This window comes from Parabacteroides sp. Marseille-P3160 (assembly GCF_900162725.1).
In the GTDB taxonomy this organism is placed as follows: domain Bacteria; phylum Bacteroidota; class Bacteroidia; order Bacteroidales; family Tannerellaceae; genus Marseille-P3160.
The window spans coordinates 2,325,148-2,382,281 of sequence record NZ_LT799418.1 but is presented as its reverse complement, the minus strand read 5'-3'; the positions used below and the strand labels follow the sequence as shown (position 1 = coordinate 2,382,281).

Here is a 57,134-nt window from a genome sequence, read left to right as displayed (position 1 = left end):
GATATATGAAACATGAGAACCAAACGCTGATCGATCTTGCCAAAGCGCGTACGGCGGCTGTTTCCGCCAACAGTATCGACGAAAAAATTGTGGCTGAAAATAAGCTGTCTTCCGCGCTTGCCGGACTTCGCGTCACGCTGGAAGCCTATCCGGAGCTGAAGGCGAACCAGAACTTCATGCATTTGCAGGAAGAGATCTCCGACGTGGAAAACAAGCTGGCTGCCGTCCGCCGTTTCTTCAATTCGGCTACCAAGGAATATAATAATGCGGTGGAAGTCTTCCCCGCCAACCTAATCGCCGGAATGTTCGGATTCAAACGGGAACCGATGTTCGACGTCGGCGAAAACCAACGCGCCGTCCTGGACAAGGCTCCGGAGGTAAAATTCTAACAGTCATAACCGTTCATGAAATATCTCGGCATTCAGACCCAAATACGGCGGAACAATCAGCGTTCCGCCCTGTTACTCATTCTTTTCCCGGTTTTATTGGTTGCGCTGAGCTGGCTTTTCTTTTTCCTGCTGGAACTGCTGGTCGCCTCCAATTCGGAACGGCCGGATCAGGGCGTGAACATCGACGGGGTCAACTATCTGTTCCTGAATGCCCTGCCCTTTGTCGTCCTGGCTTGCGGACTATGGTTCGTCATTGCCTATTTCTCCCATACCTCGATGATCAATAAGGCGACTTCCGCCCATTCGCTGAGCCGGAAAGAGAATATGCGGGTGTATAACCTAGTGGAAAACCTCTGCATGTCGCAGGGGATGACGATGCCGAAAATAAACGTGATCGAGGATGACTCGCTGAACGCCTTCGCCAGCGGAATCAACGAAAAAACCTATACGGTCACACTCTCGCGCGGAATCATCAACAAACTGAATGACGAGGAATTGGAAGGAGTAATCGCCCACGAACTTACCCATATCCGGAACCGGGATGTACGGCTGCTGATCGTTTCGATCATCTTTGTCGGCATCTTCGCCTTCCTGACTGAAATGGCGATGCGTTCCGTACGCTACGGAGCCTTGTCCGGAGGCGGGAACAACCGGAACAAAAACAACAATAACATCATTATTATCCTGCTGATCCTCGTATTGGCAGCAATCGGCTATCTGATCAGCATGGTCATGCGGTTCGCCATCTCCCGGAACCGGGAATACATGGCCGACGCCGGAGCGGTGGAGATGACCAAACGCCCGGAGGCGCTGGCTTCGGCGCTACGGAAAATCTCCGGGGATCCTCGCATCGAGGCGGTAACCCGCGAGGACGTCGCCCAGCTGTTCATCGAAAATGCATTGGATAAAAAGCCATCCTTTTTCGGCAAACTATTTGCCACCCCCCCGCCGATCGAAGAGCGGATCCGGGTATTGGAAGCCTTCTGACCGTCAGGCCCGCTCGCTGAGCTCCAGCCAACGCATTGTCTGGGCGTCAATCAGGTCGATCAGTTCGGCTATCCGTTTCGACTTTTCCAACAAATCGCCGGGTGAAAGTGCGCCGCTGCTCATCTTTTCTTCGATATGCGCCTTTTCCTCCTCCAAAAGAGGGATGGAGGCATCCAGGGCATCCAGTTCGCGGCGTTCGTTGAAAGTCAGCTTCTTCACTTCATTCACCGGACGGTTGTTCGGTTTGGCCGGAGTCGCCTTGGTAACCGTCGCGGCTTCTTCTTCTTTCTTCAGGCGTTCCTGTTCCCCTTTGAATTCGCGGTAATCCGTATAATTCCCGGGAAAATCCTTAATGACCGCATTCCCTTCGAATACAAGGATATGATCGACAACCTTGTCCATAAAATAACGGTCGTGCGACACGACGATCACACAGCCCTTAAAACTCTGCAGGTATTCCTCCAGCACATTCAAGGTCACAATATCGAGATCATTGGTCGGTTCGTCGAGCACCAGGAAGTTGGGATTCCGCATCAGCACCGTGCATAGATAGAGTCTGCGCTTCTCGCCCCCGCTCAGTTTGTAGACATAGCTGTGCTGCTTTTCGGGAGGGAAGAGGAAATAGTTCAGGAATTGGGAAACGCCGAGCGTCTTCCCGTCCCCGAGGGTGATGTATTCGGCAATGTCCTGCACGACGTCGATGACCTTCATTTGTTCGTCGAATTGCAGGCCTTCCTGGCTATAATATCCGAAGTTGACCGTTTCGCCGATATCGAAATGCCCCCGGTCGGGCGCCACCTCTCCCATCAGCATCTTAATAAAGGTGGATTTTCCGGTTCCGTTGTTTCCGACAATACCGAGCTTCTCATAACGGGAGAACACATAATTGAAATCCGAAACGAGCCTTAAATCGCCGTAACTCTTACTGACATGCATCGCTTCGAATATTTTCGAACCGATATAGGAAGCTTTGACATTCAGGTTTACATTACCGGCGTCCTGCGCCTGCCGGGCTTTTTTCTGAAGGTCGTAGAAGGCATCGATCCGGTATTTGGCCTTCGTGCCCCGCGCCTGCGGCTGGCGGCGCATCCAGTCCAGTTCGGTACGCAAGAGGTTTTTGGCCCGGTCGGTCTCCGCATTGCTTGCCTCTACCCGCTCCTGCCGTTTCTCCAGGTAATATGCGTAATTGCCGTCATAGCGGTAAATCCGCTGATTGTCTATTTCCAGTATTTTATTGCAGACGCGATCGAGGAAGTAACGGTCGTGCGTCACCATCAGGAGGCTGATGGTGGAACGGCTTAAGTATTCTTCCAGCCATTCGATCATATCCAGGTCGAGGTGGTTAGTCGGTTCGTCGAGGATGATCAGCTCCGGTTCCGTAATGAGGACATTAGCCAGGGCGACCCGCTTCAACTGCCCTCCGGAGAGCTGGTCGATCCGTTGGTCATAGTTTGTTATCTTTAATTGGGAAAGGATCTGTTTGGCTTTCCGCTCGTAATCCCAAGCCTTCCCATTGTCCATCCGCATAAGGATCTCCTCCAGGCCGGAGGTATCGCCCGAAGCCATGGCAGCTTCATAGTCCGCAATCAGGAGGATGGTTTCGTTCGGGGAATAAAAACAGGCCTGCAGGACGGTTAAAGAGCCGGGATAGTAAGGAGTCTGCTCCAGGTAGCCGACACGCAGGTCATTCCGGAAAACGACCGAACCGCTGTCATAATCCTCCTTTCCGCCGATAATATTGAGCAATGTAGTCTTTCCGGCTCCGTTCTTTGCAATCAACCCGATCTTCTCACCCTGCGCAATCCCGAAAGTAATCTCCTCAAATAACAGTAAGTCGCCAAAACTCTTTGTCAACTTATCAACCTGCAAAAAACTTATCATCTTCTTTTCATTCTTTATCCTTAGTGCAGACAAAGATAATAAAACTAACCGGAGGAAAGATTTCTTCTTACCCTGCATAAATATTATTTATCCGAAGTTATTTGTTCCGGTCGGAGAAATCTTACATATTTGTAAAATAGAAACTAATACGGACACAAAGAGATGGATTGTACGAATTGTTATTGTTATAATATACAAAGTCCCCGGAAGGAGGATGAATATCGTTCTTGCCTGAAAAAGACGGGAGAAGAGATATTGAATTTATTTGAGGAGCTGGAAGTGCCGGATAAGGAGCAGGCGGCCCTACTCAGAGTGGCAAACCAAGGTTTTTGCTGGCAAAAGCTGAAGGATCTGCTGCAGCTCATCCGGTTCAGGAACCAGGATAGGCAACCCGAACCTACCTTGAAAATGTAAGAGAAGCCTTCGGCGGAAGAACGGATTCTTTCCCGGATATTATGCACGGTACACCACAATAAAAAAGAGGACATTATCCATGTCCTCTTTTTTGCTTCTTCAATGAAGGATAAGAATCAATACCTCCTTGAGCTATAGCCGCCGCGACGATCGTTACCGCCGCCACGGTTTCCACCGAAACTGCGGTTATCTCTGTTCTCTCTCGGTTTTGCAATGTTCACGGTGATTACTTTGCCGTCATATTCAGCTCCGTTCAACTCGCTAATTGCTTTATTTGCTTCGGCATCATTCGGCATTTCTACAAAACCGAATCCTCTGGATTTTCCAGATTCTCTGTCCAAAATTACTTTAGAGGAAGAAACCTCTCCGTACTCTGCAAACGCATCTTTTAAGTCAGCGTCATTTACGCCCTCGCTCAAATTTGAAATGTAAATGTTCATTATAAAAAAATAATTGATTAATAATCAGATGAGGGATTACTGCATACGTGCAGACTTTACTTAATTTTTCAAATTAAAGGACAAGAATGTGTCTGTAATAAAATCTCAAATGTTGAGGCAAATGTAAGACAAAAAACGGACAAACAACGATTCTTTGCTTTACAATAAAAAGCGGCTCCACTTTTTTATGATTTTTTAACCCAGTCAATAACCTGCCGTAAATTGTTTCCTCGAAAACTTCTTGTTTTCCAGTTCGTCCACGATTACGACGGCCAGGTCTTCAACGGATAAAGTGGAAGTCCCGTCTTTTCCGATCACCGGCGTGTCCTTTCCGAGGCGGTACTTGCCGGTCCGTCCGGTCGTAACCTCCGGGTTCATTTGTATGGCGGGAGAGAAGAAGGTCCAGTCAAGGTAAGTCTCCCTTTTCAATGCTTCAAAATAATCCCTCGCAGCCGTAGCGCCCGGTTTTATTTCTTTTGGGAAATCATCCGAATCGACAAGCTGCTTTCCTCCTTCTACATAGAGGCTGCCGGCTCCGCCAATCACAATAAAACGTTTGATATTGGCCCCCTTAACAGCTTGCTGTATGGACTCGTATCCTTTCAGGAAGTCCTCATAAATATTCGGATTCCCCCATCCGGGGTTATAAGCGCTGATAACCGCCTTGCAATCTTTCAAGGCCCGGGCCAATTCCTCCGTATTTAACACATCGACGCTGACGGATGTAAGATTAGGCGATTTTACGTCGATCTTATCAATATTCCGGGCAATAGCCGTCACCTGGTATTTTTTTCTGCTTAGTAATTCTTTTAAAATGTGTGAACCTACAAATCCGGTAGCTCCAATCAATGCGATTTTCATGTTGATTTTTCTTTTTTTATTGATTAAACACTCTTATTTCCTTTATCTATACGACATTGTGAAGTCATTTGTAATTCTCTTTTACCACACCTCCTTTTCATTTTTGATAAAATGAATAAAACTTTGGATGATAAGCAAATAATTTAGCAGATATTAGCAAATCTTACTATCTTTTGGAACAAGGTGCCATGAAGTATAAACCATATATTCCGTTCCTCGCTCATCATTCCTCGTTCATAGTTCCTCGAACGGGATATAATGTGTATTTTTGCAGGCAAATTGAAAACTGAATCGTGTTGGCAAGAAAAAGAAAACCGTTACCTCTGTTGGAAGGAGTAACTATTACGGATGTAGGCGCCGAGGGGAAGGCGATCGCAAAAATAGATGAATTGGTCGTTTTCATCCCCTTTGTGGCTCCGGGCGACGTAGTCGATCTTCAGATCACCCGCAAAAAGAAGAATTATGCCGAAGGTAAGGCTGTCCGCATCCGGTCTTATTCCTCCCTTCGCGCCGAACCGTTCTGCGAACATTTCGGCGTCTGCGGAGGATGCAAATGGCAACATCTCCCCTACGAAGAGCAGCTGAAGTTCAAACAAAAGCAGGTAATCGACAACCTGACGCGAATCGGAAAAGTCCCTTTGGGGGAACAATATCCGATTATCGGTTCCGAAAAAACAACCTTTTACCGGAACAAACTGGAATTTACCTTTTCGAACAAACGCTGGCTGACGGAAGAAGAGAAGGATACGGATGGCGGCGGCCGACAGATGAACGGCGCCGGGTTCCATATCCCGGGCATGTTCGACAAAGTGCTTGATATTCACAAATGCTGGCTGCAAAGCGATCTTTCCAATCAGATCCGGTTGTGCGTCAAAGAATATTGCCTCACACATGAAGGCTATCCGTTTTTCGATCTCAGGAACCAGGAGGGATTTATCCGTACGCTGGTGGTGCGCACTTCCTCGACCGGAGAACTGATGATTATCGTCGTCTTTTTCCATGAAGACACAGCGCGCCGTGAGGCCCTGTTGTCGCACGTGGCCGGACGTTTCCCGGAAATCACATCCCTGATGTATGTCATCAATGAGAAATGCAACGACACGATTACAGATCAGGAAATACGGCTTTTCAAAGGAAAAGACCATATCATCGAGGAGATGGAAGGGTTGAAATTCAAGGTCGGACCGAAATCGTTTTACCAAACCAATAGCGAACAGGCTTACCGCCTTTACCAGGTAACCCGTGAATTTGCCGGGTTAAGCGGCGGGGAAACAGTCTACGACTTGTATACCGGCACGGGGACTATCGCCAATTTCGTTTCCCGCCGGGCCAAGAAGGTCATCGGGATCGAATATGTTCCGGAAGCCATTGAAGACGCCAAAATCAATGCCTCGCTCAACGGGTTGGCAAATACCGAATTCTTTGCCGGCGACATGAAAGACTTGTTGACCGAAGAATTTATCCGCCACCACGGCCGGCCGGACGTAATCATCACAGATCCTCCCCGCGCCGGTATGCATGACGATGTGATCGGAACCATCCTCTTTGCCGAACCGGAGCGGATCGTGTACGTAAGTTGCAATCCGGCGACGCAAGCGCGGGATCTGCAATTATTAGACCGGAAATACGCCGTAAGGAAAGTGCAGCCGGTCGATATGTTTCCCCATACGCAACATGTGGAAAATGTAGTCTTACTCGAAAAAAAAGCGTAAGCGATGAAGAAAGCCGCCACCTCCCTACTCTTTCCGCTTCTACTTTTTCTGGGATGCACTCCCCAGAAGCAGCAGGAACAAGTAGACCTGCCGCAGATAAAGTCGAAAGGAGAAATTACGGCGGTTACTTTGTACAGTTCCACCTCCTACTTCCAATACAAGGCCGAACCGATGGGATACGAGTATGACCTGATCCGGGACTTTGCCGAATCGCAAGGCCTGAAACTGAATATCAAGGTGGCGGAAAACAGCATTCGCCTGGTGGAAATGCTTCAAAACGGAGAGGCGGACGTGGTAGCCTACCCGATCCAGATCGAAAATAAACTGAAGGAAAAGGCGCTTTACTGCGGGCTGGAAAGGCAATCTACGCAAGTCATCGTCCAACGGGCCGACCGGGGGGACACGATCCTGACGGACGTGACCCAGTTGATCGGCAAGGAAATTTATGTCAAAGGCCATACCAAGCAATATGACCGGCTGCTCAACCTGAACGTCGAATTAGGCGGAGGATTGCTCATAAAAGACATTGAAAAAGACACGGTTACGACGGAAGACCTGATCGAGATGGTATCCAAGGGTGAAATCCCTTATACGGTCAGCGACGACGATATCGCCCGCTTGAACAAGACTTATTACTGGAATATCAACGTCGATTTACAGATCTCCTTCTTCCAGCGCTCTTCCTGGATTGTCCGGAAAAGCAGCCCCGAACTGGCGAAAGCGATTAATGCCTGGGCCTCCGACCAGACCCACCGCAAGCGGTCCGACACAGCCAGCAAACGCTATTTTGAAATGAGCAAACGCGCACTGGAATATTCTACGCCGGAAATACGAAACGGAAAGATATCCGCCTATGATTCTTCCTTCAGAAAGCACGCCCATTCCTTGGGATGGAAATGGCAGTTGCTGGCCTCCATAGCCTATCAGGAATCGCATTTCAACCCCCAGGCCACTTCATGGGCCGGAGCGCAGGGGATCATGGGGATCATGCCGCGGACGGCGCGTGCTTTGGGCGCCTCCCCGGGCGATCTGAACGAAGCAGATGCCAGTATCCGTCTCGGCGTGGAATGCCTGCGCCGCTTCCGTAACGGCTTCAAAAATGTAACTCATCCCGAAGAAAAGATAAAATTCACCCTTGCATCCTACAATGCCGGTATCGGGCATATCTACGACGCCCAGCAACTGGCGCGGAAATATGGCCGGAATCCTTATCTGTGGGAGGATGTTTCCGAATATGTGCGGTTAAAAAACGATCCGGTCTATTACAACGATCCGGTTTGCAAACACGGATACCTGCGCGGTTCCGAAACAGTCAGCTATGTGAAGGAAGTGATGGCCCGCTTCCGGTATTACCGGAAGCAAGTACCACACTGATTCCTATTCAAACACATAGACCTCCGAAGGAGTCGTCCGTTTCAGCGCGACCAGATTCACGTCTTTGCCCACGCGGATTCCTTCCTGGAAAAGGCGTATGTCGATTGTCTTGAAGGCAAGTTCGGGATGATTGTTTTCCCGGCTCAAATGACAAAGCCAGATATCCTTCAGCTCCGGAGTATAATGGGTAGCCAGGAACTCGGCCGCTTCACGGTTACTCAGATGGCCGGTCGGGCTGGAGACCCTCTCTTTAAGGAAAACAGGATAACTGCCGAACCGAAGCATCTCTTCATCATAGTTCGATTCGATGATCAGGTGGTTCGCCAGGCAAAGGTAATGGCTGACCGTATCCGTAATATGCCCCACATCGGTAGCAATAGTAAAACGGTGAGGCCCGTATTCGATGTAATAGCCCACGTTATCGCTGCTGTCGTGGGGAACTTCAAAAGGGGTGATATGAAAATCGCGTATCATAAACGGAACTTCTTTTTCGATTATTCTACGCGACCCATACAATGTTTCTTCTACATACCGGCTCTTCTCTATCCCCTTATGTACTTTTTCGGTTGCATATACGGGGATATTCCATTTCTCCCCCAGGCAACCTACGGTTTTAATGTGGTCGGCATGGTCATGCGTAATTAATACGCTAACGATCTTTTCAAAAGGAATATCTCTGTCTCTCAGTATTTTCCTGATTGAACGGATTCCTATGCCGGCATCAATGAGAATGCCATAATCGGGAGTTCCCAGATAATAGCAGTTTCCGCTGCTTCCACTTGCTAAACTTAGAAATCTTAGTATCATATTTATATTACTTGCATCATTCTCTTTGAACCGTTTCCTTAGCGATTACTGCCAAAGCCCGGCAATGTTACCTCGCCGATCAAGGAACAGTTCATATGTTCTTTCACCTCTTCCGGCGACAAATTGTGCCCGAAAAGAAACATCAGCTTGGCTACGGCCGATTCGGTCGTACTATCGAAGCCGCTGACAACTCCCACGTCCAACAACTTATGCCCGGTCTCATACCGGTGCATTTCCACCACGCCGGCGCTGCACTGGGTGACGTTCACGATCACCAATCCCCGGCCGACCGCCTCCTTCAGCATGTTGATAAACCAATCGCATGAAGGAGCGTTTCCGCTACCGAAGGTTTCCATCACCACTCCCTTCAAGTTCGGGATCGTCAGAATGCTTTCGACGACATTAGGGGAAATACCGGGAAATAATTTGAGGATTGCGATATTCCGGTCTAATAAATAGTGGGCCTTCAAAGGCTTGCGCGATGCGGGACGGTAAATCTGAGCCGTATCGTATTTTATATAAATCCCGGCCTTTGCCAGCGAGGGATAGTTGTATGAACGAAAAGCATTGAAATTATCCGCATTGATCTTACTCGTCCGGTTGCCGCGGAATAATTCGTTTTCAAAGAAGATGCAGACCTCCGGCACAACCGGCAGCCCGTTTTCTTTGGCGGCGGCAATCTCGATCGCCGTAATCAGGTTTTCCTTACCGTCAGTCCGGATCATGCCGATAGGAAGTTGGGAACCAGTCAGAATAACCGGTTTACTCAGATTCTCCAGCATAAAACTGAGTGCGGAAGCGGTGAACGACATTGTATCCGTTCCATGGAGAATGACAAAGCCGTCATATTTCTGATAATTATCCGCAATGATCCGGGTAATCTTCATCCATGAATCGGGTCCCATATCGGAAGAGTCCAGTGGAGGATCGAACTGAAGGCTGGATACCGAATATCCCAACCGTTTTAATTCCGGCACATGATTCATTAAATGCTGAAAATTGAAAGCTTCGAGCATTCCAGTTTCCGTATTCTCAATCATACCGATTGTTCCACCGGTATATATTAACAATATGGAAGCTTTTTGTTTGTTGTTGTCCATCTCTTTTTCGCCCAAATTCTTTGCAAAGTTACTAATTATTCTTCACCCTTCAGTACCGGAACGCTGATATGATAACGAACAGCGAGTACGCGTGTGACGAAAACACTGAGAGCCGCAATAAACTGTGTCATCGGGAGTGAAACCGAAAAATGGAGGCAGACAATGTAAACAATGCCCCCCAGGACGCAAGCCAATGCATAGATATCCTTCCGGAAAAGCAGCGGAATCTCATTGATCAGGATATCCCGAATCATCCCGCCGAAAGAGCCTGTAATCGTTCCCATCACGATTGCCACCCACATCGGAAAGCCATAGTCCAGGGTTTTGGCTATGCCTACGACCACAAAAAGCCCCAATCCGATGGCATCAAAGATAAAGACTGTATTGGTAATCCGGATTACATACTTCCGGAAAATAATCACAAAGAGCAGCGCCAGCCCGGAAACGACCAAGTAAGAAATGTGTTCCATCCAGAAAGGCGTTGAATTGAGCAGTATGTCGCGAATCGTTCCCCCTCCCACTGCCGTTACCAGTCCGACCACGTAAGCGCCAAACCAATCAAATTGTTTGGCCGAAGCCAGCCGGATGCCGCTTATGGCAAAGGCGAAGGTTCCGGTATAGTCGCAAAGTGTAATAAAATCTATCATTATGTTTTTTCCCGCAAAAATACGTATTAGTTTTCATTGCCGGATGAAAAAACGCTTCCGGCTTCAGGTTTTACAATGATTCGTTAGTGCATTTAACGGATATTTATTATGTTTGCGTTAAGTTATGACGAACAAATTAGTACAAGCAATGAACAGAGCCTTTTTTGCAGCCTTGATTTTGCTCTTTACCTTGCCGGGTGTCAGTCAGGCCCAAAATCTCCCATTGCCAAAAGAAAAATCCCATATTTATTTGGCCGACAGCATCCAGCTATCGGTTAAAAGGCCGTGGAAAGCGGCTGCCGAAATACTGGGTATCAATCTCTCCGTCTGGGGATTCAATCATTTCATCATGAATGAAAACTTTGCCAAGATCAATATCCATACGATAAAAAATAATCTGAAAACATTCCCGGTGTGGGATACCGATAAATTTTCAACGAACCTGGTAGCGCATCCCTATCACGGTTCGCTCTATTTTAATGCGGCGCGCAGTAATAACATGAATTTCTGGCAATCCATTCCTTTTACCTTTGGAGGCAGCATGATGTGGGAGTTCTTTATGGAGAACGAACGCCCTTCCATGAACGACTTGCTGGCGACGACTTTCGGAGGTACGGAGTTGGGAGAAATTACATATCGCCTTTCCGATCTGTTTATAGACAACCGTACGAGCGGCTCCGAACGGATCAAAAGGGAAATACTGATCGGCCTCATTTCCCCCATCCGGGCATTGAACCGGTTGATGTCGGGCGAAGCCTGGAGATACAGTCCGTCCGTCGGGCGCTCCTTCAGCAACGTGCCTGTTTCTCTCCAGGTGGCTGTCGGCCCGCGTTTCCTGGCGGAACAGGAGAATTCGAAGCAGGGCGAGCTGAGTGGCAACCTTTCCTTTTGGTTGAATTACGGAGATCCGTTCGATGACGATTCATATTCTCCTTACGAGTGGTTTCGCATCCAGGCCGGCTTCGACCTTTTCTCGAGCCAGACGAAGATCAGCGAAGTGAATGCCGTCGCCGCTCTTTGGGGGAAAAACGTATGGAACAGCGGGACACGCGCGCTGACATTAGGCGTGTTCCAACATTTCAATTATTACGATTCACAAATCAAGACGAAAGAAGGGAAACTGGTAGCTCCCTATAAGATTTCGGAAGCGGCAGCCATCGGCGGAGGTTTGCTATACAACCGGAAAGCCCAGCCGGATGACCGTATCGATATTTATGCCGCCTATTACCTGACCGGAATCGCCCTGGGAGCCAGTACCAGTGATTACTTCATGGTGGATGAGCGGGATTATAACCTGGGCAGCGGATATAGCGCCAAGGCGTTCACCGGACTTCTGTATAAGAAGCAATGGGGACTGATGCTGAACCTGGAAAACTATCATATCTTCACATGGAAAGGATACGACCCGAACCTGGATCTATCCACCGTAGACTTTAACAAACTGAATACCCAGGGGGATGCGGGTAATGCACGGTTAGCCATCTTTACGACACAACTGATATACTACTCGCCTAAAACCTGGCAGATCAGCCTATCGAACCGTTACTTTTCCAGAAGGACGCATTACAAATACCATGAAGATATCGATTACTCGACCTCTGACATCAGGCTGAGCTTCGGCGTGCACATTTAATTCTTCCGCTCCAGTTCCTGCAGGCTTTCCATTTTCTTCCGTTGCAGGAATTCATAGATTCCTTCCAGATGCTCGGTCACTTTCTTATTTCCGAATTCGTACACTTTGGTTACCAGCCCGTCCAGGAAGTCACGGTCATGGGAAACGACCAGCAGCGTACCATCGAAGTCCTTCAATGCCGCCTTCAGAATATCCTTGGTCTTCAAGTCCAGATGGTTGGTCGGCTCGTCGAGAATCAAAAGGTTAACCGGTTCCAACAGGAGCTTCAGCATTGCCAGGCGGGTACGCTCTCCACCGGAAAGCACCTTCACCTTCTTTGCCGATTGTTCCCCTCCGAACATAAAGGCGCCCAGCATATCCTTGATCCGGTTCCGAATGTCTCCCTTCGCCACGTCGTCGATCGTTTGGAAGACCGTCAGGTTTTCATCCAGCAAGGAGGCTTGGTTCTGCGCAAAATAACCGATCATCACATTATGGCCGAGCGTCACCGTCCCCTCGTGCCCGATCTCTTTCATAATACATTTCACCAAAGTGGATTTTCCCTCGCCGTTCTTGCCGACAAAGGCAATCTTATCCCCGCGCTCGACCGTCAGGTTGGCATTCCTGAAAACCGTATGGTCGCCGTATTTCTTCGTGACATCCTCCGCGATTACCGGATAAGAGCCGGAACGGGGCGAAGGCGGAAACTTCAGCCGGAGGGCGGAATTATCTTCTTCATCCACCTCCACGAGTTCCAACTTCTCCAACATCTTTACGCGGCTCTGCACCTGCAGGGTCTTGGAATACGTGCCTTTAAAGCGCTCGATGAACTCGCGTGTTTCGGCAATCATCTTTTGTTGTTCGTCAAACGCCCTCTGTTGTTGCTCCCGGCGTTCCTTGCGTAATTGCAGGTAACTGCTGTAATTCACCTTATAATCATAGATCCGCCCCATCGTCACTTCGATCGTTCGGGTGGTGATATGATCGACAAAGGTGCGGTCATGGCTGATCACCACCACGGTCTGGCCGGTATCGATCAAGAAATCCTCCAGCCACTGGATCGACTCGATATCCAGATGGTTCGTCGGTTCGTCGAGCAACAGAACATCCGGTTTCTTCAACAACAGCTTCGCCAATTCGATTCGCATGCGCCATCCGCCGCTAAAGCTGCCGGTCTGTTTCGAAAAATCCTCCCGTGAGAAGCCCAAGCCCAAGAGCGTCTTCTCCACGTCGGCGTCATAGTTGATCTCTTCTATGGAATAGAACTTTTCGCTGAGTGCGGAGACCCGTTCGATCAGTGCATAGTAGTCCTCCGAATCATAATCCGTCCGCGTTTCCAGCTCTTTATTGATTGCGTTGATTTCGGCTTCCATTTCATGCAAATGGGCAAAAGCCTGCGAAGCCTCCTCGAAGACGGTGCGTCCGTCCTCTGTCATCAGATGTTGCGGCAAATACTCTATTATGGTGTCTTTAGGCGCCGAGACTTTTCCGCGCGTCGGTTCCCGCACACCAGCAAGGATCTTCAATAAGGTAGACTTACCCGCCCCGTTCTTTCCCATCAGGGCAATCCGGTCCTTTTCATTAATCACAAAAGAAATATCGGAAAAGAGGGCTGTCCCGCCAAATTCCACTGTTAGTCCGTCTATCGAAATCATCTGTCCTGTTTGAAATGAGCCGCAAAAATAGAGAAAAGATTTGGGAATTCATCCGTTGTTTTCCCAAATGAGTTTGCACTGGCATAAAAGGGCCTGATTCTACCTCAATTTAATAATCGGGATGAAACTTTCCGCCAAGAGAAGCAAAATGCTCAAAAAATATCCTGTATATTTGTCTAAAAGAGCAAAGCACAAGATGAGTCAAAAATATCCCTCGGTATTATTGGAAAATGCAGTAAATGAACTTTCTTCCCTGCCCGGGATAGGGCGTAAGACCGCCCTTCGGCTGGCGCTGTACATGCTTCGGCGGGATCCGGGGTATACGGAACAATTTGCCGCCTCGCTGGTGGCGCTCCGCAGGGACGTGAAGTATTGCCGTGAATGCCATAACATTTGCGACAGCGATCTGTGCCCGATCTGCTCCGATCCGGGACGCGACCACAGCCTGGTCTGTGTCGTCGAGAATATCCGGGAAGTTATGGCGATCGAGAATACGGCGCAATTCAAGGGCGTCTATCATGTCCTCGGGGGAATTATCTCACCCATCGACGGCATCGGGCCGGGCGAACTTCAGATCGAAAGCTTGGTACAACGGGTGGCCGCCGGTGGCATCAGCGAAGTGATCCTCGCATTGAGCACGACCATGGAAGGCGATACGACCAATTTCTTCATTTACCGTAAACTTTCCCCCTTCAATGTAAAAATCTCCGTCCTGGCCCGGGGCGTGGCGATCGGAGACGAAATCGAATATGCCGACGAGATCACTCTCGGACGCTCTATCATAAACCGTGTCAGCTTTAATGATTCCATCAAAAACAACCTTTGACAAGAATGCTTATGTATGAAAAAAAATTATCCGTCATCATTGTAAATTATAATGTAAAGTACTTTCTGGAACAATGCCTTTACTCCGTCCGGGCCGCTTCGCAGGGATTGGACGTGGAGATATTCGTCGTGGACAACCATTCGACGGACGGCTCCGTCGAGTATCTCCGCCCCCTTTTTCCGGAGGTTCTTTTTATCGAAAACGAGGAGAATCCCGGTTTTGCCAAAGCTAACAACCAAGCGATATGCCAATGCAAGGGGGAATACGTACTACTGCTGAATCCCGACACGGTTATCGGGGAAGAAAGCCTCCGTACACTCTGCTATTTCATGGATGAACACCCGAAAGCCGGAGCTGTGGGCGTTATGATGCTGAACGGTTGTGGGGTTTTCCTTCCTGAAAGCAAGCGGAGCTTTCCTACTCCATGGATCGCCTTCTGCAAACTCTCCGGGTTATCCAAGCTCTATCCGAATTCCAAACGTTTTGCGCAGTACAGCCTGCCTTATCTCAACAAAAATAAGCAGCACAAGGTGGAAGTCCTTGCGGGAGCGTTCATGTTGGTCCGCCATGAGGCGCTGGATAAGGTCGGTTTGCTGGACGAAGCCTTCTTCATGTACGGCGAAGATATCGATTTGTCTTACCGTATCATAAAGGGCGGATACAAAAACTATTATATTCCTGAACGGATCCTGCACTACAAGGGGGAAAGTACGAAACACGGAAACTATAAGTATATAAAAGCCTTTTACGAGGCGATGCTGATTTTCTATAAAAAATATCATCCGAAATCGGGCGTCGGAATGATGATCCTTATCCGGACAGCTTTGGCATTGAAAGGGATTTCCTCCTTTCTATTCGGACGGAAAGGAGTAAAGACAAAGCCGGTACGCGTCAAGCATCGCCGGCTGTTGATCCTTTGCGAAGAGGCTCATTTCGAAAAGATACAGACAGAAGGCCTCCGACTAATGCCTGAGCTGGAATTTATCAACTTATGGAATCTGGATGAAGAACGGGCTATGGACGCCATCAACCGGCGAATGCAGATGAAGGGATTTACAGATATCGCTTTTTGCTATCCGGATGTCTCTTTTGAGCGCATGCTACTGTTTATGGACAGCTTTCCGAACAAAAAGACAAATTTCCACATTTATAATAATCACAACGACCGGTGGGTGTCGGCCGGTAAATAAAGTAAAGAGTATGCTATTATTAGAAGATGAAACCATTCGGCTCCGGGCCTTGGAACCGGAAGATCTCGACCAGCTCTATCGCTGGGAAAACAATTCGGATCTTTGGGAGTTAGGCAGTACATTGTCTCCCTATTCGCGCTTTCTGCTCAAGAGTTACATCGCCAACTCCCATCTCGATATCTACGAACAGAAGCAGTTACGCCTGATGATCGAACTGCTGCAGACAAAAGAGGCAGTGGGCACGATCGATCTCTACGACTTCGATCCGCGCCATCGCCGCGCCGGCGTCGGGATCCTGATCGACGATACTTTCCACCGGAAAGGGATAGCGGGGAAAGCGTTGCGCCTGTTGAAGCAATATGCTTTCTCTTTTCTGAATTTGCATCAGTTGTATGCCCATGTCCCGGTGACAAACGAAGCCAGCCTACACCTCTTCGGCAAGGAGGGCTACCGGATCACCGGCGCGCTTTCCGAATGGCTGGCGACAGCACAAGGATATGTGGACGTAAACGTCATGCAATTGTTTAATGAAAACAGATTATGAACCGGGAAGATCAATTGAGTTCCGGGTTCTTGGGGTAATTAACCCAGGACTTGTATTGGTCTCCCAACAATTCAATGGAATTCCGCCAGTAAGATTCACCGTCGGCTAATAGGATGTCGTTATTCGAAGAATTACTGACCAGCCATGAGTCTTCCTGGACCTCCCGGATAAGTTGGGCTTCAGACCAGCCCGAATATCCGAGAAAGAATTTCACTTTCCCCTCGATTGCATTTCCTTGGTGGATGTATCTTTTCAAGGCGTCGAAGCTACCGCCGAAATAAATATTTTCATTAATATTTACAGCGCCCGGAATAAGTACAGCCCCCAATGAATGGATAAAAAACAAATGATGGGAACTCACCGGCCCTCCCAGATAGATCGGGAGATCCGGCATATTCTTCAATTCGGCAAAAAAAGTGTTGACAATCAAATCCGTCCTTTTATTCAGTACAAATCCCATCGATCCTTCCGATGTATGTTCAACAAGAAGAACTACCGCGCGCTGGAAATAACTATCCCTGAGGAAAGGTTCGGAAATAAGAATCCTCCCCTTTCCCGGATCAATATCATTATGCTTGATTTTAAATATGTTCCGCTCTTGCGCCATTGATAAATATTTGTTAATTCAATGCCCAATATATTGGTAATATTCCGAATAAACAAATCTAAGCGGCAATAGATCTGTTAAATAAACAAAAGAATCCGATCTGATTAAGTTAATTCTTCATCTGGTCCAATTGAAACAAACGAAGGCGTTCTTCCAGTAATTCGTATTGGTGAGGTTTAATGAAAGAAGTACAGGCACGCAACCCTTCCTGATGGCTTCCAGTCGTACTTAACGAGATCGCACTGATTCCGTAAAAGATAAGCTCTTTCATTAATTCCCCACCAGTCATACCCGGATATCTGATCGTGAAATAGAATCCGTCTGCTATCGGTTCATCCAGGTCATGATCATATACAATCTCAAAACCGTATTTCGTGAAAATCTCCTTCAGCCTCTTGGCTCTCCGTCCGTATTCTTTGGTTTCGGAAACAAAATCGAAAGTTCCGTCGGAAGCCGCTTTGAATAGGGCAGCAAGCGCATATTGCGCCGAATGGCTTGTCCCGGAAGAAAGGGCATACAGAACGCGATGAATGTATACCGTACCGAAAGTCCCCCCTCCGTAACGCTTCACCAGGCCCGGATAGGCACGATGATAGAGCTTATCGGCAATCACAGTCACCCCGATCCGCTGCCCGGCATAGCTAAAAGCTTTCGAACCGGAAATCTGGAGCACGTAGTAATCCGTATAGTTTGCCACGCTCGGCTGGTAAGGAGGCTGGAAAGGCGTACCTAATTCCTTGCGGAAATCCATGGCAAAATAGGCCAGATCCTCTATGACAATGGTATCATAACGGGTGGACAATTCTCCGATAATCTGCAGTTCTGCATCTGTCAGGCAAAACCAGGCCGGATTATTCGGATTCGAATAGATCAAAGCCGCTATCCGGCCGGTATTTAAATAGCTTTCCAGTTTAGCGCGAAGTTTCTCACCGCGGTACTCATAGACATCGAACGATTCATAATGATATCCCATGACTGTGATCTGCTGCTTTTGCACAGGGAATCCCGGATCGATAAAGAGAATGGTATTCCTCCCCTCCACGCACTGCCCGCAAGTCAGGAAAGAAGCGAAAGTCCCTTGCATGGATCCGGTAACAGGCACACAACCCTCCGGCTTTACATCGACATTAATAAAAGCTTTGACAAAACGGGACGCCTGTCCTTTCAGTTCATCCAGTCCGTTGATGTTAGGATAGATGGAAGCTATACCCTCTCTCAAAGCCTTTATTTCTGCTTCCACTCCTATCATAGCGGCAGGGAGGCCGGGTACACCCATCTCCATATGAATAAACTCGGTTTGTGTTTCTTTTTCTAATTGATTGGAGATAGCAACGACTTCCCGTATGGTTGCATTTCCGAAATCATTCAGTTGGTAGCTCTCGATCACCCTTTGGGCTGTTTGATAATCAATCGGTGTTTTTTTCACGACTTCTTTGTTTAATTCAAGGCAAAAGTAAAAAAAAACCCTATGTCCGGTTTAAAAAAATACAGAAAGTATTGCAAATCCAAAAATAGGCACTATCTTTGCATCGCGATTGAGAGAAATAGCAAAAACAAAAGAAAATTGGTTCGGTAGTTCAGCTGGTTAGAATACCTGCCTGTCACGCAGGGGGTCGCGGGTTCGAGTCCCGTCCGTACCGCTGGGAGCCTAAGACAAGAGGCGCCAACAGTAAGACAAGTCCTTCATATTCAGTGAATATGGAGGACTTTTTCTTTTTATCCTGTCTTAGTCGAAAGCCAAGAAAAAGACAAAAAAAGACAAAGCATCTAACCCAATTCGTACCCCTTTTTTAAAAAAGGTGCAGGGGGTACGAAAAATCACTTTATAGGGGGTACGATTTGTCCTAAATTGGCAGTATGTTGTCGCCATTTGGCAGTGTGCATAAAACTCATTTACAGATAGTTATAAGTAATTTTGTAACATTAAAAAATGAGTTTATGAAAAGTACATTTAAGATTCTTTTCTATTTGAAAAGAGACAAAGAAAAATCAGATGGTTCAATACCTATTTTTGGGAGGATTACGATTGACGGACAAGCAAGCCGTTTTAATACTAAATATAGTATTAAACCTGAATTATGGGACACGAAATCTTCTACTATCATTGGCAAAACAAAAGAAGCCCTTGAAATCAATTCTGTTTTAGAAGCTATTAAAACGAGTGTTTATAATGTATATCACGAATTACTTACCCGTGAAAACAATGTAAATGCCGAAAGGGTAAAAAATATCTTTCTCGGTCTTGAAATAAAACATCAAACTGTTCTCGAACTTTTCCAACGCCACAATGAGGATCTTGCCAAATTAGTCGGCATAAGTAAATCTAAAGAAACACTCCAAAAATATGAAGTTGCCTATAGACGCATGGCTGGCTTCATCAAGGAGTATTATAATGTATCAGATATTTCTTTGAAAGAAGTAAATCATATGTTCCTGCATAATTTCGAGATTTACCTGATGACTACCTGTAAATGCAAAGAAAATACGACTGCAAAATTCCTACAACGTTTCCGAACCATTATTATCATGGCGAAAAACAACGGTTGGATACATATTGACCCGTTTGCCAATTTCAAGATACGATTCAAAAAAACGGATCGTGGCTACTTAACACAACAGGAGATTGATATAATTATGTGTAAGAAATTCGCTTCCGAACGTCTTGAACGAGTAAGGGATATATTCATTTTCAGTTGCTTTAGCGGACTTGCATACATAGATGTAAAGAATTTGCGCCAGTCAAATATTCGTACTTCTTTCGATGACGGATTGTGGATTATGGGCAAACGAGAAAAAACAGGCGTAAATTATAATGTGCCTTTACTTGATATCCCAAAGCAAATTATAGAGAAATATTCGGGTAAATTGCCAGATGATAAAGCACTTCCGGTAATGAGTAATCAAAAGATGAATGAATACCTCAAAGAAATCGGAACAATCTGTGGAATTGATAAAAATTTAAGCTATCACCTTGCAAGACATACGTTTGCGACTCTCACGCTTACAAAAGGTGTATCTATCGAAAGCGTGTCAAAGATGTTAGGGCATACTAATATCAAAACTACCCAAATTTACGCACGAATTACTGATGTTAAAGTCAGCAATGATATGGCTTCTTTTGCTGAAAAACTGGAAGAAAAGAGAACCAAATCTAAATCTAAATTAGATCAACTCTTTGAGTGCCTTTCACTACGTGAAAAAATGGCTTTATTTAATCTTCCCGGCACTTTGTCTGATGATCCCGAAAGATTAAAGCGAATATCCGTCATGTGGCACAGCCTTTCGGAAGAAGAAAAATCCTCTCTCTGGTCAAACACCTTTGAAAGTGAGAATAATTTAACTTTCAAACCAATGAAAGCTAAAACCCAGGTCGCTGTTTAACCCATTAAATATATTTATCATGGAATTACAGATTATTCAAAGTAAGATTTATGAAATCCGGGGTATGCGTGTCATGTTAGATTATGACCTCTCCGAGTTATATCAGGTTGAAACAAAAAACCTGAAACGTTCTGTCCGGCGGAACATAGACCGCTTCCCACCCGATTTTATGATAGAACTCACAAAAGATGAGTACGATTTTTTAAGGTGCAATTTTGGCACCTTAGAAAATCAAGGTCAAGGACAACACGTAAAATACTTACCCTTTGGTTTTACAGAACAAGGTATAGCCCAACTTTCAAGCGTTCTTAACAGTACGCTGGCCATTCAGGTTAATATATCTATCATCAGAGCTTTTGTCGCCTTACGACAATATGCACTGGGATATGCGGAATTAAATCGTAAACTGGAGGAATTTATGGTGGAAACAAATATGCAGTTCAGTGATATTTACCAGGCTCTTACCGAACTGGCATCACAAAAAGAACTGGAAAATAAACCCCGTAAACGTATTGGTTTTAATGTTCAACACAATGAAGAATAATATAATTATGGAACGAGGATATATAAATATTAAAGAAAACAATGAAAATCAACTGATTGTTGAAGCAAAACTTGTAAATTGCACCCTATGGGTAACGAAACATCAAATTGCCGACTTATTAAATGTATTCGTCAATACGATTGGTAACAACTTTCGGAGTATATTCAAATCCGGGTTACTCCATGAGGAAGATGTTACCCGAATACATAAATTTGAGAGCAATGGGCACCCATGCGAAACGGTACTGTATAATCTGGAAGCACTGATATTTGTCAGCTACCGTGTAGCATCTTTTGAAGCAAGGGCTTTTCGAGAATGGGTAATGAAAGCACTAACCGAATATACCCGGAATGATAATAAAAAGACAGCCGAAGTTCTGATAGTATATAACCTGCATTCTGAACTTCCGGCTATTTCAATGAATTAATAAACGTTTAATACATTCAGATATGAAACACGTATTTTATTTATTTATCGCTGTTTTAATGGTTTCCTGCGGTTCCAACTCATCAACGAGTAATTACGAAAAAATCATTACTGATAACCTGTTAAAAGGGAGCGACACAAAAGAAAATCTCAACTTCAAAATTGTGGAGATTAGCGAAACCGGCAATGTTACGGTTGCCGACAGTATTGCTTATTTAACTGATGAGTTCAGAAAAGACAAACAACTTATCATTGATCGTGTTGCACTTGCCCTTGAGAAGACTAAAGAATTAAAGTCTTATCAATCAACAAAGCATAATCATGAAAAATACAATACTGACATTGCTGTTATGAGTGATCGCATAGATTCGCTTAGAAATCTTACTCCCGATAACTTGAAAGGTTATGATAGTAGGAATCCGGCAGATGTTCTTGCCGTAATCGTTAGATGTAAATATTCATTGGTTCCTCCCGGTGGAACAGCCGTTGAAGAAACATTCGATTTTTACTTATCTCCCGATGGAAGCAAATACTACGGTAAAACCAGAGCCAAGTAAAAAGTATATATCACAATCCAAACGGAGCCTGTATCATATTGGTACAGGCTTTTTATATATATAGCTTTCCTTTCTGTGGGGAAAGTTCTGCGTTTTATGATGATAAACGCATAGCAGACAACTCGATTTCCTTTTTTCTATACTTCCCTCGATATAATTTCTTCCTCATTTAGCTATGTATGCGGAAAGCGGCTCGGAGTGAACGAGTATCAGGCGCGAATTTATCTCATGTTTATTGGCTGCACAAGATCAGACGTGTTTTCAAAAAAATCTTCCTCGATTCAAAATCTCTTTTGTGATAGATTTTAAGAAATTATCCGGCAATAATTATAGCCTCTTTTCTTAAAGAAATGTACCTGTACCCCTATCAGGTACAGGAAAGCGAGTGTATTTTTTTGAAAAATCTTGATGCTGCCAAAAAGCACTACGTGAGTAAGGCACCTGAAACTCGATCACACCTCACCGGCTCCGATACGGCATAAAAAAAAAGTCAGAAATTATGAGAAATATAGAAAAAAATAGGAAACAACGACCGACAGCCTACCTTCCAATTAGCATAAAATTGGTTTTAAAAATCGTTTTGGCGGTTTTGGGCTTCTGTGTGTGGGGAACAGGGTTTATTTGGGCTTTAGTGGGCTTGTATCTCTTTCTTCCTGTTATACGGGGTATCCTCTCCTTCTTCGTGGGCATGGGTGCTATAATTCTCTTTATTCTCGCAATGCTGACCTTTTTATAACCCATTAAAATTTAGAGTTATGAGCAAAGTATTTTTATTAGGAGCAAACAAGGAAATTGACAGGGCTAAACAAGTAGTAGAAGTCAATCAGGTTATCCAAATGGAGGGGTACAGCTACGACAGATATGTAGTCTATGACATCGTTAAAAACGATTGGGGAGTACATTACAAGCTGATTAACCTACGGGGAAAAATCTTTCAAACGGCAGACATAATCAGACCATTGAAAGAAAAATTCGGTATCGGTTACTATTACGACAGCGAAAACCCTGAATTTATGGACGGTTTTGAAGTGGCGATACTCCTTCAGGAAGCGAAAGAAAAAGCCAAAGCGGAAGCGGACGAAGCCGAAAAAGAGAGAATAAGAGTAGAAGAAGTTAAGGTAATAGGGCGTAAACGCTTTGCCGATATATTTCCCGAAGATGCTTTAGGCGTTATAGTGGCACGGCTGAAACAGAACGAAAGCGACAGCCAAACCGACTATTACGCAAGCAGTAACCAACGCACCGTTATTTTAGGCTTTTCCAAACATAAGAGGGACATCTTTTCCGAAATGCGTAAACACGCATCCAATTTCGAAGAAACCACCTATTTATCAGAGTTTAACGAAGATTACGAACATAGGGAAAAATACTCTATGGGTGCAGGGTATTATTTAGGCGAATATAGGCATAGCGGTTGGATAATTGAAAAAGTAGGCGTTTGGAAACGTGAAAACACAATAGAGGAATTTGCCTATACCGCAGGGAACGAAGATAATATACATATCAGTAAGACCGACAGCACACCCCCAAGCAATCCACAGGGAACAAGTACGGGTAATTGCACAGTAGTAGAATATTCAGCCAAAGCAGTTGCAGTTTTCGGAGAAACGAAAGCAATTAAAGACGAACTCAAAGCAATGGGCGGACGCTTCAACAGCCGATTAACCTTTAATGGTAAGAAGTTGGCAGGGTGGATATTTCCGAAATCACAGGAACAACGGTTAGCTTATTATTTCGGATTGGATTAAGTAGTAACACGGGGCAGTAACCCTGCCCCACAATACCAAAAAACATGAAAGCATCAAATCATTTCAAAAACGATATAAAGGCATATTTAGACCAACGGGCAGAAACAGATGTATTGTTCTCATTCCAATACTCCAAACCCGAAAAGAACATTGACGATTGTGTTACATACATTCTCAACAGCGTACAAAAAACAGGCTGTAACGGCTTTGCAGACGAGGAAATTTATAGCATGGCAGTACATTTTTACGATGAAGATAATATCGAAGTAGGCAAGCAGATAAACGCCCATGTAGTCGTAAACCATGTAGTGGAACTGACCGCAGAAGAAAAGGAACAAGCACGTAAGGATGCCATACAAAAGGCACAGGACGAAGCATACAGGAAAATGATACAGCCTGTTAAGAAAACCAAGAAAGTAGCATTAAATCCTCAACCCAGTTTATTTGATTTTTAAAATATAGACCTATGAAACCGCAAAATAAATTTCAAGCACAAGTAGTTGAAGCGAGTAGAACTCTACCACAAGTTACCAAAGAGCAAGTTAATTGGGGGTATGAAAACGGCATCGACCATATCGGGCACAGAACCGAAAAAGGGGTAATTACCTGTACTAAATGCGGTCATTCATGGCAGGGAGCAGGGTATTTGGTTACCACCCTTACCGATTGTGACTGTCCGAACTGCAAAGCCAAGCTAAAGGTAGAAACCACCAAGAAACGAATGTTTAACAACCGTTATTATATGACCATTATTACTACTCACAAAGGTTATCAGGTTTTACGTTCCGTAATGTTGTTCTATTCGGCAAAGATAGGAGAAGCAACCAAATATGACTATTCGGAAGTTATGCAACGGTGGATTGCTCCGGGCGGTAAACATTGCACATTGGCAAAACTCCGTCAGACAATGGGCAACTGTTACATTGATTCATGGATATATCACACTGACATAGAATTGCGTAGCGAAAGCACCAATAACAAGTTTTATATAAATGTCTATGACAAAATTCATACAAGCGTTATTTATCCACAACAACAACTCATTCCCGAACTGAAAAGAACAGGCATTAAAAAGCGAAATTTCAATCAAAAACCCTTCGATGTGTATAAGGCATTATTGAAAAATAGCCGAATGGAAACCCTGTTGAAATCAGGACAATTAAGCCTGTTTAAATCATTCCTGAATGATGCTTACCGCAAGGTAGATAATTACTGGGCATCTATCCGCATCTGCATCCGTAACGGATACAAAATCAAAGATGCAACATTATGGTTTGACTACATTGATTATCTGCGCTTTTTCGGTAAAGACTTACACAATGCAAAGTATGTTTGCCCGTCAGACCTGCACAGGGAACACGACAGATATATGCACAAGAAAGCAAAGGCAGATGCACAAAAGGAAATAGAAAAACTACGGGAGAAAGAAGAAGCATTCAGGCAAGCAAAAGCCAAGTTTTTCGGGCTTACCTTTTCCGATGGACTTATACAAGTACGGGTACTTGAAAGTATAGAAGAAATACTATTGGAGGGTAAATTGATGCATCATTATGCTCAGTATATGGTTATGCGTAGCCATTTAGATAACACGCAGAATATAAATCCGATATACTCCAAACGCTACGCATAATATTTTAAAACTTTTTCAAAAAGTCAATAAGGTTACCGTCTTTATTCCAATCTGGCAGATCGTAATCAGGAATGTTATCCGGAAAAGTTCTTTCGAGAAGTTTACGCTTAGCCTCAATATCCAATGTGGCATAAATTTCAGTTGTCTGAATGGAAACGTGACCTAACCAGTCTCTTATCACAACCATAGTATAGCCAGCTTGAAGAAGGTGCATTGCTTTGCTATGTCTGAGAACATGAGGAGTAACCTTCACCGGCATATTATTGTCTTCAACTAGGTCTGCATATTTCTTCAAAATATGAGTGATTCCTCCTCTACTTAATGCTTGCCGACGTTGATTATAAAACAAAGGATGGTCTAATCGATGTGTGGCAGTTAATTTATTTTCTTCTAAATAGTTAGCCAATAATTTAACAGTATTTCCAACAATGGGAACAATCCTTGTTTTGTGTCCTTTCCCAGTTAGAGAGATTGAAGCAGGGGACTCTAATCTAATATTTTGAACCTTCAAGTCGCAGAGTTCCTGAACGCGGGCTCCTGTGTCATAAAGAACGCTAAGTATAACGGCATCTCTTCTTTCTCCTTTCTTGCTCATATCTGGTTGTCTTAACAAAGAACTCACCTGAGATACAGTAAGATGATTTAAAAGAGGCTGAACATTTTTCTTAAAGGGTATCTGCATCACTTGTTGACAACTCAATAGCTGTTTAGGATCTTGCATCTGAAGATAGCGGAAAAATGAATGAATAGCTGCAAGGCGCTGATTTCTGGTGGCATTGGAACTTTTTCTTTCTTTTTGTAGCCAATCAAGATAATCACGGACAGATTTGTTATTGATATTTTTCAATCTTAACTTTTCAGGAGAAATGGATAGCTGATCATTGAAGAAAATCACCAGTAACCGAAAAGTGTCGCTATAAGAGGAGATTGTATTCTTACTTAGATTTCGACATCCAATTAAAAAATCCGTAAAAAAATGCTCAAGATGATTGGCAAAATCAGTCGTATTTTTCATGACTTATTGTATTTTGTGATGAGTTGAATGGAATAATAGCTCCTAATGTTTGTTCTATATTGGATCTGATATCCTGAACCAAATCGTAGCTTAGGTGTAGATAATAAGCGGTATCTCGATAGTAGGTATGCCCCATATATGCCTGAAGAATTGGAAGGTATGCATTCGGATCTTTCCCTTCTTGCATCCATTTACGTAGACAGTTTACAGCAAATGTATGACGCAACGAATGAACACAAGGAGCTCCTCGTTCGCCAACTTTTGTTCTTCCATGATGTGATATTCCCGCTTTCCATAAGAATCTGCGAAGATTCCTATTTATATTTTGGCTTGTCATGGGATTGTTTTTGAGTCCAGGGAAAAACCACGTCTGTGGCGTAGAGAAAACATGAACCTTTTGAGAGTACTCCCTAAAATGATTAAGTAACTCTAAAGACAATGGTATTTGCCTACATTTTCCTAATTTGGTTTGTGTTAAAGTCAAAATGCCGCGCTCCAGATCAACATCCTGCACTTTTAATAATCTGGCTTCTGTCACTCTGAGACCACAACAATATAAAAGCCGGAAGAAAATCGGCATTACAATGTGCCGTAAAGGAACTTCATAACAAAACAAGCAACCGTTATCGATGGTAGCAAACAAACGTTTGATCTCTTCATCACTGAAAATATAAGGAGTATATTTCACTTTTTTAGCCAGCACCCCTTTTGGCAGTATGTATGCAGATTCTCCTTTACGTACAATGTATCTCGCCAACTCGTTGAGTGGAGAGAGCCGAGTTTCTTGAGTAGAAGGATGTTCACCGCGATTAACGGCTACCCAGTGAAGAACAATTTCCTTATCGAGGATAGTCGCATTTGGATAATTTTTTAAGCAGAACTGGTCAAAACGTTTTAACATCATTGCTTGAGACTTGTACTTATATCCCAATGTCTGCTTTTGTTCAATGAGACCTATTATATCTTCAGAAAAACCAGAGTAGTAGATATTATTCATAGATTATCAATATTTAATGTACATTCCTTTAGCAGATTCAAGCTACTCTTGAGATAAATCGCAGTAGTGGTAGGGTCTACATGTCCCATCAATTGAGCAATTTCCTCAATTGGAACATGCCTTTCCATTAAAGAAGTAGCATAAGTATGGCGCAAAGAGTGCATACCGAATTTCTTATTTTGGGGCATTGATATATGTGCCATTTTCATATACTTTTTTATCATATCCAGCAGACGGCTTGAATCTCCAAAAGGGCAGATTGGTGCTGTGTGCCGGACAAACACATTCTTATCCTCACAGTTAGGGCGACCTTTTTGGATGTAATCAATCAAAGCCCAGCCTATTTCTCGTGGCAGAGGGTAGGTTACGGGTCTTCCTGTCTTCTTTTGGATTATTTCAATCCGATTTTCATCCCATTTAATGTCATTAAACTTTAGAGACTTTATGTCTACACATCTCATCCCAATCCTACTGGCTAACAAAATGATCGCGTAATCTCGCTTGCCGGAAGGATTACCTCGGTCAATAGTATCCAGCAATTTTTTTAGATCTGCGGGATCCCAAATTGATGGAATACGGGCTTTCTGCGGTATTTTTACAGTTGGCAAAGAACTGGATAAATCCGTATTCGTATACCCTGAAGCTTTGAGAAAGCGCAAGAAAGCTCGTATTCCACAAAACATAAATTCAACCATCTTTGGGCTATAACCAAGAAGTGTTTTTACGTAATCTACAAGTATGCCGGGATTAATGTCTTTAGCTATGAGCTCTCTTGATTCAATGAATGAAAGTAATTTACTTACTGTGCGTATATACCCTTTTGTTGTAGATGTTGCATAGTCCATAGAAACACAATTTGTGTGAAATTCGGTCAATAGTTCGAGATGAAATGCGTTGTTTACAGTGAAACGTGTTCGTATATGGCGATGCAATAGTGTACCATGTTGGTGGAAATCACATAGCATCTTGATAGAACGGTAAAGCCAGGTGTTACTTGGAGTGAGTTTGTCTGCCCTTTCCTTTGTGAAGAAATCGCATTTCCCTTCAAGATACTCCATCGCCGTTTTCATCGAAAAATATTCTTCTTGTTTAGTTTCAAAGAACATAACCAATTTAGCCCAATTCCTTCGGTGTTGAACCAATGATGTTTTTTTGTACTGCATTCTGGCAAGCTCTTTATTCAAAAGGCTTACTAATTCTTTTGGTTTAATTTTTTCCATCTTAATTGAGTTTAAAATACAACTAAGTATACGGAAAACATAGCTAATTCAAAATATTATGCACAGTGTATTTGCTTTATTTTATTAGTAAGCAGCGTGTTATCACAAATGCTACGCATAACCATATACTGAGCATAATGGTGCTTATGCATCACTATTCATAAGCACCATTGTGTAGGCGGTTACTATTCAAAAACAGATTCCCTGATACTCTCTGCCTGTATTGACGGCAAAAAAATAGAAACCATCGAAATATCCCTTTCAAAATTGCAGGTTATCCAATCGAGGGGGGTATGCAACAAGAATACAAAATACCACAATCAAATTATCAACCTTGTAGAGAACAATATACCTCTCATAGAAAGCAGATTAGCAGCATAAAATCAATTTTAAACAGTAAACAATATGAAAGCAACAGAAGTAAACGAAAATTTAATTGGGAAGTATTGCCACATTTCGGGCGACTTAGAAAACGGATATTTTGACGGAAAACCGTACATCTGCCACGAGAGTATCACACGAGTTATCACTCGCATAACTGACACACATATCATTTGCGAATGTGGCAGAAAATTCTTAAAAAACCAAAATTTAGAGATTGTAGAACGCTAATAAATCATAGGGCGGAGCAATCCGCCCACAACAAAAAAGAATATGAAACAAGATAAATCAATAACAATCGCATTTTCAGGACATAGAAGCAATCGTATTACTATGGATATGGATAGTCTTGCCAAACAGGCAGAAAAGACAATCACAGCCTTTTATATGCAGGGGTACAGGCACTTTATGACAGGTATGGCAGAAGGTTTTGACCTTCTGACGGCAGAAGCCGTTTTGAAGATAAAAAATCTTCATACCGACATAAAGCTGATATGTGTCATTCCCTTTTCGGGACAGGCTTTAAGGTTTTCCGATGAAGATAAAAAACGGTATGGAATCATTTTTCAGCAATGCGATGAATCCATATTGATTACCGACCGATATTATAAAGGATGCTTTCACCGCCGTAATGATTATCTGGTAGATAACTCCGCATTCCTAATTAGCTATTTTGACGGAGAAAGCAAAGGCGGTACATATTACACCGTAAATCGGGCTAAGTCCAAGAATATAGCAGTCATTAACCTGATGGACTACCAACGGGCTAACGAATGGTGGAATAGTGCCACAAGTGAAGAAAAAGACCTGTTTTCAGGCTATTCTACCGAAACGGAACAATCCTTATTTTGGGAACAGCTACACGAATCAGACAGAAGCAACATTCATCAATACTACCAGTACCAAACGGGTAAAATCGAATTACAGGAAGATGATGCCAACAGCCTGTTAATGGAGATTATATGCGAATTGGCAGACATCGCACTGGAAAAGGAATATAGTATGCCCCGTGAAAAAATGTGCGACAGGCACGGCTCATTCTTAGAAAAGTATCAGGACAGTTTTAATAACTTGTATGATAATATTGAGGACAGAATAGTAAGCTACGATTTTATAACAGAATAAATATATACGGATATGAAAACAAATTCAATCAATCACAACGGCTGTTCCGTATGCGGACAGGGAAAAGAGAACTATACAACGTTTCGTTTTGCACACCGCCCGAAACAGACATTCTATCAGTACGATTACAGGCACACAGACGGGGAGTTATTTTCAATAGTCGCACCGACTTTGGAGGAATGCCGTACCCGTCGGGATGAATGGCTAACTAAGAAAAGTAATAACAACTAATACCCAACATCATGGCACAGGAAAAAATGGACGATTGGATGCAAGATGCGAAAGACCTTGCAAAAGCGGAACGGGAACTCAAAATAGAACATTGGGTATATATAACCTTTGAAATAAGGGACGAGGATAGAAACCGTGAAATACTACATATAATCGACATACCCCGTGCCATGTTAGACCGTTGGCGGTGGGTAATCGAATGGCGCAGGGCAAAGTTAGTATGCAAATATCCCCGTAAGCATATTTGGGTATATCACTGTGCATACGACAAGCGGACGGGCTTGCAGACGGGTTTTGATTTTTTGTTAGGCAAAGTAACTTCGGCAAAGGCACAGATAACTAAGGTAGAGAGGGCAATCGCCAAATATACCGACTATATGACACACAACGACCTATTTTTTAATATAGATACGGATGAGAAGTTACTCAAATCTAAATCCAAATTGGAGCAAAAAAAGAAGAATTATAATGAAGCGTATGCCATTTTACAGGCAGAAGTCATCAAGCATAAACAGAACAGCACCATGTATAAATTATTTATAGGATTCAAGAAATTAGGCGAGTTTGCCTCTATCATGGAAGCCAAGAAACACGCGGATAATAGCGGATTATCAGGTACTTTTAACCTGATTGGCGACCGCTATCGGGATAGTTGGTATGTTTTCCCGAACTTCAAAAATGAGTAGATATGATAATACGGGCGGAAACGCCCGTTACTATTCTTATGAGATTTCCAAATTATTTTGAAGAAAATATTAAAACTTGCGAAGAATTAATTCTTCGCAAGTTTTAATATCCTTATTGCCCCTCTGATAACAATAAGAAAGACGATACTACCGATAATAAGGTCTGGTATCTGATTATTTAATTGCCATACCAAGAATCCTGCAAGAATTACCCCTGCATTTATAATCACATCATTAGATGAAAAAATGATACTTGCCTGTATATGGGCATCTTTGCTTTTTGTCCTTTGAAGTAAAAGCAAACAAATGACATTGGCAATCAAAGCAAGTATGGATACACCTATCATCGTTTGAAAGACAGGCATTTCTTCTGCACCTGTAAACCGCCTGATTACCTCTATAAAACCGATTGCAGCCAAAAATATCTGGAAATATCCGCAAATCATGGCAACCCGCTTTTTACGGCTTACGGCTGCACCTACCGCAAACAAGCTTAATCCATATACAAAAGCATCGGCAAGCATATCAAGACTATCCGCAACCAATCCCATTGATTTGGATATGATACCCGTTGACATTTCAATCAGGAAAAAACCGAAGTTAATAGCCAACACAATCCAAAGGACTTTACGCTGTTTACTATCTTCCTCTGCCTTAAATTCGCCTGTCATTTCAGCACTTTCAATAAAGCGTGAACCGAGATTCAAGGTAGCAAGCTGTTGTTCGATTATTTGATAGTCGCCTGTATGGTAAACAGTCAATACCCTGCCTTTCAGGTCAAATTCCTGTTTGGCAATACCCTCTACGTTTTGAAGTTTCATCCGAATGAGGTTTTCCTCACTCGGACAATCCATTTGTTCAATTTTAAAAATTGATTTATTCATTTTACAATTTAAATATTATCCCGGCATTCAGAACAAAACCGTCCAATGGTGCGTAAATATCCCGGAATTCGGGCTTAGTCATCGAACCTGTATGAATGGTGTCGAACCTTGTCTGCCGTCTGTCGGTAAAGTTCTCAAAGTTAGCATATATTGAGAATCTTTCCCAAATCCGTTGCATCATTAATCCGCAGATAAGGTAATCTTTTCCCTTTTTTCCGTCATTCAAGTTTTGTTTTCCTGTATAGTAGGCTTCTAATCCGATTTTCCATTTATCTTCCACCTCATACATTAATACAGAATTGATTTTATGTTTCGGTGTAAGGGTTTTCTGATAGCTTCTGCCGTCTTCCTTAACTTTAGCATCCGTATAGGTATATCCGAGAAATAAACCAAAGTCCTTATATTTTATTTTCATATTGGTTTCAGCCCCTTTGCTGTCCACATGACCGTCTATGTTGTTAAACTGCCAACGGTTATTATCCGCAGCTTGCAGTTCAAGCGGATTTTTCAGGCAAGTATAAAAGAATAACTGGTTTATACTTAAATATACTTGGTCGTCAAACAAACCTGTTTTATAAGTGAAATCCACATTTGCCCCGTAGCTTCTTTCCAGTTTGTTATTATCATCATCTATCGGCAAGACATTCTGAAACTGTATGCGTTCGCTATCTTCCGAAAAAATGGTAGGTGCTTTATATCCGAATCCGCCACCTACACGGGATGAAAATTTATCCGTTATTTTGAAATGTGACGATATACGGGGCAGTACTGCAAAACCGTAATCGGTAACATAGTCGGTACGCAATCCGGTTTCAAGGTTCATCCAGTCCGTTATTTTCGTATTGTTTTGTACAAATAAGCCTAAAGTAGTCATATTGTAGTCTCGCAAAGGAAAATCGGTCAGTTTCCTTTCGGTAAATTTATCCGTCCATATATTTGCACCGGCTACCCATTCTGTCTTTTCTTTCGTATGTATATAGGATACTTCCGAGAAAGACGATAGCTGCTCTCCGTCAAATTTAAAATCGGGAATCTCAATCTTACGGCTGAAATAGGTTACACTGTTTTTTACATTCAATCTGTTTTGTTTATCAAAACGGTGTTCAAATGTAAGTTGGCTTGAATGCCTCTGTGTCTTGTTTCTTTCAAAATAAGAATGTTCTTCATCCCCTTTATCTTTTAAATATCCCATATCACCACCTAAACGGGTTTCTATCATGGAGTTTATACCGAAATTTAAGTCTGTATTTTCAGACAGGTATAAGAATAGTTTTGGATTCAATACAAACCTATCGAATTTTGGTATTGCTGTAAAGCCTACATCTGACGGGTCATAAGCCCAGTTACGGTTATACGATGCAAATACGGTAGTACCTACTTTATTGAATTTCTGACCGAAAAAGCTGTTTACATCAAGTCCTTTGCCTGTTGTCCCGTTCAGGTGTATTGAAAAATCCCTTTCTTTTTCAGGTGTTTTCGATATAAGGTTTACCAAACCCGCAATCGCACCGCCACCGTATAAGGTAGAAGAAGAACCTTTTATAATTTCAACCTGCTTTAAATCGAGAGGCGGTGTCTGTAATAAGCCTAATCCGCTTGCTGCACCCGAAAATACAGGAAAACCGTCTTTTAATATTTGGGTGTATCTACCGTCCAAGCCCTGAATACGGATAGATGAATTACCCGATATGGCAGATGTTTGTTGCGTCATAATACCCGTGCTTTCATTCAGAAGCATACGGATATCTCCGGGTTTCATAACCCCTTTTTCGCCTAATTCTTCGGCATTTATAAATTCAATGCGTGTAGGAATATCTTTAAAAGTACGTGTTCCCCTTGTCGAAGAAACAACTATTTCCTGCAATGTTTCTTCGTCCGCTTCAACCCTGATAACAATAACTTCATCCGAAGCCAAAGGGAATGTAAACTCTTTGATGGTTTTTTCATATCCCACATAAGTAATTTCAAACTTATGTTTTCCATCAGGAATATTGGAGAGAACCGCCAAACCTTCGGTATCGGAAGATGTACCGTTCGTTGTGTTTTGTAGCACAATATTAGCACCTATTAATATCTCTTTGCTATCACAATCTATTAATTTGACTCTAAGTGTGTTTTGTGCGAAAATATTGGAAAAGCTGAATGCTAAAAATAACATCAGTATAATTTTTGTTTTCATTTTTATTCTTCTTTTTAATCTTCAATTTGAAATGATATAGGAGTTACGATACTACAAATAATGTATTATCGCAAAAAACGCAGGGCATATTCTAAATGTCCTGTAAAATTAAAAGTTGATTTATGCTTTTGGCGGTTGCCAGATTGAAGATTTAAAATCAGGAAGATTATTTCTTAATATATATTCTGATTCGCAATCAGATGTTGAGCCTAAAGTTATAACTATTGGATTATAAAAACGAGCTTCCGGGAATCCGTAACAAGTATTACAATGTAGAAAAGGAGAACAGCAACTATTATCGGTGCAATCATCACAACTATTGCCTATATCATTGCTTATTTCAGCATATATAGATAAACATTTATCCTCTAAACAACAAGGCATTACTGATAGCAGTAATACATATATGGATAATATGAGGGATAAATATTTCATGTGGCAAAGGTAAGAAAATCATATTAACAAATAGTCAGGAATTTAATATTTTTATAATCAGACACCACGTTACTGATTGGAATATTGATTATTATAATTAAATATGTAATGATTGTCATTCTTTATTACAGCAAACATCCGAGCTACAAGCTTAGCTCTGATAGCATTTAATACCGACATTTTATTTTTGCCTTCGCCAACTTTTCTATCGTAGTACGCCCTTAATCCACTATTTTTATTTTGAATAGCAGATAAGGCAGCTAAATGAAGTAGAGATTTTATACTCTTATTTGCTCTTTGGGAAACCCGATTTTTAGAGAACTGACTACTTCCTGATGAGTAACTAAATGGCGCAACACCCGCATGACAACAAAATTTGCGACTATCGGTAAATCGCGTAAAGGCTTGTGTTTCCAATATCATTTTTAAAGAAGTCTTTTTTCCTATTCCTTCAATACTCAATAATAATTTCATCTGATGAGACAACAAAGCATCTTTTGCTGCAATACTCTCAATTTCCGCTTCAATATTAGATATTGCTTTATCCAATTCTTTAATAAGCAGGGATAATCTCTTTAACTTCAACTTATAGACATAATCAGGCATATATTCCTTTTGATCTGATAATTGAGCTTGGTATTTGGCTCTATCAACACATAGCATATTTAATTCTGTTGATAATAGCTTTATTGATTCTATACTTATTGTCGGGTGATTATATATTTTAAGTTTATCTACATAACGATACGCATACAAAGCGATTCGTTTAGCATCTACCGGATCATTTTTCCCTCGTTGTAATCCGGAACTGTATTTTATTTGGGTAGGGTCTTCTAACCAAAGTTTATAGTTTCCAACTTGACAAGAGATTGCTAAAGGATAAATATATAATCCTGTAAATTCAGCACATATTACTATTTGTTCCGCATCTATATTTTGTTCCACACAAATTATAGATAAATAGTTTTCGATACTCTTTTGATGATTTGGAATAACATCTTGTTTGACCACAGAGCCATTCTTCAACACACAACAATCCAAGTTTTTCTTACTCACATCAATTCCAATAAAATAAGAGTCTTTCATGATAAAGTGATTTAATGATTTATAATTTGGAAAGGCACTTGAATATATCCTAAAAACCTTAAATATCTTTCAGATTAAATTCTTATATAGGTCTAATCCAAGACAAATAACAAGTTCGTAATAGTAACATAAGTTATTCCTACTTTCCATGTTGATTTACTTGTTATTTTCCTTTCTTTTTAATTAATAACGTAAATCATTAAATGTTCTTGAAATTAAATGAATAAAATGAGTTCCAAATAGTAACATAGACTTTACATTTCTCTTTTTCCATATGGTTCACTCATTATAGTTTATAAAATAATTACAATGCAAACCTAAGGTTTTCCATGACTTTAATAGCTTTACGGGAAGAAAAAGTAACAAAAAGCCTTTTGAACCTATTTGTTTTCATACATTTGAGCAAATAGGTATCTTTGTATTGAAATCTCAATCGTATGGCTGTAAAAATAGAAAAATGGGTAGTTGCCCAGAAAAAACATAAATTGTCAGACAAGCATGTCCAAATGGCTCGTGAGTTGGGACTGAACCCCGATAAATTAGGAAAAATAGATAATCATAAACAGGAAACATGGAAAGCTCCATTGCCCCAGTTTATCGAAGAAATATATTACAAACGTTTCAAACGGGAAGAACCGGCAACCATCCGTTCCCTGAAAGAAATCATCGCTGATGATAAAGCCAAAAAGGAAAAGAAGAAAAAAGAAAAAGCTAGTCGTCAAGAAAATATCATTTTAGTCAAAGATGATAGTAAAGAAATAGAAAATTCAGCAAAACCAGCTTCCCTTTCGGCAAAACTTAAACTGTATAACGAGAAGCCCAAAGTCAAAGTTAAATTAGAGGGTGGAGAAAGTCCGGATTCTATTCTTCTAAAGGAAGCTCACATTTTTGATGAGGCTTTTGATTTTTATGAAAAAGAAAACGTTACGTTTTCACAGTTGGGATTTATTCTAAAAAATATACATCCCAGATATAAGCCACGTCGTTATGGCTGTAATACATTAAGGGCAATCTATGAAAAATTAGATAAGTACGAAGTTGTACAGGGAGAAGAACTTGTTGTGCGAAGGATACAAGAGAATATAATAGAAACTGAATAAAATCCGCCTGTTGGCGGATTTTATCATTAACCAATCTGTAAATTAACCTCCCTTTTGAAGCGAAACGGGCTGGAAACATAATAATAGCAGTTTGTAGCCCATCCGGTGGTAACTACAATAGAGCCATATCCAAAGATACGACCTGCGACACTCTGTACTACCTGAACACCTTCGCATTTTGCCAGTACCAGCTCGACCGTCCTGCGGCTTATTACACCTGTTTTCAAAATTACACGTTTATTAGTAACGGCGTAAATTGAACCAACCTTAACCAAAACACGCTGCACAAGGGAAACTAACCCCAAGAATAGCAACGTTATCCCTAAATACTGTGTTATTCGGACTTCATCAAAATAACACATAAATCCGATAGCCAATAATATAGCAGGTTGCAGGAATAGAAATATATGTATTCTCGCCCTGTACATTATTTCTTCTCCGGGTTGTAAATATGTAGTAAGAAATCTCATATTATTTTTTCGTTTATGATTTGTTTTTCAATATTTTAAACAGGCAACTGCACCATCCTGTCGGATTCAGGAAGCGTTTACCTTTCCTGATCTCATAGTGCAAATGGCTACCTGTCGATATTCCCGTGTTGCCTACACAGGCAATTTGTTGTGTTATACTTACCGAATCGCCTGTATTAACCATCGTTCTGCTTAAATGGGCATAGAATGAACGAAAATTTCCTGCGTGTTCAACCTCAATGTAGTTTCCATATCCCGAACAAAAACCTTTACGAACTACGACCCCGTTGCCAGTAGCATATACAGGAGTACCTTTTGTTTTAGGAATATCAATCCCAGTATGAAATTTTCGTCTTTTATAAATAGGATGACTACGATTTCCAAACCCCGATGAAATACGCAGCGGTTTCTTAATCGGAAAAATTACCGGATAGTCGGATAACTCATCAATAGACATTTGCAAAGAATCCGCTATCCGCCAGAACTCATTTATAGAATAGACAGGTTTCGTACATTCTTCTATTTCCGATTTTCTGTTTACAGAATCAAACGGCTGCCCTGATACGGGCAAATGCAGCAAAACGGTAAAGAACATTATTAGGTATTTCATAATCAATCTGTAAATACAGTAAGTACCCGAAATAATCCGGGTACTTGCTTATTTATTCAATTTCCTCTCCCCACAGCTCTACGTCTGTCGGGGCATTATTCAACGACCGGGCTATACATAGCCAGCAAAGGACGTTTAACCCTATAAAACTGCATAAAATCATAGACTGATACTTTTTGTAAATCTTCTTTTTCCTCGTCATCATCCCCCCTATCATTCTGCCAACTGAATGTTTTTTGAACCACCTGACCGAATGAATCTTCTACATATACATCGATAACTTGCTGATCCGTGCTGTGTGATGTATAGTAAAGTCGGAATGTCGTTTTATTCAACGGGTACAGGTCATTCGGTAGAAATACCGTGCCTTCATCATTTCGTAATTGACCTTTCCCATCACTTTGGAAATACCTGATAAAGAACTGTGCCTGCTCGTAGTCGCCTTCCTTTACCAGTTGGCACCGAATTTCCGCACTCTCGCCCTGAACGATTTTTTTCTGGACGGGCATAGTAACAAGATCAAATGAATAAGCCTGCTGAACATCCAAATCGTCACTACAGGCACAGACTATTGCCGATAGCAATAGCGTGTATAAAAAATATGCTAAGAATTTTTTCATTGTAATTTCTATTTTAATTGATTATAAATTTGATTCCCAATCCATACTGGAAATGAAAATGCCCCGATGATGTACCCCATAACACCCTTTCACGGGCAGTCAGGAGCAACACAACACGGTCGGACAGATACGTTTCCATTTCCAACGTAATAGCACCCCCGTAGATGAACCGGTCTTTGTTCCGGAGTGTGGAGCCGTCAAAGAGAGTTTTCTCTCCCCAGTTGCTCGTTTCATACCCGGCAAGAGCCGAAGCACCCAAAGAAAAAAGGACTACTTTATTATGATCGGAAAGGAATTTCAGGTAATAACCACCCTCTCCGGTAAACTGGCTGACAGGTATCCTGTCATCTTTGTACGGGTAATATTTATTCAGAAACTCGGCACCGAATACCCACTTATTTGCATGTTTGGTATAGGTGGCCATCGACAGCCCAAAGTAATAGCCCAGTTCATTTTTTTTGTCTGAAGAGTGGAAACCATCCACCATTCCACCTGTTACCTGTATGCCTTGCATACCGGGTAAACAGCGTTGTGCTTGCACTTTGCCCGATATGCCAAAGCATAATATCAGGGCAAAGCACAATACAAACGCGTAATAAAACGTATCCCGTTTCATTATTTCACTTTTAATTCGTTGATAACTTTCGCTCTTATCAGGTCGGCATTTTCAACTGTAAAACTTTGATGCCGTCCACCCTCTTTTTCATTCAATTCGATGATAAGGTGCTTATCATCCGGTATCGTAAACTTCGGCAAAGTAAAAATCACACGTTCAGCCCGTTTTCCACCTATCAATGTCAGGTTATTATGTGCCCGGAGCGGTACGATTACCTGTTCCTGAATGGCTGTACGTTTCGCCAGTTTTTTATCGACAATTTTGAACGTAATAAAATCTACATCAAACGGCACATTGGAACTATTCTTTAGTTGCATGTGGAAATAAAGCAAGCCATTATGTGTATATATTCCTTTGAGTGTGTATTGAATCCCGAAACGTTTGGAGCCGATATGCTTTATTTCCCTGTCATCATTCTTATAGATAGATTTCATAATCAGCTTGACCAGTAACGGCGATTCGCTACCCAGCTCCCTCATATAAATCTCCATAGCGTTGTTCGGTCTGTTCACGGCTTCCCCGTCATGGATAAAGTCGGTCATTTCAACCGACAGTTTAATCGGCTCATCGGCATATTTAATGTTGAACGTATAATATGCACCATCTTCGGTTATTACCGCCAGATTGCTTTCTTTGGAAAAATCCCGGAGGGCAGCTTTTACACGCAGTACATTTTCCGCTCCGTCCGCTTTGGCCGCCAACAGGTCGGCAGAACCTAAGTCCACATAACGGATTGCAGAGGGAAAGATGATATGTACCGTTTTTGAGAATGTAACCTCCAGTGCATACGGTGGTATCATCCGGTTAAAGGTTAGCGGTCTGGTCAGACCGTCAAAATAATCTCCGGTAGAGGGAGAAATGTTTGCTGTTTGTTGCTTTTCTACACTCTGTTTTTCAACATCCTGAGCGTTGGCTGTGAATACGCACCCGATAATAGCGAGTACAAAAAGAATTTGTTTCATACGAAAAATTGTTTTAATTGTTAATTACTTAATACTATTGGATTTTTTAGTGGTGGCTTATGCCCTGTTTTATACCTTTGGAAGAAGTAATACCTGATGATTAGCTTTCAATGTTACTTCCACTTTCCGCATTTTTTTACTGACATATTGCGATAATCCCTGAATGGCACTACGTCCCAAGTCGGCGGCAAGCTGTGAACCTGCATCGTCCGTTATGGTAATGCTACTGCCCATCGACGTACCCATGTTAGCTGCAATTTCTTTAGCTGCGTTCATTTCATCCGAACCAGGAGCCGAAAATCCCCGCAACCCGTCCAAATCGTAAACATCCATTTCAACAGGTATCACATTATCTGCATACTGTATAGATATAATTGTGACTTGAAGCCGCTCCCCACTAATCTTTGCACTCCCCGTCAGGATAGTGTTGGCAGGAATCAGGATATTTCCGGCTCTCATCGGCTCCAGTAAACGCAGTTGCATTTCTTTTCCGTCGGAAAGTTTAATGGTCTGGTAAACACAAGCCTTGATACCGTTTTTCTCCGTTATGGCTTCCTGTCCGGCAGCCGTGATAAATCCCACGTTACGGGGCTTGCTGTATTGTTCCAGAAACTCGTCATTATCCATCGGAGCCGCCAAAAGGGAAACCACATTGTGATGCACCTGTGATACAGGCTTCGGAGTAACTTTTTCACGCAAATTGATGGTGTTATCCCCTGTCTGATGTGTATCGGTCGATACCTGCCCCTGTGCATTGGGCGTGTATTTGGCGGCAATCTGGTAGGATTTCTCTATCAGTTCCAGTTGTTTATCCTCCGCACTTTTCGCAGCTTCGGCTTCTTCCAGTTTGCGTTCCAATTCCTGCATACGCCGATCCATAGCAAGTTGCTGTTCATTGGCTCCGCTTGCGGGTTGTTCATACCAACTGTTTAACTGGCGGTTTACATCCTGATAAGCATGGGCTGATGATTGGATAGGAGAAACCGCACTTCGGGTGTTATCCGGAGAATCGGGAGTAACAGGAGCTATACGTGCCTGACGGTCGTATTCATCCTGCGCTTTGCGGCCGTCATCCTCTCCGATTGAAAAAGCAAAGTCCTGTAAATTACGCCTTTTACTTTCTTCTTTGTTCCGCATGGCTTCCTGTTCATAAGCCGTCCGCTTATCCCCTACGATAGCTTCGTCTTTGGGGATAGGCAGTTCAGGGTTAAATCCGTCGGGTTGCTTTTCATCCTTTCCGCCGGAGGGCGCAAAGATGAGCCACATCGCCCCGATGAACAGCAAGACGAACAACGGATAGATAAGCATCTTTTTCCGCTTCTGCATCTCCTGCGGGGTAAGCTCTTTTTTAGGCTTACTCTCTTTCTTTTTTTCGGTAACGTCCGGTTTCGGTTCGTTACCTTCATTTTCCTTACTCATAATCAAATCTGTTTATTTGGTTTATACTATCTGCTTTTTGCTGATGCTCCAGTTCCAATTGCCTGATATGGTCTATCTGCATCTGTTCCTGACCGTTTTTCTTTCCCATATTATATATGGAAGAAACCGTCATGTAGATGGAACCGGCGCCAAATACAAAAAGCATTACAAGGATTATGATAATCCGTCCGTCGGGCGTTATCTGCCCCAGCAATGACCGCAGACCGTCTTCCATCCAGTCCCTTACGTCTGTAATTTTTTTCTTTATCATGGCTTACCGGTCTATTGTTCGTAAATCCCTGTTTTCTATTATTTCAAAGCGTTCCATAGTGAAACCATGAGGGTTATTGTCCGAACGCACAGAGTTTATCAAGTCGCAGCGTGTAACAAGGCTTCGCTCCGTTACATTACTTGCCCTGATTATCATTTGCCGGGAATAGGTCATCACCTTATAGGGATAAACATCGAGATTACATGCCACAGAATCGATCTGAATAATCTGATTGATATTACCCGACACAATGCGGTTGTAGTAACCTTTTTCCTGCATATCCTGATAATAGCGGAAAGCACTTTTGTCCACCAGAAAGAGTGCCCGGTTGATGTTTGATTCAATGGCGCTTTTATCCGGTGACAAGGTGAAGAACAGTTCGTGAAATCGCTTGATATGCTCACGGGCTTCCACAGGACGATTTTGGCTTAAATCCTGTGAAAGAGCGAGCATAAGCGACTTCCCATCATCCAATACATAGATTTTCTGCCGTTGTGCTTCTGCAAAGCTGAACGAGTTCCATACCGCATATCCGGTAATCCCTGCACACAGCACGACAAACACAATGGCGATAATCCGTATTTGCTTGAAACTTGTTTCAATATTTTTTAAACTTTTGAATTCCATTATTTTTCGTTATTAATGAATTAATTGCCTGCGGTGGCTCACCGCTTACTTACCAAGCAGACGACCGCCAACGTTCCCGGCTACTGATCCCGCAACACCTCCGGCAATTCCACCTGCTTTACTTGCTGTTTTGTTTACCGCACCTCCATATGCACCCGCTCCGCCTGATTGGATAATCCATCCGGCTACGGTCGGTATCGTGAAATACCCGATAATTCCTATAATCAGGAACACGATATACACACCATTAGAGCCGTCGGGGATATAGTTCGGATCTTGCAAGAGGGCTATATCCTGTTCAAGCATCAAAACCTGTATGCGTGCCAGGACAGAAGAAAAAATGTCGGAAATAGGAAGCCATAGATAGACACTTATATAGCGTGTAAGCCACTGGGTGAGCGTTGCCTGAAAACCGTCATAAATGGAAAAGGCAAACGCAATAGGTCCCAGTATGGCCAACACGACAAGAAAAAATGTTCGTATCGTATCTATGACCAATGCGGAAGCATTAAACAGCAGTTCAAAGAAATCCCTGATTACCTGTCGGAACCATGCCTTAATATCATACCAAAGCCTTTCTCCCCACATACAAATTATTTCGGGCGTATCGGTGATGCCGAGGTCTTTCATTTTCTTGTCGTACACTTCATCATCGACAAGCCATGCTTTACCCTCACGCACACGGGCTTCGTATTCCAGATTGTCTTTTTGTTGCTGATAGGCTTTCATATCCATAGTCTGGGATTCCAGAATACTATGAGTTCCTTTAACAATGGGGCTCATAACCGCATTGATAGTTCCTAAAACCAGTGTTGGAAAGAACATAATGCACAGCCCAATGGCGAATGGACGAAGCAACGGAAACACGTCGATAGGCTCCGCACGGCTTAATGCCTGCCATACCCTGTATGCCACATAGAATAAGGCACCCAGTCCTGCCAACCCCTTTGCAACTCCAATCATGTTGCTGCAAAGAGGTATCATGTCTTGGTACAGATTCGCAAGAATCTGATGTAGGTTATCAAAATTCATAACTGATTACATTTATTTGATTACCAATACCTGTCGGCAGGACTGCCATAAAGAGATAATACCCTGTCCGTATCGCCTTTTTCTTTGGCGCGGATGAAAGACACGGAAATACTTTTCTGCGTATAATACTTAGTCAGGTTACGATAGTCCAACATCTTATTATGAATATCGTCTATCGCATCCATCCGTTCTTTGTCCGACAAGGAAAGCCCGTTACTTCCGGTAACAATATTTCTCAAATCCGTTACCAATGCACCCCCTTCCTCCAGTAGTCTGGCATAGCCCGTTGAAATTGCCGCCAGTTCATTCGGGGTAAAGTTCGGATCACCTAACATTTTATTAAATCCGGTCACATAGATGTCGGTAATTTCGCTGACCATTGCAATGGTTTTCTGCACCTTACGTGCATCTTTTATCAGATTGTGGACAGATTTCAGGGCATCGTAATACTCTTTTCCCTGCTGATAAATTTTTACACTTTCCTGTACATTTTTTATCATATTCGTGGCAGTTGTTGTTCCTTGAATCGCAGTGCGTACGTTCTGTACCAGATTGGTCGGATCGACAACCGTCCATTGCGCTTTTGCTTGAAAAGAGAACATAGAAAGTGCCACTATCAGGCACATAAATATTCGTTTCATACTTTTTGCTTTTTAAATGATTATTGATTGTGTGTACTTTAGTCGTACACCCTTTTGTATTCGCCTTCGGTGGTGAGCAGAAGCATATCCCGCTCATCATCGTAGGCAATGCGTATCATGCCGTAGAAATAGAAAAAGGTAATCCCCCAGCTTTGGCACAAAGGGACGGTAAACGCCGTATCTTGTTTGTAAATAAACTGCAACCGGAACCGACTACCATCATAGAATATTTTAAGTCCGGGGGAACCACAGAGGCTAACCCATGTCCCGCACATTTCTCCCATCGGGAAACGGGTATGAACCTGCGGTGCCAAAAGTGGCTTACTGTTTTTCCTTTTCATGGCATCTATCCTCCGTACTCCTGCCGCTTGCTTTCTGCAATCTGTTTAATCGCCAGTTCCATATTTCCGTCCAGTTTTTCTGCAAGCTGCATCACTTCCATTTTCTCCGATTCTTCGGTTGTGTACGTGTAATATTCTTCCAGACTAACTTCTGTGGCATAAACAGCCGATTGTACACCACCCAGACCGAACCAGACTTCTTTGTACTTACGACTGGGCACATTGGACATATTGATAGAGAGTACCTGCGATTTTTCCTTTTCGGTCAATCCGAGCAACGCCTGAATACTGTCAAATTTGTTCATGTATTTACGTTGGTCGAGCAAAATTTTACAGTCACTATTGTTGATAATTGACTCCTTTACGATAGGCGAAGCGATAATATCGTCCACCTCTTGGGTTACCACAATCGCCTCGCCGAAGAACTTTCTCACAGTCTTAAAAAGGTACTTAATATACTCTGCCATACCCTCTTTAGCGATTGCCTTCCATGCCTCTTCAATTAATATCATCTTACGGATACCCTGTAACCGGCGCATTTTGTTTATGAAAACTTCCATAATGATAATCGTAACCACCGGAAACAGAATTTTGTGGTCTTTTATGGCATCTATTTCAAAGGCAATGAAACGTTTAGATAATAAATCCAGTTGCTTATCAGAGTTCAATAGGAAGTCATATTCACCTCCACGATAATACGGCTCCAGTACGTTCAGGAAGTTCGCAATATCGAAGTCCTTTTCACGCACTTTCTTTTCTTCCAGTATCTTTTTATAGTCATCCCGGACAAATTCATAGAACGTGTTGAAAGATGGTTCCAGTTTTCGGTTGCCTTTCAGCTTTTCTATATACTGACTGACAGCATTGGACAGGGCAACTTCCTCCGCCCGTGTCGGCGGCTCGTTATCCCTTTTCCACAGGGTAAGGATCAGCGTTTTTATACTCTCACGCTTTTCAATATCGAAGACATTATCGTCCGTATAAAAAGGATTAAACGCAATCGGGTTCTGTTCGGTATAGGTAAAATATACCCCGTCCTGACCTCCTGTACGGCGATTAATCAGGTTACATAATCCCTGATAGGAATTACCCGTGTCCACTAACACGATGTGCGTACCCTGTTCGTAGTATTGGCGCACCATGTGATTGGTAAAAAAAGACTTTCCGCTTCCCGATGGCCCAAGAATGAATTTATTCCTATTCGTAATAATTCCTTTTTTCATGGGCAGGTCAGAAATATCTACATGGAGCGGTTTACCCGAAACCCTGTCCGCCATTTTGATACCGAACGGACTGGGTGAACTACGGTAGTTTGTTTCTTCCGTGAAAAAACACAAGGCAGGTTCGATGAACGTATAAAACGCTTCTTCAGCAGGAAAATCCCCTTCATTGCCGGGCATTCCTGCCCAGTATAAGGTAGCGGCATCCACCGTATTGTGGCGTGGCTTACACTCCATTAGAGCCAACTGGCTACCTACATCATTGCGGATATGTTTCAATTCTTCCACATCATCACTCCACGCTATCACGTTGAAATGCGCCCTGATTGAAGTCAGCCCGAAGCTATGCGCTTCGTTCAAATACTGGTCGATCCACTCCTTATTTATTTGGTTTCCACGACTGTACTTTGATAGCGACTGCATATTACGGGCACTCTTTTCAAACTTTCGCAGGTTTTCCGCACTGTCCTCAATAAATAAATACTGGTTATAGATATGGTCACATGAGAGAAGCAATCCTACCGGAGAAGCGAACGACAAACGGCAATCGCTTCTATCGGTTGATAATTTTTCATACCGCATATCCGTACCGATACGTCCGGGCAGGTCTTCCGCATCCGAAAGCGTATGCAGACAAATATGTTTACTTCCTATCCGAAGCCCGTCCGCTCCCAGCTCCATATCTTGCAAGCAGGTGGTATCATCCAACGACAAGGCGAAATACTTTTCGATAAGCCCTGCCTTTTCATCCGTTCCTGTAATTTCATCCGATGTGATACGGGTAAGCGCAATAAACCCGCTATCATTCATTATCCGTTCAAACTGCCCGACAGCTTCCAAGAACTTCACACTCGTATCCTTATTGACTTCTTTGGGAATAATGTTTCCACGGCAAAGCGATGAGAAATTGCTCTGCATCCGCATCCGCTCTTTAGTCGTTTTAGTCAGGAACAGGAAACACGAGTGATTCAGGAACGGTCTTTCGTTGAAATGTTTTTCAAAGCTGCGGGATAAGAAACTCATATCGTCCTTATCCGTAGCAGGTTTATACGTTTCACGCACAAACCAATCCTGCTTATGCACCACACAGTATTCAGGAAGGACTTTTACCGCTTTCGCCCAGGATGAATGTATTGCTTCATACTCCGCATTGGTTACGGTAAACAGTTCCGGCAGTTCCACATAATAGGCTACTGTAATATCTGCATCTTTAGAAATAATGCAATCGTGTTCGACAGCCAGCAGGGGGAACTTGTTTTCAATGGTAGATGCTTTCATTATATTACGCATATCCTACCTCCTTTCTTTTCCGTTTGAACAGGCGGTGCGGAGTTTTCCTGTTTATCAGATAGCGGGGATGCTGTTTTACAGCCATAACTTTCATTAAGCCATGCTCCCCGTACTTTTCATTCAGGTTAAAGGTCATCCATACCAATACCGATGCAGCGATTACACCGAAGCCGATGCACACCCATTGATCCACCCCTGCCATATACATAATGACAAAGACAATGAATACGGAAAGCAAGCCTGCGGCAAATATGAAAAGGTATTGTGATTTTAAACCTTTGAACTCCACGCTTTTGCCTATTCCTTTGTTAATATTGAACTCCATAACTCTTTTTCTGTATGAAGTTGATTAAAGGAAGAAGGAGCGTAGGATGGTAGCGGCAACGATAAGAAATATACATGCACCGAACCACGAAGCGGCGGTTTTCGACGTATCGGGATCACCGGAACTGAATTTTCCGTACACTTTTACGCCACCAATCAAGCCGACAACGGCTCCGATAGCGTATATCAACTTCGTGCCGGGGTCAAAATAACTTGTCACCATATTGGTGGCTTCCGTGATACCTCCAATCCCGTTGCCTTGAGCGAATGCACTTGAAACAGCAGCCAAGATAAAGGCTGCCGACATAAGAAATTTTTTCTTTGTCATAATGAGAAATTGTTAAAATGGTATCGGGGTGGATAATCCCGATACCGGGTTGATAAATCTTGTTACTACTGAATTTTTTAGTGGGGGCTATCTTCGTTAGCCGTAATCTCGTTCTTTCATCTTTCTTTGTTTTACATTATTATTAATACTCGCATTAAGCGAAATCTCTGATATTAAAACTGTCTGGAGCCTTCTTTCCGCTTCCGGTAGTTCCGGCTTCCTTATCTTTCCGCTCATAGAAAGCCGAAAGGCTTTCAGCCATAAGGTCGGTAACGATTCGCTTCGCATCGGGTTTACCCGAAATCACCTGTTCAAACATATCGGTCTGCCGCATCTCCAGTAAAGTATCGCCCGCCTTTTGCTTTTGCTCCGGCGTTGCTTCATTCGTCCGGTTCACCGTGCGAACCGCATTTCCCAGATCATCGAACTGAACGCCTGATGCAAGTATGGCTTGTGCCGTGCCTTCCACTTCTTCCGTTTCTTCTTCCTCATCCTCCGGCTCATCTTCGTTTACTTCCGTCACTTCATATTCGAGCGGATAATCTATATCCATCGGCTCGTTATCTTCATCCGGTGGAGTATCGGAAAACGCTTCGTCCAATTCCTCCTGCGGCACCTCTGCCGATGGCTTTACCTCGTTAGCCGAAGCAAATATATTGGGATTTTCTGCCTGATTATCAGATTTTAGCGAGGTGGCAGTGAGTGGCTCCGATTTGGCAGCGAGTGGCGTTGATGCGCTTAAATCAAATCTGCTTTTTCCGACAATATTTTCCTTCAAACGACCCGTTTCCTGAATGGAACTACCCTGACCGACGATGTTCTTTTTTCGCCTTTTCCCTGCTCTTGCCCATAGGAAGTAGATTCCGACAAAAAGGGCATACAACACAATTACAGTTATAAATATCTTTTCCATCCTTACTTTTTGGGGTTTAGGTAATCATCATTGTTATTTTTCTTATACTGTTCTGAAATCTCATCCTGAAAAGTTTCAAAATGATGCTTCAATACATTATCTATATAGCTGAATATGGTAACTTCATTTTTACCTATAACCCCTACAATCTTTGAAATCCGGTTATGGTATTCCTTACGGATACTGACTAATTTTCCTTTTCTTGTGGGGATACCGACATTAACAAGAAACTGTTTTTTATAGCCGGGTATCACAGGCGGTTCGGGTATCGTTTCTTCACCCGGAACGACTATCATTTCTATTTCGGGAGCCGCTTTTTCTTCGTAGTCTTTCTGCATACGTTTCTTATAGCGCATAACTTTTGGCAGAATAATTATCGCCAGTATCACCAAACCGCAGAGGACAATTCCTATCATTGCCTTATCTCCGCTATCTATTAAAAATGGACTTGTTATCATAATTTGATTGTTTTATTGTTAGAAAATTCCTTCGTTATTTTTATTGTACAATTCCGTTATCTCATCCTGATAAGCGGCAAAATGTTGGGACAGTACATTATCTATATAGCTGAATAAAGACACCTGATTTTTACCGATGACCTGAACGATCTTCATAATCTTTTCGTGGTGGTCTTTGCGTATGTAAACAGATTTTCCGGTGCGTGCCGTGATACCTACCTCCTGAATAAACAGGCTTTCATAATCAGGTGATTTACTGCGTTTCCGTTTAGTTTCCTCACGAGGAGATTCTTCCTGAACAACTTCCGTTTTTTCAGGTTCTCCGCTTTCTGCATCCTGTTCCTGTTTCTTTTCGTGTTCAGGAACCAATGCTTTGGGTATGGAACTCGGATTATTCCGCCGTTCCTTATTCTTGAATGAGGATATGACAAAACTGGCATCAATCTCATTCAGGTTTACTTCTTCTTTCTTTTTTGCCATAACCTGTTATTTTAAAGTTTCCAACATTTCATCTATCAGGGCATCGAGGTTGCTGCCCCTTACCAATGCTCTATCCGCAGGGAACAATGTAGAGCGGAACAGGGCTTTATGGTTTACCGACTGCTCCCGGCGGAACCGCTTACTATCGGGCAGGAATGTTTTGAAAAGCGGGAACCCCAGTTTATCAATCACATCCTCATACACTTCGTAGAGTTCGGTTTTCTCCCGTCCATCTACGAGATTCCAAAGTAGGTACAGCCCCTTGATTTTGGCTTTGCCGGGCGTAATCAGGGCATCATTGACCGTAATCACATATTGCAGGGTGCTTTCCAGTACCAATCTGTCAGCACTGATCGGAGCAATAATGTAATCCATGAGAGAAAGTGTATGTACAACCGCCGGATTGTTGATGGTTCCGGGCAGGTCGAAGAACACAAAGTCGGGTTTCAATACTTCAATTACATCCTGTGCATCTTCCATTGCGTTTTCAGGGCTACTTTCGATAACTTCATAAGCCTTTTTCCCTAAAGAAGAAAACTGCTCGTAAGCCATGAGCTTGTAATGGTCATCATCCATCGACATTTGCAAATCACGCTCACGCATTTCCGCAATCGAGTGTTGCGGAAAGTCACAATCAATCACGGCTATGTTGTAGCCACGCACATAGTGCAGGTAGGAAGCTACCAACACCGTAAGAGTTGTTTTTCCGGCTCCCCCCTTTTGGGTGCTGAAAGCCACGTTCAAAGTTTTCTTTTCCATTGTCTGAAATTTTAAATTATTACACATCGTTTGTATCTCTGTCCGGCTGAACAACCGTCTGGCTGTTCAGCCATACGTTTGACCGTTGAGCCGTTTGGCTGTTTGTCCGTTTAGCCAGTCATTTATTTAGTCAGCTATTTGTTTAGCTATTCATCCGGCTATATCTCCATATAGCCGATTGTATGTTTTTATATCCGTACAGCTATCCGGCTGTCTGTTCATACAGTCATTTTCTCTGCAAATAAAAACCTATTTATTAGCAGAATCATCACTTTTTTACGAGGTGGCAGTGAGTGGCGTCGATTTGGCAGCGAGTGGCGTCGATGCTTGTAATACAGTGCGTTACTTTAGCCTGTAACTTTGCTGCATGAAATGTCGTGAGATATCCGACCGTCATTTTCGCTCGTTACCTCGCATTCATATTTGTCCCTGTTCAGGACAGATTTTATTTGCGACATGGCAAATAGCAAGCTGTATTTTTTGCTGCACGGAAACCGTTTTGCTGCAAAAAATGCTTGCCCCTCCGGGGGGCGCAACCTCCGAAGTCGGTTGCTTAGATTGAATCATTCGGGCGATGATTGTAAAGACGGCAAGGGTGCCTAACGACGGATTGTACCACTAAAAAATCCGACGTATGAATGAAAATGCAAAGAATCTCCCCAAAAGGGGAAAAGGGGGTAGAAACCCCAAGACTGATCCGGCGAATTACCGTTATTCGGTAAACTTCACCGCAGTAGAACATGCCCGGTTCCTCACCATGTTTGAGCAATCAGGGCTGCAATCGAAGGCTCGTTTTATCGCTGCCCGTGTATTCGGGGATGAGTTTCGTGTGGTAAAAATCGACCGTTCCGCTATGGAATATGTTACCAAACTCACTTCTTTTTATGCACAATTCCGCTCCGTTGGAACGAATTACAACCAAGTTGTAAAGGAATTGCACAGCAATTTTTCAGAGAAAAAAGCACTCGCTTTGCTCTATAAATTGGAAAAGGCTACCGTAGAATTAGCAGAAACAGGTAAGAAAATTCTGGAATTATCGGAAGAATTTAAGGAACAATGGTCGCAAAAATAAATATCGGTAGCAACCTGTATGGTTCGTTGGCATACAATCAGGAGAAAGTGGACGAGGGTTTGGGGAAGATTCTGGGAAGTAATCTTGTGTTTGAACCTACTGACGGACAATTCAATGTTTCGGAATGTATGAACGATTTTATGCAGTTTGTCCCGGCTCACTTCCGTACCGAAAAACCAGTTTTCCATGTATCAATAAACCCGCATCCTGATGACCGCCTGACAGACGACCAACTGGCGGACATCGGACGGGAATACATGGAGAAATTGGGATATGGCAATCAGCCTTACCTTATTTTTAAGCATGAGGACATCGGGCGGGAGCATATACATATTGTTTCGCTCCGGGTGGATAGTGAGGGAAAGAAAATCGACGGTTACAAAGAGCACGAGCGCAGCAAAGCCATAACTGAAGATTTGGAACGCAAATATAACCTGCATCCGGCGGAGGGACAAAAACGTTCCGAAGGGTGGGAACTTATACCTGTCGATGCTTCAAAGGGCGATTTTAAAAAACAGATTGCATCCGTTATCAAACCGTTGGCTTCGATGTACCACTTTCAGAGTATGGGAGAATATAAAGCTGTCCTTTCCATCTATAATATAAATGTAGAGGAACTGAAAGGCGAGGCAAAAGGTAAACCGTATCGGGGATTGCTTTATTCCGCATTGGATAGTGAGGGCAACAAAGTCGGCAATCCGTTAAAATCTTCCATATTCGGGAAGTCGGTCGGCTATGACGGGCTTGAAAAGCGTATGGAGAAATCTGCCGAACGTATTAAAATTAAAAACCTGAAAGCACATACGCTGAAAGCGGTATCGGAAGCCAAGCAGGGCAGCCAAAGTGAGAGCGAGTTCCGAGCGAAGCTAAGGCAGCAGGATATTGATGTTCTGTTCAGACGAAATGATGACGGACGGATATATGGTGCTACATTTATAGACCATACTACACGTACTATCCTGAACGGTTCACGACTGGGTAAGGAATATTCCGCTAATGTTTTCAATGACCTGTATGGCGGAAAACATGAACAGGTACAAGAGCCAGTCAAAGACACCCGTCTTTCTGATGTTTACAATAATATTCAGCCAGGCACACACCATGATAACAGTTACACTTCGGATAGTGTAACCGGTGGGCTTTTCTCAATCCTTAATCCGGAACCGGAGAACCATCCTAAAGAAGAAATGCCATTACCACGCCGAAAGAAAAAGAAGAAACGCAGGTATGGGAGGCAGATGTAAAGTAAGTATAACAATATGATTTTAAAATGATTGATAAAAGTTCTCATTGCGATATATTTCTTATATTTGCGAACGTACAGTTTTATAAAACTCATTCAATGGAAAGATGTAAATATCATTATTATAAATTATTACATGAAAAACCATGGAATAATATTTTTTTTAATTGGAAAGTGTTTCTCTGTTTGATGCTGCTTTTTATTATAGGTTTCTTCATTTTTAACACAGATTCTTTATCTCTTAACTTCCCTACAGTTGAAAGCCAAATCAAAATTCTAAATTCTGTTCTTGTAATAATTGGGCTGTTTGTTAGTATAGTTTTTTCTTTTTTAATTTTATCTTTTAATGTATCTCATCGTTATTATGGAAGATACGCTATTTCTAATTTTCTCAAGAATAGAAAAGCAAAAGCATCTATAACATTTTTGATATCATCTATAATATTACTCATATACTCATTGTATTATTTGGGAGAGGCAACAAATGCTGACGGATATACTAATTTTTTATTCATATCTTCGATAGTTCTTTCAATTGTAAGTTTTTTCTTTATTTTTCCTGCATTTAATGACGTATTAGAAAACTCCCACAGTAGAAGTAAAATAGATTCAATTTTTGGTTTGATAAATGAAGATAGAATACTTGATGAAATCTATGCTGAAGAAGAAAATAATATTTCTTCTTATTATCATAAAGACCCAATTAATATCATATATGAAATTGGGATAACAAGTATTAAGGATTATGACTACACAAGTTTAGAGATTATTACATCTAAAATTCCTTTATTTTTTAAGCAAAATATCCAGAATAAAGAAGAAAATAAATTTAGTTTGGATTATAGGCGATTGTATTTTAAACTTACTACTTTGTTGTCAGATATTTATGACTGTGCGATTAAAGAGAAAAATGAAAAATATTCATTTTCAATTATTAGGTCGTTGTTTAGTCTTGAGTATTTGATACTTGAAAACATTCATAAAGAAGATTTTTCTCAATTTTTAAATTTTAGCAAGTATAACTATCTTGACTTTAGTATTAATCTGGAAAAACTATTTAACAAAGCGATTAAACACGATGAAGAAGGGGTCTGTGAATATATTATTGACTTATATAATTCTTTCTCAAAGAAGTCAATATTAGATATTGCTCCTAAAAATATTTCTTACTCAAAGACTCTTCATTATTCCTTGACTGAAAAATATGACATAGTTATTGAGCCATTGCGACAAATGAAAAAGTATTCCGAAATGCTTTTAGCCAACCGAAAAGCACATTTATTGAAAGAAGTTTTCAATGTTATATATGTTTTAGAATGTGCGGTAATGGAATTGCAAACTTCAAATGGAATAAAATGTATGTTATATAATATTATTCTTAACTACAAAAAAGATATATTTATTAATTATATTTCGAAAGATGAAGTTGCATCAATAAAGTATTTGTATTTTCCTTTCAAGCAAACAGTTCACATATATAAAAATACAAAGTGTAAAATCCCATTTTTAGGACTTTTGGATATTTTAGATGAATTATTTAATAAAAATAAACTAAACAATCTTGTATTGAATGAAGTGAAAGCAGAAATGTTGCACATAATTAGAGATAAAATATTTTCTGATGACTTAATGAGAAGGGCTATTGAGAAATTTGTATCAATAGGTTCTAAAGTTACCAAAAATGATCCTGATAATAAGAAAGATACATATATGAATCTTCAAGAAAACCTTTGTATTGTTCTGGAATCAGCTATCGAAGAAAAAGTTGATGGAAAATGGATTAATATACTTAAGCAATCTATTGATGGATTTAAGTTGTATAAAAAATTTGAAATCGACTTATCGAAGAAAGGCTATATCAGAGACCGTAGGATTATATAAAGCCATTGACTGCCAAATTACCGCTACGATGAATTCCCGATTCTGATAATCAGAGATACTCTAAAGTAGAAATGCCCTAGCCACATCACAAGAAAAAGAAGAAACGTAGGTATGTGGTATGTAGGCAGATGTGTGTATTATATCAAATCAATCAGTTATGTTCAAACAATTCTTAATGCCGTTAATTGAAGTTTCAGTTTTTTCATTGTCAATAGCTAAGAATGGTTCATTTGTTAAAAAGTTAGGTTGTTTACAGATAAATCCATGAATAATTTTTTGGAGTAATTCTCTTAAAGTAGGTGTTTTAATGTCAGTCAGTTTCTCATGTAGTTCAAACGGAGATTCTAATATATAAGAATTTAGTACTTGATTAACTACTAAGGATTGATTTGGATGAAAATAAGTATCAATATTTGAATCCAAAGAAATTTTAATATCAATCTCGAACTTATTTTTAGACTGTTTGAAGAAGAACAAAATTTCAGTTATTAATGATAACATTTCAGGCAGTAAGTTGATTAAAATTTTGTCGTTAGTATAAACCACCCTTTCAGTTATTAATGATGAATTCTCTATTAACAACGCTTCTCCATGGAAAAAATTCGAAATCCCGCTACCAGATATATTATTGCAATAAAATATTTCTTTGCTTGAGCTTATTGTGCGAAATACCTGATTTAGAGTTGGCAAGAATTGACTTTTTAGAACTGTTGAGGGAAGGAATGTGTTTAATGAAGTATGTATCTCAGGAACAGTGATGTTCTTGTTTTTATTTGACACAATGGATTGCCAACGGTAATAATATGGCATATTACTTTTGCTTGCTCCTTCTGCAATATTAACAAGTACTCTTTTATCGCTGACTTCTTCATTAATCAATTTAATTGTAGCTTGCAGTTCAGAACTAACAAACTCATAAATTGCTTTTATTCGTCTCGGCTCTATTTGCTCAATATCTCTGAGTAAATCACTGAAATCAAGAATATTAGTTTCCGGGGAAAATGTAAAATAAGGTTCAGTTGAAGTTTTCAAGGTGTAAGATCCTTGTTTAGATGTGAGTACAAATATATTTATAGTTTTAAATGTTTCATAATGCTTGTATTTAAGGCAAGTAGTTAAAGTGTCATCTACTTTTTCTGATTTTTTTGTGGATGTTATTTGAAATGCAACTCCTTCTCCTATATCTCCTATGTCAATTCCGGGAAAATTTGATTTGCCTTTATTTAAGTTCTCTAACTCATATCCATAAGTCAAATTAAGAATTGTCCTAATAAAATTCTCAGAATGTTTATTTATATTCAATAATCCTAAAGTGGAACACGTATGAACCTCTGTTCGAAAAGCATTAAGCATTTCTACTATTTTCTCAAAATAAGTCCCTGTCTGTAACATTTGGTATAAATTTAAAAGTCAGCACAAAGATACTTTTTTCATTTCGCATCACATAAATAAACACAGAACTATTTGATTATTAAGTTACATGCTGTCGACAAAAATAATGTAGGAACCTCAGGTGCTGTAAAAAGTATTTTTTTTTGTTTAACGCAAAGATATCTCTGTTAAACACAGGAAAATTTTTGTTTACCGTTTGATATTATGGACATAAAAAAAGCGAAGTCAATTTAACTTCGCTTTTACTGCATTTTTTAATTTTCAAGCCGTAGGATCAATAAAACCATCATCATCGTTACCAGAATCATTATTCCCATTATTATTACCTGTCACTGTATAATCCGTATCCGGTTTCAAATAGCGGGTAATACTTGTATTATTCATAGCATCTTTGAGTGCCGTTCCCGGAGTGAAAATGATACGACGGCGGTAAATTGCATTTGCGTTGGCATCTTCTTCTTTATCCGAAGCCTTTGCACGAATAGCTGGGCGGAAAGTTCCGAACTCTCCCAGCTTTACACTTTTGCCGTCATCAAGGTTATTAACCAACGCATCTACCAGTCCGGCTATTACTAACTGTACAGTACCCCGGTGCGCTCCGCATATCTGCCCGACCTGCGTACATAATTTGCTGAATGATATTTGTCCGGTAACAACCTGTTTTGGTACGAACTTCTCTGTTTTGGTTTGGTCAAACCCGAATACCTGTTTGGCTACTACATACTTTAATCCCATGTGATTTAATTTTTAAAGGGTTATACTATAATTAATTCATAGTATAGATAAATCAGATAAAAAAAGATGAATAACGCCACTCACTGCCAAATCGAAGCCACAAACTACCACATGGCATAAAATCAATTATTTACAAGAACAACCTCTCTAATTTCGCTTCTCAAACATTTAATTTTTTAAGATTATGCAACAAGAAGATGATTTAAGAGGACTTGCTAAGGTCATGGAATTTATGCGGGCAATAAGCATAATATTCGTAGTGATAAACATTTATTGGTTCTGCTATTACGGTTTGCGGGAATGGGGAATTAATATTTCGGTAGTTGATAAGATACTACTGAACTTTGATCGGACTGCCGGACTATTCGGCAATATTCTTTATACCAAATTATTTGCCGTAGTTTTCCTTGCTCTTTCCTGTCTGGGAACTAAGGGAGTTAAAGAGGAAAAAATCACATGGCCGAAAATCTATGTTTTTCTGACAATTGGTTTTATCCTGTTCTTTATGAACTGGTGGATACTCGACCTGCCATTACCCACTTCGGCAACAACAGGTTTTTATATCCTGACAATGTCAGCAGGTTATCTGTTCCTATTGGTTGGTGGATTATGGATGAGCCGATTGCTGAAGAACAATCTTATGGACGACGTTTTCAATATGGAAAACGAATCGTTTATGCAGGAAACACGGCTATTGCAGAGTGAATATTCCGTAAATCTGCCTACAAAGTTTTGGTATAAGAAAAAAGAATGGCGGGG

The 57,134-nt window shown here is 41.9% G+C and carries 58 protein-coding genes, 1 tRNA gene and 3 pseudogenes; 27 read left to right on the top strand and 35 right to left on the bottom strand.

Annotation, left to right across the window (positions count from 1 at the left end; genetic code table 11):
• Both BQ8014_RS09530 and BQ8014_RS09525 read left to right on the top strand, forming a co-directional pair.
• Window positions 1-389, top strand: a 389-nt coding sequence (locus BQ8014_RS09530; RefSeq protein WP_139785162.1) for a LemA family protein, incomplete at its 5' end; no start/stop codon positions are given.
• Between the two features lie 15 nt (window positions 390-404).
• Entirely contained in the window at window positions 405-1,376 is a 972-nt protein-coding gene (locus BQ8014_RS09525; protein ID WP_080904131.1) for a M48 family metallopeptidase, read from the top strand.
• Window positions 1,377-1,379: 3 nt separating this feature from the next.
• On the opposite strand, the gene BQ8014_RS09520 is transcribed toward BQ8014_RS09525, so the two are convergent.
• Window positions 1,380-3,257, bottom strand: coding sequence for an ABC-F family ATP-binding cassette domain-containing protein (locus BQ8014_RS09520; protein ID WP_080904130.1), 1,878 nt, complete (start codon window positions 3,255-3,257; stop codon window positions 1,380-1,382).
• 162 nt (window positions 3,258-3,419) lie between these two features.
• On the opposite strand from BQ8014_RS09520, the gene BQ8014_RS09515 reads away from it, so the two are divergent.
• Window positions 3,420-3,671, top strand: a complete 252-nt coding sequence (locus BQ8014_RS09515; RefSeq protein WP_080904129.1) for a hypothetical protein — start codon at window positions 3,420-3,422, stop codon at window positions 3,669-3,671.
• Window positions 3,672-3,787: 116 nt separating this feature from the next.
• On the opposite strand, the gene BQ8014_RS09510 is transcribed toward BQ8014_RS09515, so the two are convergent.
• Both BQ8014_RS09510 and BQ8014_RS09505 read right to left on the bottom strand, forming a co-directional pair.
• Window positions 3,788-4,111, bottom strand: a complete 324-nt coding sequence (locus tag BQ8014_RS09510) for an RNA recognition motif domain-containing protein (RefSeq protein ID WP_080904128.1) — start codon at window positions 4,109-4,111, stop codon at window positions 3,788-3,790.
• Window positions 4,112-4,315: 204 nt separating this feature from the next.
• On the bottom strand, window positions 4,316-4,972 hold the full coding sequence (locus tag BQ8014_RS09505) for an NAD(P)-dependent oxidoreductase (protein ID WP_080904127.1): 657 nt from the start codon (window positions 4,970-4,972) through the stop codon (window positions 4,316-4,318).
• A 296-nt stretch (window positions 4,973-5,268) separates the two neighbouring features.
• On the opposite strand from BQ8014_RS09505, the gene rlmD reads away from it, so the two are divergent.
• Together rlmD and BQ8014_RS09495 are read left to right on the top strand one after the other, a co-directional pair.
• Complete coding sequence (gene rlmD / locus BQ8014_RS09500) at window positions 5,269-6,684, top strand: 23S rRNA (uracil(1939)-C(5))-methyltransferase RlmD (RefSeq protein WP_080905906.1); 1,416 nt, start codon at window positions 5,269-5,271, stop codon at window positions 6,682-6,684.
• A gap of 3 nt (window positions 6,685-6,687) precedes the next feature.
• Window positions 6,688-8,058, top strand: coding sequence for an MltF family protein (locus BQ8014_RS09495; protein WP_080904126.1), 1,371 nt, complete (start codon window positions 6,688-6,690; stop codon window positions 8,056-8,058).
• A gap of 3 nt (window positions 8,059-8,061) precedes the next feature.
• Here BQ8014_RS09495 and BQ8014_RS09490 read toward each other — a convergent pair whose 3' ends face one another.
• From BQ8014_RS09490 to BQ8014_RS09480, 3 genes are read right to left on the bottom strand one after another with little or no spacing between them, the layout of a single operon-like run.
• The gene (locus BQ8014_RS09490) at window positions 8,062-8,865 is read right to left on the bottom strand and encodes an MBL fold metallo-hydrolase (RefSeq protein WP_080904125.1); all 804 of its coding nucleotides are present in this window, start codon (window positions 8,863-8,865) and stop codon (window positions 8,062-8,064) included.
• A 38-nt stretch (window positions 8,866-8,903) separates the two neighbouring features.
• Complete coding sequence (locus BQ8014_RS09485) at window positions 8,904-9,965, bottom strand: asparaginase (RefSeq protein WP_080905905.1); 1,062 nt, start codon at window positions 9,963-9,965, stop codon at window positions 8,904-8,906.
• A gap of 35 nt (window positions 9,966-10,000) precedes the next feature.
• Window positions 10,001-10,612, bottom strand: a complete 612-nt coding sequence (locus BQ8014_RS09480) for a trimeric intracellular cation channel family protein (RefSeq protein WP_080904124.1) — start codon at window positions 10,610-10,612, stop codon at window positions 10,001-10,003.
• A gap of 148 nt (window positions 10,613-10,760) precedes the next feature.
• Here BQ8014_RS09480 and BQ8014_RS09475 point away from each other — a divergent pair, with 148 nt between their 5' ends.
• Entirely contained in the window at window positions 10,761-12,245 is a 1,485-nt protein-coding gene (locus tag BQ8014_RS09475; protein ID WP_080905904.1) for a DUF3943 domain-containing protein, read from the top strand.
• Here the strand turns inward: BQ8014_RS09475 and BQ8014_RS09470 are convergent.
• Window positions 12,242-13,879, bottom strand: coding sequence for an ABC-F family ATP-binding cassette domain-containing protein (locus BQ8014_RS09470; protein WP_080904123.1), 1,638 nt, complete (start codon window positions 13,877-13,879; stop codon window positions 12,242-12,244). The genes BQ8014_RS09475 and BQ8014_RS09470 overlap by 4 nt on opposite strands.
• A 196-nt stretch (window positions 13,880-14,075) precedes the next feature.
• Between BQ8014_RS09470 and recR the strand changes: the two genes are divergently transcribed.
• From recR to BQ8014_RS09455, 3 genes are read left to right on the top strand one after another with little or no spacing between them, the layout of a single operon-like run.
• Window positions 14,076-14,705, top strand: coding sequence for a recombination mediator RecR (gene recR / locus BQ8014_RS09465; protein ID WP_080904122.1), 630 nt, complete (start codon window positions 14,076-14,078; stop codon window positions 14,703-14,705).
• Window positions 14,706-14,710: 5 nt separating this feature from the next.
• Window positions 14,711-15,895: a glycosyltransferase family 2 protein gene (locus BQ8014_RS09460; protein ID WP_080904121.1), complete on the top strand. Its 1,185-nt coding sequence runs from the start codon at window positions 14,711-14,713 to the stop codon at window positions 15,893-15,895.
• 10 nt (window positions 15,896-15,905) lie between these two features.
• Complete coding sequence (locus BQ8014_RS09455) at window positions 15,906-16,439, top strand: GNAT family N-acetyltransferase (protein ID WP_080904120.1); 534 nt, start codon at window positions 15,906-15,908, stop codon at window positions 16,437-16,439.
• 10 nt (window positions 16,440-16,449) lie between these two features.
• Here the strand turns inward: BQ8014_RS09455 and BQ8014_RS09450 are convergent, their stop codons facing one another.
• Both BQ8014_RS09450 and BQ8014_RS09445 read right to left on the bottom strand, forming a co-directional pair.
• Window positions 16,450-17,046, bottom strand: coding sequence for a YqgE/AlgH family protein (locus BQ8014_RS09450; protein WP_080904119.1), 597 nt, complete (start codon window positions 17,044-17,046; stop codon window positions 16,450-16,452).
• A 109-nt stretch (window positions 17,047-17,155) separates the two neighbouring features.
• Window positions 17,156-18,472, bottom strand: coding sequence for an aminotransferase class I/II-fold pyridoxal phosphate-dependent enzyme (locus BQ8014_RS09445; RefSeq protein WP_080904118.1), 1,317 nt, complete (start codon window positions 18,470-18,472; stop codon window positions 17,156-17,158).
• Between the two features lie 140 nt (window positions 18,473-18,612).
• On the opposite strand from BQ8014_RS09445, the gene BQ8014_RS09440 reads away from it, so the two are divergent.
• The 9 genes and pseudogenes from BQ8014_RS09440 to BQ8014_RS09400 all read left to right on the top strand — a co-directional run bounded on the left by BQ8014_RS09440 (window position 18,613) and on the right by BQ8014_RS09400 (window position 25,332).
• Window positions 18,613-18,686 (top strand) — tRNA-Asp (locus BQ8014_RS09440).
• Between the two features lie 298 nt (window positions 18,687-18,984).
• Window positions 18,985-20,175 (top strand): annotated as a pseudogene (locus BQ8014_RS09435) (site-specific integrase); the annotation flags it as partial.
• A 271-nt stretch (window positions 20,176-20,446) separates the two neighbouring features.
• Window positions 20,447-20,971, top strand: a complete 525-nt coding sequence (locus tag BQ8014_RS09430; protein WP_006843957.1) for an ORF6N domain-containing protein — start codon at window positions 20,447-20,449, stop codon at window positions 20,969-20,971.
• Complete coding sequence (locus tag BQ8014_RS09425) at window positions 20,961-21,398, top strand: virulence RhuM family protein (RefSeq protein WP_018074962.1); 438 nt, start codon at window positions 20,961-20,963, stop codon at window positions 21,396-21,398. The genes BQ8014_RS09430 and BQ8014_RS09425 overlap by 11 nt, the downstream gene beginning before the upstream one ends.
• Before the next feature lie 22 nt (window positions 21,399-21,420).
• The gene (locus BQ8014_RS09420) at window positions 21,421-21,954 is read left to right on the top strand and encodes a hypothetical protein (RefSeq protein ID WP_006843955.1); all 534 of its coding nucleotides are present in this window, start codon (window positions 21,421-21,423) and stop codon (window positions 21,952-21,954) included.
• A 499-nt stretch (window positions 21,955-22,453) separates the two neighbouring features.
• Window positions 22,454-22,690, top strand: a complete 237-nt coding sequence (locus tag BQ8014_RS09415) for a hypothetical protein (RefSeq protein WP_080904117.1) — start codon at window positions 22,454-22,456, stop codon at window positions 22,688-22,690.
• A 19-nt stretch (window positions 22,691-22,709) separates the two neighbouring features.
• On the top strand, window positions 22,710-23,702 hold the full coding sequence (locus BQ8014_RS09410) for a hypothetical protein (protein WP_006843954.1): 993 nt from the start codon (window positions 22,710-22,712) through the stop codon (window positions 23,700-23,702).
• Window positions 23,703-23,746: 44 nt separating this feature from the next.
• Complete coding sequence (locus BQ8014_RS09405) at window positions 23,747-24,157, top strand: PcfK-like family protein (protein WP_080904116.1); 411 nt, start codon at window positions 23,747-23,749, stop codon at window positions 24,155-24,157.
• Between the two features lie 11 nt (window positions 24,158-24,168).
• Window positions 24,169-25,332: a PcfJ domain-containing protein gene (locus BQ8014_RS09400; RefSeq protein ID WP_080904115.1), complete on the top strand. Its 1,164-nt coding sequence runs from the start codon at window positions 24,169-24,171 to the stop codon at window positions 25,330-25,332.
• Between the two features lie 4 nt (window positions 25,333-25,336).
• Here BQ8014_RS09400 and BQ8014_RS09395 read toward each other — a convergent pair whose 3' ends face one another.
• Genes BQ8014_RS09395 through BQ8014_RS09385 form a run of 3 tightly spaced genes read right to left on the bottom strand, consistent with a single transcriptional unit; the run spans window position 25,337 to window position 28,564 of the window.
• Window positions 25,337-26,347: a tyrosine-type recombinase/integrase gene (locus tag BQ8014_RS09395; RefSeq protein WP_080904114.1), complete on the bottom strand. Its 1,011-nt coding sequence runs from the start codon at window positions 26,345-26,347 to the stop codon at window positions 25,337-25,339.
• Window positions 26,331-27,344, bottom strand: coding sequence for a tyrosine-type recombinase/integrase (locus tag BQ8014_RS09390; protein WP_080904113.1), 1,014 nt, complete (start codon window positions 27,342-27,344; stop codon window positions 26,331-26,333). Before BQ8014_RS09390 ends, BQ8014_RS09395 begins: the two co-directional genes overlap by 17 nt.
• Entirely contained in the window at window positions 27,341-28,564 is a 1,224-nt protein-coding gene (locus tag BQ8014_RS09385; protein ID WP_080904112.1) for a site-specific integrase, read from the bottom strand. The genes BQ8014_RS09390 and BQ8014_RS09385 overlap by 4 nt, the downstream gene beginning before the upstream one ends.
• A gap of 165 nt (window positions 28,565-28,729) precedes the next feature.
• Here BQ8014_RS09385 and BQ8014_RS09380 point away from each other — a divergent pair.
• The 4 genes and pseudogenes from BQ8014_RS09380 to BQ8014_RS09360 all read left to right on the top strand — a co-directional run.
• Window positions 28,730-28,945, top strand: a pseudogene (locus BQ8014_RS09380) (PcfJ domain-containing protein); the annotation flags it as partial.
• A 273-nt stretch (window positions 28,946-29,218) separates the two neighbouring features.
• Window positions 29,219-30,070, top strand: a complete 852-nt coding sequence (locus BQ8014_RS09370; RefSeq protein ID WP_006844345.1) for an SLOG family protein — start codon at window positions 29,219-29,221, stop codon at window positions 30,068-30,070.
• A gap of 12 nt (window positions 30,071-30,082) precedes the next feature.
• Window positions 30,083-30,301: a DUF3873 family protein gene (locus BQ8014_RS09365; protein WP_006844346.1), complete on the top strand. Its 219-nt coding sequence runs from the start codon at window positions 30,083-30,085 to the stop codon at window positions 30,299-30,301.
• An 11-nt stretch (window positions 30,302-30,312) separates the two neighbouring features.
• Window positions 30,313-30,987, top strand: coding sequence for a hypothetical protein (locus BQ8014_RS09360; protein WP_006844347.1), 675 nt, complete (start codon window positions 30,313-30,315; stop codon window positions 30,985-30,987).
• 86 nt (window positions 30,988-31,073) lie between these two features.
• On the opposite strand, the gene BQ8014_RS09355 is transcribed toward BQ8014_RS09360, so the two are convergent.
• The 3 genes from BQ8014_RS09355 to BQ8014_RS09345 form a co-directional block, all read right to left on the bottom strand.
• A complete protein-coding gene (locus BQ8014_RS09355; RefSeq protein WP_080904110.1) occupies window positions 31,074-31,871 on the bottom strand; it encodes a cation diffusion facilitator family transporter in 798 nt (265 codons plus the stop codon).
• 1 nt (window position 31,872) lies between these two features.
• The gene (locus BQ8014_RS09350; protein WP_006844349.1) at window positions 31,873-34,050 is read right to left on the bottom strand and encodes a TonB-dependent receptor; all 2,178 of its coding nucleotides are present in this window, start codon (window positions 34,048-34,050) and stop codon (window positions 31,873-31,875) included.
• Between the two features lie 504 nt (window positions 34,051-34,554).
• Window positions 34,555-35,571, bottom strand: a complete 1,017-nt coding sequence (locus BQ8014_RS09345; protein WP_006844350.1) for an IS110 family RNA-guided transposase — start codon at window positions 35,569-35,571, stop codon at window positions 34,555-34,557.
• 437 nt (window positions 35,572-36,008) lie between these two features.
• Here BQ8014_RS09345 and BQ8014_RS20030 point away from each other — a divergent pair.
• Window positions 36,009-36,296, top strand: a pseudogene (locus BQ8014_RS20030) (hypothetical protein); the annotation flags it as partial.
• Between the two features lie 401 nt (window positions 36,297-36,697).
• Here the strand turns inward: BQ8014_RS20030 and BQ8014_RS19860 are convergent.
• The 18 genes from BQ8014_RS19860 to BQ8014_RS09250 form a co-directional block, all read right to left on the bottom strand.
• Entirely contained in the window at window positions 36,698-37,033 is a 336-nt protein-coding gene (locus BQ8014_RS19860; RefSeq protein WP_255376325.1) for a PH domain-containing protein, read from the bottom strand.
• 121 nt (window positions 37,034-37,154) lie between these two features.
• Window positions 37,155-37,751, bottom strand: coding sequence for a M23 family metallopeptidase (locus tag BQ8014_RS09330; protein WP_026177125.1), 597 nt, complete (start codon window positions 37,749-37,751; stop codon window positions 37,155-37,157).
• A gap of 95 nt (window positions 37,752-37,846) precedes the next feature.
• On the bottom strand, window positions 37,847-38,371 hold the full coding sequence (locus tag BQ8014_RS09325; RefSeq protein ID WP_006844354.1) for a DUF3872 domain-containing protein: 525 nt from the start codon (window positions 38,369-38,371) through the stop codon (window positions 37,847-37,849).
• Between the two features lie 13 nt (window positions 38,372-38,384).
• The gene (locus BQ8014_RS09320; protein WP_006844355.1) at window positions 38,385-38,987 is read right to left on the bottom strand and encodes a conjugal transfer protein TraO; all 603 of its coding nucleotides are present in this window, start codon (window positions 38,985-38,987) and stop codon (window positions 38,385-38,387) included.
• Window positions 38,987-39,949, bottom strand: coding sequence for a conjugative transposon protein TraN (traN, locus tag BQ8014_RS09315; protein WP_006844356.1), 963 nt, complete (start codon window positions 39,947-39,949; stop codon window positions 38,987-38,989). The genes BQ8014_RS09320 and traN overlap by 1 nt, the downstream gene beginning before the upstream one ends.
• A 69-nt stretch (window positions 39,950-40,018) precedes the next feature.
• Entirely contained in the window at window positions 40,019-41,368 is a 1,350-nt protein-coding gene (gene traM / locus BQ8014_RS09310; protein ID WP_006844357.1) for a conjugative transposon protein TraM, read from the bottom strand.
• The gene (locus tag BQ8014_RS09305) at window positions 41,361-41,639 is read right to left on the bottom strand and encodes a TraL conjugative transposon family protein (RefSeq protein WP_006844358.1); all 279 of its coding nucleotides are present in this window, start codon (window positions 41,637-41,639) and stop codon (window positions 41,361-41,363) included. The genes traM and BQ8014_RS09305 overlap by 8 nt, the downstream gene beginning before the upstream one ends.
• A gap of 3 nt (window positions 41,640-41,642) precedes the next feature.
• Entirely contained in the window at window positions 41,643-42,266 is a 624-nt protein-coding gene (gene traK / locus BQ8014_RS09300; RefSeq protein ID WP_006844359.1) for a conjugative transposon protein TraK, read from the bottom strand.
• Window positions 42,267-42,311: 45 nt separating this feature from the next.
• On the bottom strand, window positions 42,312-43,298 hold the full coding sequence (traJ, locus tag BQ8014_RS09295) for a conjugative transposon protein TraJ (RefSeq protein WP_006844360.1): 987 nt from the start codon (window positions 43,296-43,298) through the stop codon (window positions 42,312-42,314).
• A 20-nt stretch (window positions 43,299-43,318) separates the two neighbouring features.
• A complete protein-coding gene (locus BQ8014_RS09290; RefSeq protein ID WP_006844361.1) occupies window positions 43,319-43,939 on the bottom strand; it encodes a DUF4141 domain-containing protein in 621 nt (206 codons plus the stop codon).
• Between the two features lie 38 nt (window positions 43,940-43,977).
• Window positions 43,978-44,280 carry a DUF3876 domain-containing protein gene (locus tag BQ8014_RS09285; protein ID WP_080904109.1) on the bottom strand — a complete coding sequence of 101 codons (303 nt, stop codon included), beginning with the start codon at window positions 44,278-44,280 and terminating at the stop codon, window positions 43,978-43,980.
• A 5-nt stretch (window positions 44,281-44,285) separates the two neighbouring features.
• Window positions 44,286-46,790 (bottom strand): TraG family conjugative transposon ATPase, encoded by a 2,505-nt coding sequence (locus BQ8014_RS09280; protein ID WP_018075064.1) that lies wholly within the window; start codon window positions 46,788-46,790, stop codon window positions 44,286-44,288.
• Window positions 46,783-47,115, bottom strand: a complete 333-nt coding sequence (locus tag BQ8014_RS09275) for a DUF4133 domain-containing protein (RefSeq protein WP_006844364.1) — start codon at window positions 47,113-47,115, stop codon at window positions 46,783-46,785. Before BQ8014_RS09275 ends, BQ8014_RS09280 begins: the two co-directional genes overlap by 8 nt.
• A 24-nt stretch (window positions 47,116-47,139) precedes the next feature.
• Complete coding sequence (locus tag BQ8014_RS09270) at window positions 47,140-47,442, bottom strand: DUF4134 domain-containing protein (protein WP_018075063.1); 303 nt, start codon at window positions 47,440-47,442, stop codon at window positions 47,140-47,142.
• 154 nt (window positions 47,443-47,596) lie between these two features.
• Window positions 47,597-48,355: a hypothetical protein gene (locus tag BQ8014_RS09265; RefSeq protein WP_006844366.1), complete on the bottom strand. Its 759-nt coding sequence runs from the start codon at window positions 48,353-48,355 to the stop codon at window positions 47,597-47,599.
• A 2-nt stretch (window positions 48,356-48,357) separates the two neighbouring features.
• The gene (locus tag BQ8014_RS09260) at window positions 48,358-48,813 is read right to left on the bottom strand and encodes a DUF3408 domain-containing protein (protein ID WP_006844367.1); all 456 of its coding nucleotides are present in this window, start codon (window positions 48,811-48,813) and stop codon (window positions 48,358-48,360) included.
• An 18-nt stretch (window positions 48,814-48,831) separates the two neighbouring features.
• Entirely contained in the window at window positions 48,832-49,293 is a 462-nt protein-coding gene (locus BQ8014_RS09255) for a DUF3408 domain-containing protein (RefSeq protein ID WP_006844368.1), read from the bottom strand.
• Between the two features lie 6 nt (window positions 49,294-49,299).
• On the bottom strand, window positions 49,300-50,052 hold the full coding sequence (locus tag BQ8014_RS09250; protein ID WP_006844369.1) for a ParA family protein: 753 nt from the start codon (window positions 50,050-50,052) through the stop codon (window positions 49,300-49,302).
• Between the two features lie 634 nt (window positions 50,053-50,686).
• Here BQ8014_RS09250 and mobA point away from each other — a divergent pair.
• From mobA to BQ8014_RS09235, 3 genes are all read left to right on the top strand, one after another.
• A complete protein-coding gene (gene mobA / locus BQ8014_RS09245; protein ID WP_006844370.1) occupies window positions 50,687-51,124 on the top strand; it encodes a conjugal transfer protein MobA in 438 nt (145 codons plus the stop codon).
• Window positions 51,109-52,368 (top strand): conjugal transfer protein MobB, encoded by a 1,260-nt coding sequence (gene mobB / locus BQ8014_RS09240; protein ID WP_006844371.1) that lies wholly within the window; start codon window positions 51,109-51,111, stop codon window positions 52,366-52,368. The genes mobA and mobB overlap by 16 nt, the downstream gene beginning before the upstream one ends.
• Before the next feature lie 98 nt (window positions 52,369-52,466).
• Complete coding sequence (locus BQ8014_RS09235; RefSeq protein WP_006844372.1) at window positions 52,467-54,248, top strand: MFS transporter; 1,782 nt, start codon at window positions 52,467-52,469, stop codon at window positions 54,246-54,248.
• Between the two features lie 147 nt (window positions 54,249-54,395).
• Here the strand turns inward: BQ8014_RS09235 and BQ8014_RS09230 are convergent, their stop codons facing one another.
• Complete coding sequence (locus BQ8014_RS09230) at window positions 54,396-55,640, bottom strand: SMEK domain-containing protein (protein WP_006844373.1); 1,245 nt, start codon at window positions 55,638-55,640, stop codon at window positions 54,396-54,398.
• A gap of 261 nt (window positions 55,641-55,901) precedes the next feature.
• Entirely contained in the window at window positions 55,902-56,375 is a 474-nt protein-coding gene (locus BQ8014_RS09225) for an HU family DNA-binding protein (RefSeq protein WP_006844374.1), read from the bottom strand.
• A 184-nt stretch (window positions 56,376-56,559) separates the two neighbouring features.
• Here BQ8014_RS09225 and BQ8014_RS09220 point away from each other — a divergent pair.
• The coding region (locus BQ8014_RS09220) for a YWFCY domain-containing protein (RefSeq protein WP_200814382.1) at window positions 56,560-57,134 on the top strand (575 nt) is incomplete at its 3' end.

Excerpts from the sequence above, each read along its gene's own strand:
- BQ8014_RS09525 (WP_080904131.1), top strand. The coding sequence starts at position 405 with ATGAAATATCTCGGCATTCAGACCCAAATACGGCGGAACAATCAGCGT.
- BQ8014_RS09520 (WP_080904130.1), bottom strand. The coding sequence starts at position 3,257 with ATGATAAGTTTTTTGCAGGTTGATAAGTTGACAAAGAGTTTTGGCGAC.
- BQ8014_RS09515 (WP_080904129.1), top strand. The coding sequence starts at position 3,420 with ATGGATTGTACGAATTGTTATTGTTATAATATACAAAGTCCCCGGAAG.
- BQ8014_RS09510 (WP_080904128.1), bottom strand. The coding sequence starts at position 4,111 with ATGAACATTTACATTTCAAATTTGAGCGAGGGCGTAAATGACGCTGAC.
- BQ8014_RS09505 (WP_080904127.1), bottom strand. The coding sequence starts at position 4,972 with ATGAAAATCGCATTGATTGGAGCTACCGGATTTGTAGGTTCACACATT.
- BQ8014_RS09495 (WP_080904126.1), top strand. The coding sequence starts at position 6,688 with ATGAAGAAAGCCGCCACCTCCCTACTCTTTCCGCTTCTACTTTTTCTG.
- BQ8014_RS09490 (WP_080904125.1), bottom strand. The coding sequence starts at position 8,865 with ATGATACTAAGATTTCTAAGTTTAGCAAGTGGAAGCAGCGGAAACTGC.
- BQ8014_RS09485 (WP_080905905.1), bottom strand. The coding sequence starts at position 9,965 with ATGGACAACAACAAACAAAAAGCTTCCATATTGTTAATATATACCGGT.
- BQ8014_RS09480 (WP_080904124.1), bottom strand. The coding sequence starts at position 10,612 with ATGATAGATTTTATTACACTTTGCGACTATACCGGAACCTTCGCCTTT.
- BQ8014_RS09475 (WP_080905904.1), top strand. The coding sequence starts at position 10,761 with ATGAACAGAGCCTTTTTTGCAGCCTTGATTTTGCTCTTTACCTTGCCG.
- BQ8014_RS09470 (WP_080904123.1), bottom strand. The coding sequence starts at position 13,879 with ATGATTTCGATAGACGGACTAACAGTGGAATTTGGCGGGACAGCCCTC.
- recR (WP_080904122.1), top strand. The coding sequence starts at position 14,076 with ATGAGTCAAAAATATCCCTCGGTATTATTGGAAAATGCAGTAAATGAA.
- BQ8014_RS09460 (WP_080904121.1), top strand. The coding sequence starts at position 14,711 with ATGCTTATGTATGAAAAAAAATTATCCGTCATCATTGTAAATTATAAT.
- BQ8014_RS09455 (WP_080904120.1), top strand. The coding sequence starts at position 15,906 with ATGCTATTATTAGAAGATGAAACCATTCGGCTCCGGGCCTTGGAACCG.
- BQ8014_RS09450 (WP_080904119.1), bottom strand. The coding sequence starts at position 17,046 with ATGGCGCAAGAGCGGAACATATTTAAAATCAAGCATAATGATATTGAT.
- BQ8014_RS09430 (WP_006843957.1), top strand. The coding sequence starts at position 20,447 with ATGGAATTACAGATTATTCAAAGTAAGATTTATGAAATCCGGGGTATG.
- BQ8014_RS09425 (WP_018074962.1), top strand. The coding sequence starts at position 20,961 with ATGAAGAATAATATAATTATGGAACGAGGATATATAAATATTAAAGAA.
- BQ8014_RS09420 (WP_006843955.1), top strand. The coding sequence starts at position 21,421 with ATGAAACACGTATTTTATTTATTTATCGCTGTTTTAATGGTTTCCTGC.
- BQ8014_RS09415 (WP_080904117.1), top strand. The coding sequence starts at position 22,454 with ATGAGAAATATAGAAAAAAATAGGAAACAACGACCGACAGCCTACCTT.
- BQ8014_RS09410 (WP_006843954.1), top strand. The coding sequence starts at position 22,710 with ATGAGCAAAGTATTTTTATTAGGAGCAAACAAGGAAATTGACAGGGCT.
- BQ8014_RS09405 (WP_080904116.1), top strand. The coding sequence starts at position 23,747 with ATGAAAGCATCAAATCATTTCAAAAACGATATAAAGGCATATTTAGAC.
- BQ8014_RS09400 (WP_080904115.1), top strand. The coding sequence starts at position 24,169 with ATGAAACCGCAAAATAAATTTCAAGCACAAGTAGTTGAAGCGAGTAGA.
- BQ8014_RS09395 (WP_080904114.1), bottom strand. The coding sequence starts at position 26,347 with ATGAAAAATACGACTGATTTTGCCAATCATCTTGAGCATTTTTTTACG.
- BQ8014_RS09390 (WP_080904113.1), bottom strand. The coding sequence starts at position 27,344 with ATGAATAATATCTACTACTCTGGTTTTTCTGAAGATATAATAGGTCTC.
- BQ8014_RS09385 (WP_080904112.1), bottom strand. The coding sequence starts at position 28,564 with ATGGAAAAAATTAAACCAAAAGAATTAGTAAGCCTTTTGAATAAAGAG.
- BQ8014_RS09370 (WP_006844345.1), top strand. The coding sequence starts at position 29,219 with ATGAAACAAGATAAATCAATAACAATCGCATTTTCAGGACATAGAAGC.
- BQ8014_RS09365 (WP_006844346.1), top strand. The coding sequence starts at position 30,083 with ATGAAAACAAATTCAATCAATCACAACGGCTGTTCCGTATGCGGACAG.
- BQ8014_RS09360 (WP_006844347.1), top strand. The coding sequence starts at position 30,313 with ATGGCACAGGAAAAAATGGACGATTGGATGCAAGATGCGAAAGACCTT.
- BQ8014_RS09355 (WP_080904110.1), bottom strand. The coding sequence starts at position 31,871 with ATGAATAAATCAATTTTTAAAATTGAACAAATGGATTGTCCGAGTGAG.
- BQ8014_RS09350 (WP_006844349.1), bottom strand. The coding sequence starts at position 34,050 with ATGAAAACAAAAATTATACTGATGTTATTTTTAGCATTCAGCTTTTCC.
- BQ8014_RS09345 (WP_006844350.1), bottom strand. The coding sequence starts at position 35,571 with ATGAAAGACTCTTATTTTATTGGAATTGATGTGAGTAAGAAAAACTTG.
- BQ8014_RS19860 (WP_255376325.1), bottom strand. The coding sequence starts at position 37,033 with ATGTGTTATTTTGATGAAGTCCGAATAACACAGTATTTAGGGATAACG.
- BQ8014_RS09330 (WP_026177125.1), bottom strand. The coding sequence starts at position 37,751 with ATGAAATACCTAATAATGTTCTTTACCGTTTTGCTGCATTTGCCCGTA.
- BQ8014_RS09325 (WP_006844354.1), bottom strand. The coding sequence starts at position 38,371 with ATGAAAAAATTCTTAGCATATTTTTTATACACGCTATTGCTATCGGCA.
- BQ8014_RS09320 (WP_006844355.1), bottom strand. The coding sequence starts at position 38,987 with ATGAAACGGGATACGTTTTATTACGCGTTTGTATTGTGCTTTGCCCTG.
- traN (WP_006844356.1), bottom strand. The coding sequence starts at position 39,949 with ATGAAACAAATTCTTTTTGTACTCGCTATTATCGGGTGCGTATTCACA.
- traM (WP_006844357.1), bottom strand. The coding sequence starts at position 41,368 with ATGAGTAAGGAAAATGAAGGTAACGAACCGAAACCGGACGTTACCGAA.
- BQ8014_RS09305 (WP_006844358.1), bottom strand. The coding sequence starts at position 41,639 with ATGATAAAGAAAAAAATTACAGACGTAAGGGACTGGATGGAAGACGGT.
- traK (WP_006844359.1), bottom strand. The coding sequence starts at position 42,266 with ATGGAATTCAAAAGTTTAAAAAATATTGAAACAAGTTTCAAGCAAATA.
- traJ (WP_006844360.1), bottom strand. The coding sequence starts at position 43,298 with ATGAATTTTGATAACCTACATCAGATTCTTGCGAATCTGTACCAAGAC.
- BQ8014_RS09290 (WP_006844361.1), bottom strand. The coding sequence starts at position 43,939 with ATGAAACGAATATTTATGTGCCTGATAGTGGCACTTTCTATGTTCTCT.
- BQ8014_RS09285 (WP_080904109.1), bottom strand. The coding sequence starts at position 44,280 with ATGAAAAGGAAAAACAGTAAGCCACTTTTGGCACCGCAGGTTCATACC.
- BQ8014_RS09280 (WP_018075064.1), bottom strand. The coding sequence starts at position 46,790 with ATGCGTAATATAATGAAAGCATCTACCATTGAAAACAAGTTCCCCCTG.
- BQ8014_RS09275 (WP_006844364.1), bottom strand. The coding sequence starts at position 47,115 with ATGGAGTTCAATATTAACAAAGGAATAGGCAAAAGCGTGGAGTTCAAA.
- BQ8014_RS09270 (WP_018075063.1), bottom strand. The coding sequence starts at position 47,442 with ATGACAAAGAAAAAATTTCTTATGTCGGCAGCCTTTATCTTGGCTGCT.
- BQ8014_RS09265 (WP_006844366.1), bottom strand. The coding sequence starts at position 48,355 with ATGGAAAAGATATTTATAACTGTAATTGTGTTGTATGCCCTTTTTGTC.
- BQ8014_RS09260 (WP_006844367.1), bottom strand. The coding sequence starts at position 48,813 with ATGATAACAAGTCCATTTTTAATAGATAGCGGAGATAAGGCAATGATA.
- BQ8014_RS09255 (WP_006844368.1), bottom strand. The coding sequence starts at position 49,293 with ATGGCAAAAAAGAAAGAAGAAGTAAACCTGAATGAGATTGATGCCAGT.
- BQ8014_RS09250 (WP_006844369.1), bottom strand. The coding sequence starts at position 50,052 with ATGGAAAAGAAAACTTTGAACGTGGCTTTCAGCACCCAAAAGGGGGGA.
- mobA (WP_006844370.1), top strand. The coding sequence starts at position 50,687 with ATGAATGAAAATGCAAAGAATCTCCCCAAAAGGGGAAAAGGGGGTAGA.
- mobB (WP_006844371.1), top strand. The coding sequence starts at position 51,109 with ATGGTCGCAAAAATAAATATCGGTAGCAACCTGTATGGTTCGTTGGCA.
- BQ8014_RS09235 (WP_006844372.1), top strand. The coding sequence starts at position 52,467 with ATGGAAAGATGTAAATATCATTATTATAAATTATTACATGAAAAACCA.
- BQ8014_RS09230 (WP_006844373.1), bottom strand. The coding sequence starts at position 55,640 with ATGTTACAGACAGGGACTTATTTTGAGAAAATAGTAGAAATGCTTAAT.
- BQ8014_RS09225 (WP_006844374.1), bottom strand. The coding sequence starts at position 56,375 with ATGGGATTAAAGTATGTAGTAGCCAAACAGGTATTCGGGTTTGACCAA.